We start from the raw sequence: 57671 nt of genomic DNA, 5'->3' as shown, positions 1-57671 counted from the left end.
GTGAGCGAAGTATACTGTCTTCAACAGTCCAATTGCAAGGCAATCTTATACTGACTTTAACGACAGTGAATTCACGAAACCGGGAGGAGAAAATAATGAATAACAACGCCCAAGAGACCTTAAAGCATCAGCCGTCCATGTTCTGCTTTCAATGTCAGGAAGCATCCAAAGGAACAGGCTGCACCATTGTCGGAGTATGCGGCAAACCGCATGATGTGGCAAACCTACAGGATTTGTTGATTTATCTGCTGAAAGGTATCTCTTTTCTCAGTCTGGATGTCCGGCTGCCGGAGGTGCTTGAACAGCGCGTATCGCTGTTTATGATGGACTCCTTGTTTGCAACGATTACGAACGCCAACTTTGACCGCGAGGTTTTTGTGGGAAGAATCCGGGAAGCGATAGAGCTCCGCGGCGAGGTGCGCACCTATTATAACGAACAATATCCGGAAGGAACCGCCAATCTCCCTGATGCCGCCGTCTGGCATGCGGATAACGAAGTTTCTTTTGATGAAAAAGCACGTACGGTTGGTGTCCTCTCGACTCGCAATGAAGACATCCGATCGCTGCGCGAATTGATTACTTACGGCTTGAAGGGGATGGCTGCTTATACGTACCACGCGCTTCATCTCGAGAAGGATGATAACGAACTAAACCGTTTTATGCGCCGTGCACTTGCCGCCACGCTTGACGACAGCCTTGAAGTGCAGGATCTGGTAGCTTTGACGATGGAAACCGGTAAATACGGCGTAAACGCAATGGCGATGCTTGATGAAGCGAACACCTCGGTTTACGGAAATCCGGAAATTACGAAGGTAAATATCGGGGTAAGAAACCGGCCCGGCATTCTCATCAGCGGCCATGATCTGAAGGATTTGGAGGAGCTGCTGAAGCAGACGGAAGGAACCGGCGTGGACGTGTACACGCACAGTGAAATGCTGCCTGCCCACTATTATCCGGCATTCAAGAAATATGATCATTTTGTAGGCAATTACGGGAATGCGTGGTGGAAGCAGAATAGCGAATTCGCAGCCTTTAACGGACCGATATTAATGACGACCAACTGTATCGTTCCGCCAAAAGACAGTTATAAGGACCGTATATATACAACAGGCAACACTGGGTTTCCGGGTGTCCGCCATATTCCAGAAGGAAAAGACGGTGCTCCCAAAGACTTCTCGCTACTAATCGAGCAAGCGAAAGGATGCCCAGCTCCAACGGAACTTGAAACGGGTGAGATCATCGGCGGTTTCGCTCATGCCGCTGTGATGAACGTGGCCGATCAAGTCGTCGATGCCGTGAAATCCGGGGCGATCCGCCGCTTCTTCGTCATGGCCGGCTGCGATGGACGGATGAAATCCCGCAACTATTACACCGATTTTGCGGCTGAACTTCCAACAGACACGGTCATTCTAACTGCAGGCTGTGCCAAATACAAATACAATAAACTGGATCTAGGCGAAATCGGCGGCATTCCGCGGGTCCTGGACGCTGGTCAATGCAATGATTCTTACTCCCTAGTCGTGATTGCATTGAAGCTGAAGGAAGTATTCGGCCTTGAGGATATTAATGATTTGCCGATTTCCTATAACATTGCCTGGTATGAGCAAAAAGCGGTTATCGTGCTGCTTGCCCTGCTATATCTTGGCGTTAAAAATATTCATCTGGGCCCTACGCTCCCTGCATTCCTGTCGCCTAACGTTGCCAAAGTCCTCGTGGAAAACTTCGGTATCGGCGGCATTACCACTGTGGAAGATGACATGAAAATGTTCCTTGGTGCCTAAAAAAAGAATGCCCTACGTAAAAGAAATGTTAGTGTTTCCTAGATGGCGTATCCATCAGATAACACCATATTCAAAACACCCCCCAATCAAATCATTTGATTGGGGGGGTGGGGTTGTTTCATTGAACAATCCGGGGAAGTTTTAGAACTTATTATTGGATGATCGAAAATACATATCATATATTGTGTAATAATATGTGTCCGACATTTTTAGGTGGTGCCGCAGAGTTCACTTCTCAGCTACTTTTTGATCCATCGCATTTACACTGGTAAAAGCCATTTCTAATACACCCTTTCTATTCAATTTGTTTCTATAACATAGAATCCAGATTCTAGTATGTTTTCAGTTAATGCATAGAACAAAATCGAGTAAATATCCACCTTACACATCAAAGCATGATCCAACTGTTTATTGGTTAATCGGAAAAGTCCTTATGTTCTTGTCAGAAACGGAATTATCATCAAATTCTTTTCAAATGATAATGATAGAAGTTGATGACATAAAACAAAAAAAGCCGCTGCTACGCGGCTTTTAAGCATATACGTTCTTGTCATCCGACATCTTTCGTATTAAATTTTTCCTGCGCTCTATTGAATAATGAAGCATTCACCTTTTTCCCGCGATAATTCACTAAAAAAATGCTTACACCTACTAGTAACAGCCCTGCGACAAGGCGGTAAGTTAGTGGTTCATCTAAAAACACCGTACTGTTGAATACTGCAATGATCGGTACAAGAAACGTGAATGTCCCGACTTTGCTTGCCTCTCCCGCATTAATAAGTTTGTAGTAAATGATATAAGCCAGTGGAATGCCAAAAGTGGAGGCGTATCCGAGCCCCAAAAGGTATTTGCTATTCCATTCAATATCTGACCAGTTTTCAAAAATTGTTCCCGTACCTAAGAGAATAGCTCCACCAATAATAAACTGCAGAGCAACCATCCAGTATGCATCTACTTCCTTGCTCACCTTCTTCACATAAACCACACCAAGGGCCCAGCTAAATGCCATAAGCAACCCTAAGATTACACCAATGGTTGATACATGGACGGTTAATCCGTCTACACTGACAATTACAATTCCCAAAAATCCAATAATCAACCCCATGATTTTCAACGGAGACATGTTCTCTCCAAGCCAAATCCAAGCAAACAATCCAAGTATAACGGGCTGAAAATAGACAAGCACGGAAAACAATCCTCCTGGCAAATACATAAGCCCTATTGTCTGTAACCCGAAAAAGAGAATCGTATTAAAGAATGCTGAAATACAATATTTCGCCCAATTCTCGCGCCATTTAATCCTGTTCCTTATTTTATAGATAAGAGCTGAAAGGATAAGTCCCCCAATCAATGCACGCATGCCCGCAAATAATAACGGGGGCGTATAAGGGACAGCCACTTTATAGATCGGATAACTTCCACCCCAAATAAAGACTAGTAATAGTAATGCCCACGTCGATTTTGAAAAGACTTTCCCCAATTGCCTATCCTCCCTTCAATTAATGAATAGTGAATTAAGACTTTGTCCATTCTCCAACAAATTCAGCTTCATTATAAGAATAGTAATTTTTCAGAATCTCCTCACGATGATCAGAGAACAGCTGGTCTGCCACAGCTGAAACGAGTCTAGGTATCCCATATCTCATTCCTGGAAGCGAAGAGGCTGAGATACCACAGCTAACTAGAGCTGAATAGTTAAAAGCGAAAAGCCCATATAGAAGCTTTGCATCCGTTTTGTCCCGGGATGTGAAAGTAAAGCCAGGGCCAAGGTAAGGATACGCATCGAGCTTGGGGCTGGCGATCTCAGCAGGTGCATGATAATAGTCGCCCCAACGTGCAATATGGCGTTCGAAAAGCTTTAGCTCTGGACGTAAAGAATGATCCGTCATTAGACCAGTGGAAATGATTAAAAAATCAAAAGTGAAATTACCTTGTGGAGTAGTGACAACAGCCTTATCAGCTTCAACCTGTACGTCAAGCCATGGTGCACCTAAGTGGAGTGTAAAGCCGGGATGTGAGGCTGCACGTTCAAAGGTGTCATTTGTAGGAGGTTGATGTTCTAAGTAATGGGCCATAACGGAATACTTATCAGCATCAGATAGAACATGAAAACGTTCAATTATACCTGCAGCCCCCATTTTTCGAATGGGGTTAATACGTGGTATCTCCGTGCGGCGAACAAACACATGAGCCGAACCCACGTCTTCAGTTAATGCATAATTGGCATTATCAAAAGCCGAGGCTCCACCGCCCAAAATGCCCACCTTCTTGCCTTTTAGGGCCTTAAAGTCACTGTCTTCTGAAGTGTGTGCATAGAGGTGACGAGGTAATGTTTCGGAAATCATAGGTGGTACGTGCCATTCCCCGCTGCCTTTAATACCAGTGGCTAAGATAACCTTCCGGGCCAGCAATGTACGAGAAGATGCTCCCGCTCCTTCTATATGCAATCGATAAACACCTTCCCCTGCAGGCTCAATAAGCTTCACCTTTACCTCATTAACAACAGGTAAATGAAGAACCTTTCGATACCAACGCAGATAGTTCATCCAATCGTTCCGTGGAATCTTATCGACGTTCTCCCAACTTTGCGGTCCAAATTGCGCTTCCCACCAGGAGCGAAAAGTCAGAGAAGGCACTCCAAGATCAATGGATGTCAAATGTTTAGCCGTACGCAATGTCATCATACGAGCGTACGTTACCCAAGGCCCTTCATATCCTTCAACATTTTCATCGATGATCAGGATATTAGATATTCTTTCACGCAAAAGCCCAAAGCCCACACCTAAACCACACTGGCCGCCTCCTATAATCACTACATCGTAGACATGCCCCTCAGGATGGTAAGCCCGGCATACCCAGTCCTCTCCCCCAAATGCAAGATAAGAAAGATCCCTTTTTACTTGTTCATTCAAAGCTTCTAAACTCATAATTTTTCATTCCTTTCAATATATGGCTTATTATCTTCTGAACTAATCGTTAAGTTATTCTTTACTTTATCTGAATGGTGGCTTTTTCTTGCACCGTCTTATGAGCAGCATTGATGTGATTACAACAATTTTCATTAAAACTTTCTGAAATCATCTACATTGCCTCACATCCTTAATTTTACAATTAATATACACTACCCCCCTATAGTATGTAAAGGGTTGATTATAAAAATTTAACAAACTTTTCAAGGCTATCCATTAAACGAAGGAATTTCTTTGGTTAGGATTAAATAGCGCCCGCCTACCGGATTCACCAGTTCCAGCAACGTATCGCTCCACTTGTTTTGTTCGGCACCAGCATGTTTGTACCCGTCTTTAGCATCCTCCCGCCCACGTGCTCCGCGAAGGCCGGGAGCTTACTCGCCAGCCGGCGCCGATTCTACAGGCGCGATGTACCGTTAAAGGACAAGCCTTTTTCCCTCTTAGATTTCATCCATTATCGTTTTATAAAAAATAAAAACCCGTTGGAATTGATCATCAACGGGTTTTAAAAATTCAATTTTTTAACATATAGATCAACTGATTTTTGGAGTTATTTATTTTCATCATCTGGTTTGCTCATGACTAACATTGCAATTTTCTGAGTTGTAAATGAAAACATAGATTGGAATGCTTTCTTGCTTATGATTCGGACAATTATATTGGTTAACTGATTGTTTTAAAGCTAAATGGTAAATTTCAACGGAACTTAAGGAGCCATTTTTCTTCTGGGCGTATTTAAAAGCCATGTCAGGAAAACTCAAATCCCTCATTTTTTCGATATCGTCCCAGCGAGGAACACTAGTTTCTTGACTTCTCTTCCCTGCTATACTCAACCACGCCTTAAAGAAATTGTCGCTAAACTTAGTCACTATTTTTTCGAGTACCCAGAATAAACTGTTTGGATGGATACCTCCCGATACACTTATTTGATGTCTGACAATTTGGTCTGCAAAGTACTCCAAAAGATCCCTTATAATTAATGGTGATCTATAAAAAGAGTTATTCTCCATCGTTCTGCACAGATTATCACCGTAGAAATATTCTTCCTTTAGGAGAGACGTTCTCCAAAAAACATAAGCGTGTGATGTTATGTTTTATCCTCTTCGTAGTTATGAATCATTGTGGGTACAATTTAATCGTAAAGTATAAATCCTGCTTTATTATTAATGATTCCTTACAAGAAACTTACAGTTGAATGAGTGAGAGAAAACCATTCAACTCCAGGCGCTCTGCATGATGTGATAGTAACCGCGTTCTGACAAATGTTAAGTCCGAGTGTATACAACGTCACTCTCAGCCTTCTGTCTCGTTTTTGAACGTGATAATCTCAAAGAAACGGTCGCTACTGCTGCGGCTACTGCGACTCCTACCGCGATGAGTGGATAAATGGTTGTACTTCCTGGGCTCACATTCCGGCTTGACCGGCATCGGGTCCATATAAAGAGTATGGGAGCATAAAGACGTTCTGAGGATTGGCATCTGCGTGAAGCGCCGAAACTCCGATTTGAACGCGCATTCCATCAACATTAGCGGACATCAAGTATATGTTCTGAAATACCTAATGACCGCTAATCTAAATTAGTGGTCATTAATATATTTTAGAAACCCTAAATTGACTTTCGATTAAAATAAACGTAAATTAAAATGTAGGAGATATTTGGAAGGAGCAATTTTAATGCCAGCTAGCCTGTAATGGTCCATTTTATTGAATAGTGCAGAAAAAAATTCTATTTAAGACCAAGGGATTCGTCTGCCTATTTTGACCATTATGGGAACGCAAGGTTGTCATTATCTTGAACCGAAGCGGAACCCCCTAGGGTTATTCCGCTTTTTTTTGTTTTTTTCTAAATCTGTCTCCGATGCAACCAAACACTTGCGTTCCTTCTAATTCGTAACAAAGAAATAGGAGGAAATAAAAATATGAGTAATATTCAAATGAACCATAATGAAACTAGCCTAAAATTAAAACGGTATATGCATGCTTTAGCAAGTCGAGGTTATTTTAATGGTGCTATTTTGGTCGCTCAACATGGTCGTTTATTATTAAACGAAGGCTATGGTATGGCAAACATCGAACATGATGTTCCGAATTCACGGAATACAAAATTTCGTATCGGTTCACTCACGAAGGCTTTTACTGCAATGGCAATATTACAACTTCAAGAACAGGGGAAGCTGAATGTTCATGATTACATTGGTCAATACCTGGAAGATTATCCAAACGGACATCTAATTTCATTACATCATTTATTATCTCATTCTTCCGGTATTCCAGATTATCCGGGTTTCCCTGGATACTGGGAAAAAACACAGAGGCTTTATTCAACACTTGAAGAGACCATTCAGATGATAAAGGATAAGCCTTTGGAATTTACGCCGGGGGAAGAACATAGGTATTGCAGCTCTTCTTATATTTTACTGAGCGCAATTATTGAAAAAGTATCCGGAATTTCCTACGGAGAATATATCAAAGAAAGAATTTGTCGGCCTTTACACTTGGAAAATACAGGTATTGAGGACTGTAGGACGTTTGTTAAAGACCTTGCTTCTGGGTATTCCGTATGCAAAGAAATAATTCATACTGAATATGTAGATATGACTCTTCACCTTGGTGCCGGTTCAATGTATTCTACGGTTGAAGAACTATACTTGTGGGATCGTGCCCTTTACACCGATACTTTGGTCAGCAAAGATTCTCTGAAGATCCTCTTTGACCAATACACTACGTACTGTGGAAGTTATGGCTGGGTTGTTGATGAACAAAACATTAATAATCAACCAAGGAAGCGTATTGGACATTTTGGAAGCATGAACGGTTTTTGGTCTGATTTCAACCGATATGTTAACGATGACCTTGTTATTATCGTACTGAGTAATTTTGATTTAACGCCTGTTCAACGTATTAGCCAGTGCTTAGCTGAGATAGCATTAGGGGGAGAATTGCAAGAACTAGCGACAACAAACCCTATACACATTAACGAATCTATAATGAAACAACTTGAGGGTATCTATGAGTATGGAGACATCACAGAGCAGGGTCAGTACTTTGAGCGAAATATGAAAGATGCTTTGGTTCAATTAATCCATATGGATGTTCCTAAAATATCAATTGGTGCATTCTATAAGGTGTTTCAAGAGTATGGAATTAATCCTAACTCGACAATCATAGTAACCTATGAAGATTGCAAATTGTATTTATTTATGCGGAAGAATCATGGCGCATGGTTTAAGTATGAAATTTACCCGGTATCAGATCAAGCGACTTCAATAACATGTGTAGCAAAGGATATTGATGAGAGGGTGGTTTTCAATATAAAACCAAGTGGTGGGGTTCGAATGGCTCATTTTGATGTATATGGTAATGATACTATAGCTTATAAAACTCAGTAACCGTTCGGAGATCCCTAGATGTTACACAAAAATCTTGCTAGGCTTTGCGGATAAATCAGGTATTATGCCAAAACCACCATAAATTTTATTTGAAACAAAAGCTTGCCAATAGTCGGCAAGCTTTTGTTCTTTAACCCAGGAATATGTTATTGAGTAATGGACAGCGGAAAGCCCCCTATACGAGTGCAAGTAATTAAAAACGCATCTTGATCTTAATAGGCTGCTGAAGCATCAGCAGCCTATTATCCGCTTAGCGTATATTTTCGTTAAAATGTTGGCGGAACCCCTATATCTATCCAAGCCGTAAGAAATGCATACAACTACGATTAAGATCGAAAACCACCATACACTCATTTGTTAATTATTCAGGAAAAGAAGGAATAATATATTTTGTATGGAATTATATTACAATGGAACCAAATAATCATAAAGGATGTGAGTGTTTATGAAGAAAAAAAGTCTACTATCATCTATTTTATCATGCGTATTAATCTTTTCTGTTTTTACTTCAATAGTATCGGCAGAAGAATCTACTGCACAAGAACCACAATGGTCAGAGGAAATTGTAGTTGCTTCACCTGAAGGTCAACCAAATGCTAGAATTGAATTTATTGATGAGACCAAACTTAATGAAACTACCCCTTTTGCTGGAGACAGACGTGTCTATAGATCTTCATTCTCTGAAGTAGCAAAAAATACTATCTCACGATATAATGTTGGGCCAAGAGAAAAAGATATATTTTTAATTAGTGTTCCTAAGGGAGTAAAAAAAACAATCTCTGATTCTAAAACTGTTAGTGCGAGCGTTCAATACTCTGGATCTGTTTCAGCAAAAATCAGATCATTAATTAACATTGAATTAACTGGCGGTGCTGAAGGATCATTTTCAAATACTTGGTCAAAAACCATAGAGTATACTGGCCCAGAAGGTAATTACACTACACGAGATTATTACGGTGCAGTTAATTATGATGAATATAGTACTATTGTAAAAACTTATGATGTCTATGACGAATATTTAGGTAGCGTATATCTTGGAAGAGTTAATGATTTGGTTTCAACACAAACAATAGCTGGAACAAAAAGACCTAAAGCCGTAGAATACTATAGAGATTTTAACAATTAATAACTCAACTTTCGCAGGCTCTCACAGAACTATAGTGTTCATACGAATCCTGTCATTCAGCCAGTTACGGTATCATTCCGAGAGCCCAATGGACATATTGGGCTCTCTTTTCCGTCCTCTTTATAGCGCCTCATCAACATGGCCACTTTCTGATGGCAACGCAAGCAGTGGCCAATGTTACTGATTCTGACCGAACTGCTTGACGGTCCCAAGAGCTCTGCGGATGGTAACTCATGCCCTTTCAAATTAAATAAGCCGCTTCCACTCAACAAGAAAATCCTTTCACGTCTCGCTATTTTTCAATTTTCATATCAATGTAACACCTTAATTCTTACCGCCATAGCCCTTATACGTAGCGTAAACTGCATCTGCATATTGATCTGCCAGAATAGGACGGCCATAAGAATCCGTAGCTCCCGGATACCAGTTATCTCCACCGTTGTAGTGTAATAATCCGTTGTAGATATTTCCAAACTTCGTAATCTTCTCATTTAAAATCAACGCGCCCAGATATACCTGATCTTGTTCACTACTATGATTATACGCACGGCCAAATTTTGAGCTGAATTGAGATAAATACGCATTGCGTGTGTTTGGTTCTACCTGCATCAATCCGTCGCCGGCCGATGGACTACCTGGTAAACCTGCTCCAAAGCTGCTTTCCTTTTTGATAACAGCACTTAGCAATAAAGCAAAATCTCCGCCTTTCCCATAGGCATTGTCCGCATTCATGACATATGTCCATATATGGCTTGGAACCTCGGCAGGCTTTGTTACTGTAGGAGATGGTGAACCCGTATAAATCTTGACCGATGACATTTTGTCATTGATCGTGTTGCCAACCCAGGAAGAATCTGAAGTAAAGGTCCACTTGGTTCCTCCAAAATTATCATTCTCATATACTTCAACCGTCCAACCGCTTGGAACCTTAAGAGACGACATCCAATCATTCGGAATTCCGTTTGCGTTCAACTGAGACAGTGTATAATTGCCTATCCCGAGTGTCACTGCTTTTCCTCCATAGTTTATATCTGCATAGAATGTTACTCCATTCGTTGTTGGTGGCGTAGTTCCGCCGCTACCGCCTTTCTGCCATAAAGCAGGAACATTGGACGGTTCCCAACCTACGAGAGAAGTATGTGCCTGAAGACAAGTGTAAGTGCTTCCACTATAGGTTACTGTGTCATTTACTGCATATGCGGTATCTGGAGCCCATGCTCCTCTAGCGGCTGCGTTTACTGATGGTAAGGCTGCACAGAATGTGGATAGAAATACTGCTAAAACTACCAAAAGTGATAAGGGCTTAAAAGGAAACCTTTTATTAGTCATTTTCAAACCTCCTTGTTTTTTTATTTATCTGTAGCGCTCCCATGAGACATGCCACAGGTTTAAATGTGCTATTATCTTACTTTATTTACTTTTTTTAAATTAATTCCACGTTTTTTTAATCAGATTATTACAATTCAAACAATACAAAGGCATGAAAATAATTCCGATAGGGCATAAGTTCTACCTTGTTGGAATTTTTGGTTATAATGTAAATTGTATATACTCGTAAAAACCTACTATATAGGCTGAACGAACGCTATCTTGCTGTCCTTCATCATCTAGAAGGCCGTACGAACCGAGAAATCGCAAGGATGATAAAGCGCAAGGAGAAAACCATCAGTGGCTATATTCGAAGTTACCATGAAGGCGGTATCAATGCGCTGGCGCTTGGCCACTCCCCCGGAAAGCCGCATAGATTAAGCGATGAACAGGAACAAATATTAGCTGAAACCATCGCCACTAAGCGACCAGTTGACGTGGGCATCGAGGCCAAATATACCTGGACGCTAAAGCTGGCTATGCTCTTTGTTGAACGTGAATTCCGGAAAATGTTTACAGAGAGAGGGATGTCCAAATTGCTTCATCGGTTGGGGTTTAGTTACACGAAAGCCACGTACACACTGGAATCAGCTGATCCAGATGAACAAGAAACCTTTCGCAACAAAACCTTCCCTGCACTAAAAAAAAGCTTATAGACAACCAAATCGATCACTTGCTGTTCGAGGATGAGTCTATGATTCGTGCCTATCGGATCTTTCCCCGTACCTGCGCCGGATCTTCCGCTTCTTCCTGGAACTTCAACTCGAACAACTTCTGATCCAGTTCACGCATCAGCAATTTTTTGAAATTGCCCATGTACAGTTCCTGTTTTTCTCTGTCCACGGCTGCTCTTCCATTGCGGCAATGTCATCGATCAGCCTTTTCCCCTGCTCGGTTGTCAGCTGCCCGGGGTCAGCTCTATGCTGGGCTTCTGCACGGCAATGAAGACATTTCAGTGCACACGCCCGAGTCACTTCCCAGATCACAATGAATGGATATTTGGCATAGTCGTGTGGCTTCATCTGAGGCATCATCATCCATTCTCCTCCTCATACACAATTCATTAAGCGTAGAGTAGTTGGATGGTCATAAAAGTGAGATGAATCACATCTTTGCACGAATAGAAAGCAAAAAAAGCCTTCTCATGGAAGACTCTTTTTAACCATTTGTTTCTACCGTCTGGATAATCTATTTATTCGTTGAACTCCCGGCATAATCCGCCAGCTTATCACTCCATACTGTATGGAAGTGAGCCTCATCTGCATTCCCGCTGCTCTACCCCGCTTTATTTAAGATGATTGGCAGCGTGATTTGTAGCGAAAAGATATCCTTTTCCTGAGATACCGTCAACGTTCCGTTGTGCTGCTGTATCATTTTCTGACAACTAACGAGCCCGATTTCGTTGCTATCTTTCTTTTTGCCGACACGTTTAATCTTATTCTCTACAACAAGAAAGACCCATTGCTGCTTCAAGTAGACCCTGATCTGAACGGGCTCTGATGGTTCGGCGTATTTTCGAATATTTGAAAATATGTTATCGAATACACGGCGAATGGCGACCAGATTGATTTCCAGCAGAAATTTCTCGTGATTAGAATTGGCCTGAATCTGAACATCGATATCATCCAAAACGACCAGTTGTTCATCAATGAGTTGATCGATAAGCGCTCTGCCCTCATAGATTTCAAATTCCACTTCCTCTTCTTCCGCAGCAGAGGATACCGTAAAATATTCGAATAGTTTGTCCGACAGTACCTTGATCTGATAAGCTTTCTCCCTGCTGTTATGAATATACTGCAATAAATCCTCCTGCGTCTTATATTTGTTGAGTTCTATAATGTCCATATATCCCAACAGAATCGTAAGCGGGGTACGGAGGTCATGGGAAATTGCCGTGATCAATTCACGATTGGCTATCCTCACCCTCTCCTCGCTGCCGAGCCGCTCAATAAATGATTTTCTCATCTCATCAATACTTTGGGCCAAAGACGACAGTTCATCCTTTCCCGATATCGTAATCGAATAATCCAAATTTCCACCTTCGAGTATCTTAATCTCTTGTTCAAGCCTGCCAATATATGATGTTTTCCTGTTAATAATGAGTAGAAAGGAAACAATGAACACAACAGCCGCGACGAAAACACCAATAATCAGAATGAGGGTATAATATTGATACTCATAAAAGCCGACCAGATATATCTGGGCATCCTGATCCGCGAAACTAATCGTCTTGATGGGTATTTTCGATGGTACCAATTGGGTTAAAAGCTCTTCATTGATGGCAGAATCAATCCCGGTATTGGAGGAATAGATCAATTTATCTTTTGCAAAAATATACAGATTTAAGTATCGTTCCTCACTTACCCATGCGGACAATCGCTCATGATCAGAGGTTGACACGTTCTGGCTATTCACAAATGTTTCGAATCGATCAAGCGCATCTTGCTGCCTGTTCTCTACAAATGTGGATTTGCTTAAGTAATTATCCAGTACTGTCTCACCAACAACTTGTAAAATAACGAGTGTACTTATGGATATGACTAAAGAAATCATAACCGCCAGCACCAATTTGATCTTCAGCTTTTTCCCCATTAGCAATCTATTCAATTTTGTACCCCTTCCCCCAAACGGTCTTCACATATTTAGGGTTCTGTGGGTCGTCCTCCAGCTTGCTTCTCAAATTGCGAATGTGAACCATAACCGTGTTATTGCACGTATAAAAGTAGGGCTGCCCCCAGACACTCTCATATATGTTTTCCGCCGAAAATACCTTTCGCCGTTTCTTCGCTAGCAACAACAAGATCTGGTATTCAATTTCGGTTAAAGCCACTTCCTTCTCCCCAACAAAAACAGTCTTGGAATCCTGATGGACCGTAAGATCCTCCATGATGATTTGGTCCGCTTCTTCCCTCTTCTCCTTGCCACGATACACATAATACCTTCGAAGCAATGCCTTTACCCTTGCAACGAGTTCTGTATAGGAAAAGGGTTTGGACAAAAAATCATCACTCCCGGAGGAGAAGGCCAATTGTTTGTCCGAATCCTGCGTTTTAGCTGTGAGAAACAGGATCGGAGCACTTGTTTTTTCACGAATCTCCAGACACGCCTTCAGCCCCGATTTATTCGGCATCATCATATCCAAGATAATGAGATCCGTCTCTTCATTCACTTTATCAATTGCGTCCTGACCATCTACCGCTTCAATGACTTCATAATTCTCGCTCTCTAACAAAATCTTTACAATTTCACGAATCTCACTGTTGTCGTCAGCAATTAAAATTTGCTTGCTCATCCGATCCCTCCGTCCAATTTCAGTATAATATGCGTTAGCAGCCACTACCAGCAGATACAATCGACTTAAGAATTCTTCAGAAGTTATGTAGGTGACTCTTCATTTTTTCGTTTTATACTGTAATCAGTAAAGGTCATAACGCAAAGGAGTCATCAGCTATGCCACAACTTTCGAGAAAAACAGTCATGAAAATACTGTTGGGTCTGTTAACGATTTTGTCCATTGGTTTACTGGTCTATTATTCTCCTGCCATTATTAAAATCATGTCGTCCATGGACAATTTCAGAGCGTATATTCATTCAACGGGACATTGGGGTCCGGTCATGTTTATTTTATTCCAGATACTTCAGATCGTGGTTGCGCCTATTCCGGGAGAAGTAGTACAGGTTGCAGGCGGATATATCTATGGGGTTACGCTTGGGTCATTCTATACTACAGTAGGCTTGGTATTGGGCTCAGCGATTGCTTTTTATTTCACTCGTTTTATCGGTCGCAATTTTATTGCGCGATTGCTGCAAAAGAAAGACTATAAGTGGATGTCGTTTATTCATGATGAGAAGAAGTTCTCTGCCTTTTTGTTTATCTTTTTCGTGATTCCCGGTTTGCCGAAAGACATGCTCGTATTTGTTGCCGCTCTTACATCCATGAGTTCTTTAAGATTCTTCACGATACTTCTGGTTGGTCGTCTGCCATGGATTATTGCCTCTGCCGCGGTAGGGTCCACAATTCATATGCAACAATACAGCATCGCCATTATCATATCCGTCATTGCCGTTATTGGTTTCGTACTCGGATATATCTATAAAGATAAATTGATGAACTTGTTCTCCAAAGTGGAGAAATCGAAAGGGACAAGTCCTTCTGCCAAACCCAAGGCAATCCCCAGCTTAGCAAAGAGTAGAGATTTGGTAACAAAAAAAGGATAATACAAGATATACAAGAAACCATCCCTGCTCAGAATATAATTGGAGGTATGACTCATGCAAACACTTGAAACGAAATTTTACCGCAACCGACGCGCCAGGATTATTGGAGTACACAGCCAATCCGAGAGTGAACTGCTTTCTGGATCATAAGGTCTCGACTTTGGAGGACGCTGTAAAAGAGATTGAGAAACGCAGCAGTGAAGACGCGTATATCGCGGTCTGCCTGAAAGAGAGCAACGAGCAGACCAGAAATGATCGTTTGATCACATTGAACAACTAGGGACCATCCAAAAAAACACGGCGACCTCTCCCCTGATTGAATTCAGGGAAAAGGTCGCCGTTTATATTAATATCTCGTTTTATTGTCTAGCTACCCCAATATTGCTTCGCAAGCTTCTGGCCTTGATCAATCTTCGCCCATTGCTCGGCTTCGCTTAGTTCGTTACCGCCATCGCAGGATGCAAAGCCGCATTGATGCGAGAATTTCTCGGCGGCCCGCCAGAACCGCCTTTGTTGCCTACTGCTCGTTTATTACCAGTGGGAGCACCGCCACGATTACCAATGGCATATTTGTTCCCTTTAGGGGCTCCGCGTTTAGTAACGGTACCTTTCGATTCATTGGTAACGTTACTTTTCAAATCGGCAGCCCACTTGTCCTGGGACTTCCACTTTCGTACCTGTGTCTCCCCAATAGAAAGAGCGGCGGCGATGTCTTTTAACTTCATCGTTCCTCCGCTCACCAGCCACATCTGCTTTGCCTTGTCCCGCTCAGGACTTCTCTCTCTGGCCATGCTACACCATCACCACCCCCAACAAAAAAAGGACGGCCGCTTGAGGGTCGTCACTTCAAAACATGGCTATTTTATTTCAATTTCAATTTGTCTATCCAATTCTTCTTTGATCTTCATAGCAGAATTGACTGCTTGCATAATCAAAAATTCTATATGTGTGTAAGAGAGCTCTTCTGGATCATAATTCCACTTGCCTGGATGATCAGGGTCAATATATACGTAGTATATTAATTCATGGAATACCGATGTCTGATTTATGAAGTCATTAATAAGAGGACTATATTTTTTTAGAAAAACCTCATTTACTCTAATACTCCGAGTAATTGCTCCTCCATCTTCTTGGATCTGGTCAGATATCCGAAGCAACTCTTCTTTGCCAATTTTTTGATTCTCACACCGCTTCACACTAACAAGTAAAGTGCCCAATCCTCTCGCAATCGCATACAATCCATGTTGTGTTTCCTGAATTTTTTCAATAACAACTTTCTTTCTTATCAATATTTTTTCAGATCGATGACTTAATTTATAAGTCAATGTACCTCCGATCAATACACCTGCTACACCGACAAGCCCTGACACTAATGCCCCTAAAATTGCATCATTCAAAGAGACTCACCCAACTTTTAAAATTCCACCAACGTGGTTTTTCTCTTGCCACAAGCTCTCCTTACCTTAATTGAGTTAGTTTATCTTTCTCACTCAATAACAGAACTCTGTACTCATTAACACAACATTCAAAACTCTTCACTTTCGAATCGAGTTTTGATCTTCGTTTTAAATTTTTTTCCGCTTGGAGTAAGAAAATAAATGTTAGTATTTAAGTGTTTTACCCCATTACTTATGCAGAAGGATTTTACCGAACTATAACTAAAAGAATGTTCATACAACTCTCCTGGTCTAATAGACTTATTCACTAGATGGGTTCCATGCACAAAAGCCATTTTTCTCTTTTTAATAAAGATAGTGCACTCTGATAAATAAATAGGCACTATTCCTATATTAACAATTCGACATTTTATAAAGCTTGGTTCTCGTGAGATAGTTAACACTCCGTCGACCTCATAACTCCAATCAACCTGAACAAATGCTCGCGGATTCGACTCTCTCCTTGCCAAATACAATGCCACTACAACCGCTCCAATAGTTCCAATAGCAGACAACCAATCTGCAATATTTCCAAGTTCATACTTTACCATTGTCGCCTCCTTCGACATAATATTTCGACAATAGGAACTATTTCCCTTTTCAATTATTTGAGTTGATTTGTTTCGAAAAATTAATCACGATTAATTGGAGCACACGACAAAGCTATGCTCCATTCCTGCTGTTTCCTATTTCGTCAATTTAAGTGCTAAAGAAAAAGCACCCGAAGGTGCATTAAATTTGATTCATCTTTCGAAAGTCCTTTATTCTATTAGCATGATCAGTGTAAATCGCTCTAAATCTGTTCTCAAATTCATTTAGCCGGTTTTCATCTATTTTACTTAATTCAGTTGTGTTACAGTAAATCTGAAACTCTAAACCTAGGCTTCTAAAGTCATGAAATGTAACAGACAGGTTCTCAATTTGTTTTTCGAAATTAAAAAAAGTTTTGATACTGCCAAAGGCGGTCAAAGTAGCTCCTAAAACTATTACAATATTATGGCTACTAAATGGCAGTCCTTCAACCCCAGAGACTATAGTTATTAATGCAGAAATCAAGACAGCTGTTATGTTTAATATTCTGGATTTATTAAATGCGCTATTTAATGATTTTGCTGCCCCCAGTGTCTCATGTCTAATCCGGCCTTCCAGTTCTTGAACCATTCTTTCCTTATCCATAATTCTCCTCCCCGACATCAATATTCGACATCGAGTAGGTTTTCCCTGTTTCTACGTGTTTAGGAACTTTTCTTTTTGAGTTGAGTTGGTTTCTAATATGGATGCACGACAAATAGGAGCATGCGCCAACGCTATGTCTAATTTCTTCCTCTATTCGTCCGTAATCGATCACGGATGCCTTAAATCGGCTTAGATTCCGTCATCGAAGTGAAAAGAAAAAGCACCTGCCACAATATGGCTTTGAATTAGACGTGTTTTATGGGATGTTTGGATGATTCAAGACAACACAAAAAAGGAAAGGCATTAGCCCTTCCCCCACATACAATATATTTGTTACCAAGTGGCTTTTGTTACAAAAGCCATGTTTCCTTGATTGGGCTTAAAATTACTCGTTGGTATAGTAGCTGACACAGTTATATGAATTTCACCTCTGTTCTGAAGATCATCGAACAACTTAGTGAATGATGCTCTTTCAAGATACAGACTCCATCTATCGCCATTATCAGGTTTCAACTCTAGATTGAAATATTCTGGCTCAATGCCTGTGTCAAAACCATAATTGTAATAATCATCAAGTTTTGCTGTACCAGACAGAACAAAATCTCTGTCAAGGTTGTTTGGCATATTAAATTGAACGTCTTTTGCTGTAAGAGTTATATTGTTTTCATCCATAAATATCTTAACTGGATCGCTATCAATTTCATTTTGTTCTGCCTTATCAAAATATGCACTTAATATTGCTGAATCATAATTTTCATACTTTAAATCAGAAGCACCAAACCAATTCTCAATCTTCTCTTTAGCTTCGGTATATTCCTTGCTGTTTTCATCGAAAACTCTTGAAAGAAATTCATTTATGGATGTATCAAATAAATTACTTACATCGTCGATTAATTCTTGTTCTTTTTCTGTGACATCCGGCAACTCTCTACTGAAGCGTTGGTACATTCCGGTAACTGCTGGTATACCATCATCGAACTTATCACTGGTGTTGACAGTGTTAATAATCAAAATTGACAATTGCTTAGATTTGTCCCAAAGTTCGTCCCGTATTGCATCAGGTTTCGCATGTTTTTGTGTATTTTCTCCACATGCAGTTAAAATGGTCAACACGAATACCATAAAAATAAATAAATACTTTTTCAAGCAAGTGCGCCCCCTATATTTCCCCTTTAAGTTTATCACTGATTCACTGATCCCCTCATTGCTTCCCATTTTCACCATCATGCTCATTAAATCAAAATCCGCTATACAACAACGACCCTTGTCCTAATATTCATTTACTTCAAAAGTGATGATTTTATCGAAAACAATGTAGTCCTGTCTCTGTTTAAATGGTCCTTTATTATTATCGTGCTTATTAATCGCAAATGTTATCGGGCCAGCACCAGCAGCTCTTCCTTCATACCAGTTTATAAATTGTTGTACTTCTTCCATTGAAAGATCGTATTCTTTCTCAGTACCATTATTCAAAGTAATAACGAATATTGCTCGTTCACCAACAGGGTTTACAGGTGGCTTTGGATCTACTGGAGGAACAGTAGGATCAGTAGGGTCAGTAGGATTAACCCCCCCCCCAATAGCGAATACTGCACCACTGCTATCGGCAATATAAATTGTGCCATCTTCTGCTATAGCGGGGGCTGATACAAAATTAGCTGCTCGAAGGTCTAATGACCACTGTTCTTCCCCGTTAGAATCTAATGCTACGACTTTTCCTCCAACGCCGAAATAAATCAGATTATTTTTATCGATGATTGGTGATGAATACATCGCTTTAGAATTGTATACCCATTTCAACGTTCCGTCTGGGTTAATTGCGTAAAAATCCTTAGTTCCGTTAATTGCATAAATAGTGCCATCAGGTCCGACAATAGGATCAATTGTTTCAGTTGCTGAAATTGATTTTTCTACAGTGAATTTCCACTTTAAAGTTCCATCTGGATTGATTGCATACACATAACCATCTTGTGAAGTTGCATATATTGTGCCATCCTCTGCAATAGCTGGCGCAGAACGAGTTTCACTGCCAACCACCCCTCTGTATTCCCAATTCTTTTCACCCGTTTGAGAATTGAAAGAATATAGGCTGCCACCACTCCCATAACCGGCTTTAAAAATCAGCGCCCCTTGCTTAGATAACGCAGGGTAACCAGCATGTTGTGTAGATTCGAAGGAACTTCTCCATTTAAGTGTACCATCTGGGTTGTAGGCAGCTAATCTACCAGCGATTCCAGATAGATAAAGAGTACCATCATTACCTATCAAAACTTCGTTCGAATAGCTAGTAGGCAATGATAACTCGGTAACACTCCCATCGATTGTATCGAGAGTGAGAAGTTTCGAACCTGCAGGAATAATCAATTTTTTCTGATTATTAATAACTGGTGTACCATATACTAAATTATCAGTAATTGGTTGTTCCCATTTTAATGTTCCGTCTGGATTGATTGCGTGAATATTAAATTTTGGATATAATGGTCCCTCGTAATTCTTAGTGAAGATTGTTCCCTCTTCGTCAAGAACTATTGATGAGTTACCTCCTGATGGCATCTGATACTTCCATTTCAGATGAACATTAGAATTCACCGCAGCAAACCTAGAGTTTCTGTTCCAGTTGTGTCCGGTAGGCTGCATGGATAAACTGTCGTAAGCCCCTTGTTCATATCCTCCACCCTGTGTAAAAGGTGTACTGGCTGCCTGTACATTTACGGTCAATAAAGAAAAAACCAAAGTAAAAGCAGTGAGTAAAGTTAATCCCTTTTTAATTCTCAAAACTCCTTCATCCTCCCATTATTTGAATATATTATATATCGGATAGTTCTATAGAATTATTAACTCGGTTTTCATATGTCTATATACCTAGAAAAAGCGAGAAGAGTTACGCCCCGGTCATATGCCGCATTCATGCAGCCGTGCGTGTCATTCTCGCCTTTTTCTATGCTTACATCCTATCATGGGAAAACCGTCAAGTGATGTCTAACTTAGGGTCATGTTGTGTTTAAATTGTGATCCGTCCGTAATACGAGATAGCGGTGTTTGCAAAAATGCTACAGCCGGAGACCGCTATCCCAGAAGGGTTCAAGAATTGGCGATATAAGAATTTAACCATCGTCACAAAAACTGATCAAACCTTTATCAAAAAGGAAATCGTGTGCTGGACATAATAGAAAGCCATTGTATTGATCGAGTCGCTCTTTGTTATTTGAGACTCGCCAATGCTTTGGATGGCTGGCCCTAAGGAAATCTGGATTATCTATACCACATAACTTGCACTTTTCTTCAAGTGCCCGCAATCTTTGTTTGAAAATTCCTCGGCCAATTCTACTCTTTACAACTTGATCCCTTAGAGTTTCTTCTGGTTCTTCCGAAACAGAGTTAATTTCCGTTTTAATTATTTCATCTTCGGTCATCCCATCTATGGCAATGTCAGTTTTGCTAATTCCCACTAATTACATGAAAAGAAAACTGCCAAGCTAAGAAATAATGCCATTGTAGAGAATTTGCCTTTCATATATAAGCCCTCATTTCTAGTGTTATCATATCTTCGTTAATATTAACGTAATTTTTCCTTATCCACATGCTCAGCCCGTATCCTCGGATCAGTAATGTTCGCCTCAATCAAGGATTGATAGATTTTCTGAATATCAGATTCCGTTAGAACGGTATCCACCTTCTCCGCTTGAATCCGATTCATTTTTCGCTGAATATATTCGGACAGCTCAACATCGTACACAATCAGTTCGTCCGATTGGATTTTTCTCAATTCCGGATCAACGCTGAATCTACAGCGCATCGTAAAAGAAACCATTGAGATGAACCGGCTTTTTTGGTAGTTAGGGAGCAAACTTTTAATCGCTTGAATATGCCCGTAATTTTGCATAAAGGGATTGTACATTTTAAACCGGTTACTTACCGTCCATGACTTATTCTCTCTTGTTCCCTTAATCTCTCCGGTATAATTCTTCGTCTCGATGACGAACAATCCTTGCGGCGTGATTACCACATGGTCAATCTGCGAATAGCCCGTACGAGACTTCGAATTCGTCACCATTAAATCACTTACATACTTACATCCTTTGGGGAGTTGATCTAGTTGAATGTTAATCTTATGCTCACCCAGTTCACCAATACGAGTAGGTTGAACCTTGGGTTTGGCGTTGTTTCCTGATGTTTTAGCTTTATTCGTATGTTGAGCCGGCTTTTTCTTTGGCTGATCAGAGGATTTGAACAAGGACTTTAACTTTTCAAATATAAGAAAGCTCCGTTCTATATGTAATGGTGATTCATCCAATCCATCTCTTAAGAGGCGACGTACTCCTCTGTATACTCCATTCAGTAGAATTAATTACTAGCTGCGTTCTCCCCTTTATTTTAGAATGCCTCCCTTATCATACTACAAAGCTATTGACCCATCGTATATTTATACATTAACTTACTTATATAAGTAATTTCCCTAAATATGGAATGCGGGATCTGGAGGCGAATATCTTTGGTACCTACAGACAGAACAATCAGTACGGAGCTATTACGTTACTTGGAGAAGGAAAAACTCAGCATTTCCTCTTTTGCAATTAAATCGGGAATCAATTCGGGAACCCTCAGCCGCTTTATCAATGGGAACCAGCCGCTCTCCGTTTCAAGCCTTGATTTAATTACCAAAGCTATGAATCTGGAAGAAGGCTATTTTTATTCTCTATATGTAAATGAGTCAACTCCGAACTGGAGGCGACTTGGCCCCTTTATCTTGCGATGTGCCGAGCTAGGGAAACTCTACTGCATCGATCAGGCTGTTGATTTGATCATCGATAACCCAGCTTATTCATCCCTACTCTTTGATAGCGCTGAAGCACTATTTCACAGGGGAAATCGAGCGGCTGCTCTGACCATATACAAAAAAGTTGCCGAAAGTGAAAAACACCAGCATGCCGAAAGATTAGGTTTGTGTCAATACAGGATATTTACTTGCTCCCTAAACTCGGACCAGGAACATAATCTGAACTGTACCATACAATTTGAAGCTTATGTCAAGCGACTTCCTGAGGGGGTACAATTAGATGCTTTAAAAGATCTAACTAACACGTTGTTGTCCTTAAATAAATGGAATAAAGCAAAGTACTATGCTCAGGAAATGGGACGCATCTCCAGAATGCTGTATGCGCAGAAACATAATAAAAATAGGCCTCATAGGAAGCCTATAGAGCCAGCCAAACCGTTGTTTGGATATATTTTATACTCCGATCTGCTGTTAGGCTCCATAGCTGCAGATAACGATGATTATGATCAAGCACTTTATTATTTATCCTGTTATGAGGATCAAAGCTGGATTATAGAATCAGATGAAACTGCCGAACGAACCAAAGAGCAGTTCCAGGAATGGGCTAGAGGCAACCGTTATCTATATGAACTAATGAATGGTAACATAGAAGTACTTGAACCATACATAGAGTATATCTCTTCCAGGGAGAACGAAATACTAAGAGCTTTATTTAAAATCATCCAAGCAGCTAACAAGTATCATTTTGAATTTGATGAATATCTCGAAAGATTTGAGAATCTGATCAGGGATCATCTCAAGCGACGAGAATCAGTTGGCAGTTATACCGAACATATAATGGATGACCGATTTGCCAATTTTCTTACCGATGTCGGTATGTATTATATACGGAAGGATAACATTAAAAAAGGATCAAAATATATACTGGATAGTTTAGAATTCTCTCATACCCACAATAATGCGATCAACATCGTAAGATGCTGCACAACCATTGAGCATATACAAACTAAGCTGAATCATGACGATCTAGAAAGATATGCTGCAATACGAAAACAATTAAAAGTTAGCGGTACTCTTATTCATCCTTAGCTTCACAGGAATTCTTGTTTTATGGCAGCTTAACTTCAGCAGCAGACTCCCAAGATGAACTTAGCATCTATTCGCGAGTGGAATGATCGGATATCAGTGAATTAGAAAACGGAGAAAAAAGCCAAGGCTGATCGCTGCATTAGCCTTGGTTCTTCATTGTACTCGTTATCAGGGATTCCTTCCTCACATATGAAAACCCAGTGATCATTAGAGTTCTCAACAGCATTAAAGGAAATAAGATGATTGGAATCAATGAGCTCATCTGTCTCTCGAGTGTGTATTTTATCTGGGAGATCCGGAAGAATCACATGACTTTTACATATTGCCTCACAAGGCGATTCCTCACTAATCCCACCGATAGGTTCACTATCAAGTAAAAAAATCCCATTAGAGAATTCACTTAGAAAAGTACAAAACAATAGTGGTAGCTTCACCCCTAATCTATCTTCAACCTCTAAGGTCTTGATGGTATGTAAGCTCAAATCTATCTACTTCAGGGTATCTTTCTGTAAGCGATTTATGAACTCTCTAACATCCATCCAAATCCCCCCTCATATTTTGAATTATTCGACAACCATATATCCGGAAATCACTTCAAAATTGCCAAGTTGAATGAACATAAAGATACTTTCGGCACCTACGTATAATGATATCTTGTTTCAACATGCTTTCAATATTTAAAGGCATATCTTTTAAAAAATCGAGCGATACAACTCGGAAGGATTGGATGCTACTCTACCCGATAGGTGAATCAGAACATCGTCCACGCTGTTCAGAAGCTTCTGAAGCTGCGAGGCGTCCATTTGTTGAAAAATTGAAACATCATTACAGCCGACCACAAAATTAAGAGTATGAATAAACATCACCTTATCCAAATCCGGGATAGAATTCTGTCCCGTTAGCTGGATGACATCCTGAAGCGAAAAGTAAGATGGAGAAAACATGCAATTATTCTCCTTCATATACAATGCCTTGAGCATGCATCCTAAAGCGCGATCACTAAACAAGATACATACATGAGCAGAGATCGGATGCATCAACCGGGCTGCTGAGTTCATATAGATCTGTACGTAATGCTGCATCTTAATCATTGATTTGGAATGAATAGAGGATTCCTGAATTTTTAACAGCCTATCTTTGCTATCTCTGCATTCATCGATGGAGGTTAAATGATTCACATACGTCAGCTCCTATTCGGTTATTGGCGATACCCCAGCTACGACTGAATTCCTTTAATGGTCTTTCCAAAATTGCAGGTTCATAAGAAGTAGTTCTAGCTCAGTTCATCAAAAAGAGTAAACATATAGAAATAAATACTCACTTAGGATGAATAAATAAATACAAACTACATACAATATTACCGTATAGTAGTAATTTATTCAAACAACTTATTATCTATGTATTATTACAAATCAAAACATTCCCTACACTTCTATTAAAGAGAGGTGTAACGATGCCTGATGTCCTAAAATTAGTCGGAGCACGTATAAAGGATCTTCGTAAATTAAGAGGATTATCTCAAGAAGCATTAGCAGAAAAGGCTGGCTTCAATATAAGTTATATAGGATTTATTGAACGAGCCGAACGTAATGTTTCCATGAAGAATCTGGCGAAGATTGCTAGTGCATTAGATGTTGGAGTGTATGAGCTTTTTACATATTTGAAAGAACAAGAAGAACTGCCAGAGGAATCGGGTATGAAAGATATTATCTCTTTACTAAGAGAACGTGATTCAAAAGATATTGAGATGGCCCGAAATATACTAATTGAAATTTTTCGGCGGATTGATGGAAATAGTTAAAAAAGCTGATCGGAATCCGATCAGCTTTTTTAGAGTTATTACCAAAGATTAAAAAATCGATTAGTAACTAACTATTATAGTAAAATATTTGAAATAAGTTACCTTCTCTCTGCCTTATATAAAACGTTTAGCATGGATTCTAGTGCCCTGTTGCATAGCAATAAACTGAGAGAGAATTGGAGGAGAAATAGTTTAGGGCAACTAGAGTAAATAGTAGATTCCAAATATCAGTTTTTTCCCCTTCCCAACACTAGCCGCACTATCCACGTGCTCAGCTTGAATCCGATTCATTTTGCGCTGAATATATTCCACGGATCATCTCCAGCGACGAAAATCAGTTGGCAATTATACCGAACCTATAATTAATGACCGCTTTGCTAATTTTCTTACTGATGTTGGTATATATTATTTACGGAAGGATAACATTCAGAAAGACTCAAAATCTTATACTAACAATAGTGCGATCATCATCGTAAGATGCTGCACAACAATTGAGCATATACAATCTAAGCTAAATCATGACGTTCTAGAAAGGTATGCTGCAATACGAAATCAATTAAAGTTAACGGCAACTCTCGCTCATCCTTAGCTTTGCAGGCGCTCTTGTGTTATGGCAGCTTAACTACAGCAGCAGACTCCCAAGATGAACTTAACATTAATTCGCGAGTTAGACTGATCTGTTATCCGTGAATTTAGAGAACGAAGAAATCAAGTTGGAATAAGCCTTTGGAAGTTTTCAAGTAATTGTCACGTTAGTTGCGAAAAATAATATAAGCTTAATTCGCGTACTTCATTTTTTACTTTGAGGATTTAACAAATATATAATTACCTCATTGGCAAGAATCAATGGACTTTGGTTCCAACTTCTAGCTGCTCAAGAGTTTCCTTCATACATCTTCACCCGCCAGAAGAGCTTCATAATCCTGCTGAATAAAGAACTTATTCGATTGAATGTTGTTAATCAGGGTATGATCTCTATCAATGCCATCTTCAGTAAGATAGTTAATCTTATCGGGTACAACCGAAAATAGCTTGCTTTCTGTAACTACTTTCCCATTTATCCTTGCAATTTTATTAAAGGTCTCGTTATAATACCTAAACTCTGCTCTTACACACTGTTCTTTAAATACTTTTGCAACTTTTTCAGTAACGCTATTGCTTACGATAAAAAAATTAGGCTTACCAGCATCCTTCTTCTCTGTGATTCCATATAGGCGAAAAAGTAAGTTGCTCTTTTCATCAAACAGCTTTATGACGAATCGGATATTACTGAACGTCATTGGAAAAAATATAGAAATCTCGTTTCCATTAGAATTTTGAGGATTCTCATGGAGTTCAATAGATGGAGATATTATTCTAAATATCTCAGCCAAATCTGTATCTTCTGCTGACAATAAATCTATATCAAGAAGATGATCTTTATCAGGTAAAAAGCCCCCTCCTAAAGGATCTTTTTTAGTACGTATATGATTTAATAAATGACACAAGGATGCCAACAGCCCTGAAAGCAGTATCCAGATTGCGTAAACAAGAACATTAACTATTGCCTTAACATCTGAGACTTTTTGAGGAAGCTTCATTGAGAAACCATTATAGAGAAGAGCACTAATTCCCCATATAATTATAGAAAGTAGTGTAGTAACTAGCACGGTAATGAATAAGATATTTACATTAGTTCTTCTAGAAATATTTCTTATGTATTCATTATAATTGGCTCTAAACTCTTCAAGACCTAATCCATATGGGTGATATAATTGGCGTAAGTTTTTTGAAGCACCTATTAAATTATTGTCGTAGACAAATGATATAAATATAGCCAAAAACGAAACAACACCCATAACCCCAGAGAAAACCCAGCTTACTAATTCTAGTTTCTGTTGCTCTGCATCTTGAAGACTATACGAAAAGTCTTTATTAAAAAAACAAAACAAAATTACACTTACAAAGGCCAAAAAAATAAGCGTGTTTGGGACATATCTATTTAGTATTTTCTTCAAAATATTCGACCATACCTTCCAAAACATTTTTAATTTCATCAAAGGTATCTGTGTCATAGAATGAGACAGATGATTGACAGTCGATGGAGAAGTTGATTTTAGCTTGTTTATGGTAGTACTCTATATGGGATATTCTCCCTTCTTTCAAAATATTCGAAAACTCACTTTTCTTTGTGTCCTCATAACTAAATGTAGTTGCTTTTTCAATATCACCAAATAAGGTAATAACCTGCAAAGCTACTAATCTAAATTGATCGCTATTGAACTTTAGTGACTTTTCTAAGCTATCAAATATATTTATTTTTTTTACATCCATCATAAATTCAGTGTTTAGCTTTGAAGTGACAAAAAACAAATCACTTTCAGAGTTACTAAAGAAACAAATAACTCCTTGAGCGGGGAACAATAAAAAGAATATCATCTTTTTGTCTTTGGCAATTACTTTGTCTCTATATTTGATAGGATCAACCCAAGAAAAATGAAGAAAACTAGCTGAATTTAATTTTTCGTGACACACGAACTCCTCGTATAATCCTATTTTTTTGGTTGTTACTGTATTACCCAAGTTCTGTATCTTAAATAAGGTGCAGTCCCTCTCCATCGGTCTCAAATATTTCACCCCCGTTCATACGCATATTCATTGGATATTCCTTATTTTCATTCAGCTAACCATGCATCAAGCACAGCAAAGGCTGACTCCAGCTTATCAGATCTCATTGTTTCCAAAATCACTTTATTATAAGAAACAATATCTGCAACAAACTTTTTAATGTTGTTATCCGCTTTATTAAATAATTTAATGTTTTGTGTCAAACTTTCAACATTATGAAGCACATTTTGTTCGATGACTTCTTGTTTATGAGAATCCTTCTCAGCAAACTTCTGGAATATTTGAATTAATTGCCGTTGGGTAGCAGACAAATCCTTGATTCCTTTGTCGCACATTTCAATATATTCCTCTTGAAGCATCTGAATGACTTCATTTCTTAAAGTTTCATCCTTAATGTCCATAACTACAATTTTCAGTATATCTGCATTCCTACCCTTTAGTGAAAAGAAACAAGAAAAAGGCGTCCTACTGTAGCTACCACTTGTTCTAAACTGAACAATATCTTTCCCCAAGGATACATATTCACACGCTAGTGAAGAATTAATAAGATTGTTATTACTTTCGCCTGTGATTGTCACGTCTTTGATATCAGTGTCGACGTTGAATTTTATTTCCTTAAACGAAGAGGAAATCCCCCTTAATTTCAGACGGTTGTAAACAAAATCAATAAACAAAGCTGTTTTGAAACTAGCTTGATCATCCCATGTTAAAGCACTAGTCTTGTTCTCAATCCTGTAAGCATGAATGGGTAGCTTAACTTCTGAACCGATATAAGCCGCAATAATGCTGTGAATAGTATCATCACCAGCAAAAATTGTAAGCATTTTTCGTGTTAAACTTATCTTAATAGCACAGTTATAAACAGCTGTGAGACTCTCAATACCTTTCTCACCCGTTCTCCAAAACTCACCATACTCCTTGATGGTAATGATCATATCAATGTTAGCTGTGGTAACTTGTTTTACATCTATGCTCACAAAATACGTTTCTCCGTAAGACCTGTTTATGCGATTAAACATGGCCTTTATTTGTTCAGTTTTTTTTTCGTTATACCAATCAAGATTTACCAGTTTGTGAGTAAAAGCCGGTAATCCTTTTGTTTTCTTCATAACTGCCATTTCTACAAAACTTTCGACTTCTTCTTCAGTTAGAATAGAAGCCATAGAGAAAAAGGCATTTTTCATATCCCTCTTTCTCTTCACCTTCTCAGGGAGCAAACCTTTAGAAAGCAACATTGCTTTCACTTCATCAAAATTTAATTTATCAAATAGTCTCGCAACTACAGTCTGTTTGTTCATAATAGCGACCCCCATAAGATGGAAATGATTCCATTATACTATACCACCCTAAAGAATCAACATCCTTTGACCCATATCGACAGGTTCTGAAGACGCTATGAATATAATTGTCTTTATTTTACGATAATGCAGGATTAGTTTAAGTAGTAAGAAAGATAGAGAAGTATTAAGCTATCAAGGATGATTTTTAATCTTTTGTAAATACTTGTGGTAGTACCAATGTTTCAGTACCCTCCGACCATACACAACCACTTGAATTTTTTTTCTTCAATATGTCCTTCAACCAATAGCCTCTAGTCTTTTATCTTAAACTATATCTTACCCAAATAATTAGATAACCCAATATTAGAACGTATGTTCCTATAAGTCAATGACATTATGTGAATTTAAACTAGATAACTAGCTAACATAGAATTGAAATAAAAAAGACAAATCCACCTCAGGTATGGACTTGCCCTATTCATACAAAATTCTGATGAATCTTAATTCTCACGAACAGCGCTTACTATCTATTTGTGAATTCATTACTGTTAAATAACCAACTTACCGCTGATAGGTTCTTCTGTATAATGAAATTCATAAAACTAAATGCAAAGTAAAATTCTCCATTTGTTAGTAAGTTTAATTACTGATAACTGTAGTAGATCCAACGAAAGAGGTCGTATCTAGAAGTACTGCATTAGTTTTTGGAAAGGCTATAGCAAACGTTATCATTTCATACTCTTCAGTGTTATCAAGGTTTTCCGTTTTTATCGGATATATCAAAATGAGCGCACGATCATTACATCTCAGAGAAATTTTCTCCTCATCACTTAGTTCCTCATTTGCAGTAAGTAAGTTAATGAATTGTTCTCCTTTTAAAGTAACTGCCTGTAACATAGTATCTACTCCACGAGTAGATCGATGTACTCGATTTATTTTATATGAATAAAGGGTATCATTACTTTCATCAAAATTGTTTGAAACTAGCACAACATCGCATAGAGCTAACTCGTCCATTTTGGTTTCTCTCTGGACTAATTCAATATAATTTACCCATTCGTGTACTCTACCACGAGGAGACTTAAAAGCTCGGAGCATTGATAAAACTTGTATCATGTCAATTCCATACCAGATTCGATTATACCCAGACTGATCCCTGTATTTTCCAATCAGAGTAGGCTCCCCTTTAAGGTTTTTCAAAAAGCACTCCACTATCCTTTTATTTTCATTAATTGTTTTTCCATCATTGTAGAAGCTTGTTTCCTGCAAGGTTTCTCCTGAAAACGAGCTTCTTCGTTTATGCCTTCTCATAAACCGACTCTTATTAACAGCTGTAACCTGCAACCTTAGATTTTGTTGGGCATTACTAATCACACGAAGTGCTGGACAAATTGAAGTGGTTTGTTCAATGATCTCAAGTTGATATTGATCGGGAGTTAATTCAGTATCATGCATTAAAATCAGGTCTTCACGTAATTTTTCCAAAGATTCTACAACTTGCGCATATGCAATAATTAATCTATTTGTTGTATACAATCTACAGACATCAAGATATTTTTTCTTATACCCACACCATCTCCCCATTTGAGTCAAGGTGTCATGATTTCGGCTTTCTCTTAAATAATAACTTACTGTTAAACCATCTAAAGTAATACCCCTAGACAACTTATTACCCCCAACGGCCACTACATAAAGTCCCTTGTTTTTGTAATCTTCATAATTAAGAGTATCTTCCGATTCACCATTTATTTTCATAACTTTTATACGTTTGACCACAATTAATAAAACATCTTGGACATCTTGCCATCTCACTGATAATGGTTTATTAAAAACTTTAGCGCTAGTTGTGGCTATATCATCCTTGAAGATCTTTTTTAATTCATTTATTGTTTCTTGATCATTAGTTTCAATTAGTTCTCTCAGCAGCTCAATTTCTCGATCCACCAATGGGTAGGTTGTGTCATGATTAACGTTTCTAAAGTCTGCGTGAATAAGCATTGAGCAATGCTCTTGTTCTCCTTCACGAATCAATCGAACAGCAGTTGATAGAATAAAGACCTTGATCGACTCTCTTAGCGAATCATGTAAAACCCCCCCGAAAGCAGCACTAATTACATTTCTTGTTACCGCATTATCTAAAGGTCTTCTTAATGGAGCCGCAAGAGCATTTTTACCAAACCATTGTTTTGGCCCGACGTAATTTTCATCACTGGGAATTGCTAATATAAAATCTTTTGGAAATAGATCAGGTCCATATATCGGATGTTCAATTTCTCTATTAATAAGTAAATTTGCAAAAGGGGTTGCTGTATAAGATATATATGTTCTCTTTTTTAAGTAAGCAAGCATTGCTCGAATATGAGCATTAATGGAGGAAGGTTTGTAAGTCTCATCGCTAGGATGCTTGCCCCGATTTGTTTTAACATTGTAGGATGTGTCAACTGATGCCAGATCCGCCTCATCATCAATTATTAAGACTTTATTTCTTTCAGCCTTTGAATTACGAAGAAAACTTATTAACGCCCCGAGAGTATGTATATTTTTTTTTGTGACAATTATTATCGGTTCACCTGGACGAGCAACATAAACTCCTTCTCCAACACTAGCATTTATGTCACCGTTTCTCAACTTATTAGTTAGACATTGGGTTAATACAGGGGAGTTACGATATTTGCCTATTCCAACAATCCTATCCTCGCCGTCTTCCAAAACATAATGAAGCCTTTTTTCTCCTAATATGTCATAATCGCATCGAATTTGTGTTTGGGATCTAAGGTCGTTCTGTGTTCCAGATAGAATAATGACAATTTCATAACCATTATCTATCGCTAAATTCGCCAATCCGTGGAAATGCTCAGTTTTTCCAGATTGAACATCCTTAAAAACCATACCACTAACGTAAAATTCTTCTTCGGATTGATTCTTTAGCATATGTTTCAAAATTGTTTTAAGCGTAAAAATCATGCCATTTGTTTGGGCATTCGAACGATTCTTTTCTTTACGAAGAAATGTTAGATATGCACTCCATCTTGGACCATCTAATTCAATTTCCCCACTAAACTCCTCTTTTGATTCAATAATGGCCGTGCCATTGTACATCCTTAAAAACTCTTGCAATTCAAACTTCAATTTAGTAATCACATCTTGTTCAGTTACTTTATAACCTAATCCTTCCACTAACTCTATGGCTTTTTTTAACTCGGAATTGAAACTATCCATATCAGTTATTTTTTTGCTCACAAATGCTTGGTCCAAAACTGATTCAATAATACCCATAACTGACATACTATCACCTCCATAATTTTCCCATTCAGTTACTATTATTGTATGTCTTTTATTAATATCCGCATAGACTAGAATATCAATATTTAATATACTTCGGCTTATTAAAAAGAAAGGAGAGGTGGTATGAATATTTAACGAATAACTATGTTGGGCGAGAGATGTATTTAAGCACAAGTACATAATTCAGCAGCAGATGTTGGATTCAAATTTAATTCATTATACAAAAAAACGTCAATTTTGTGAGAACTAACTTTATTTAGTTTTAGACAAAGCCATTTAAAGGCACTTCACAACCGTCCTCTTGGTAGCACTCACAAGTTATTCTTTTCTTGAATTAAAGTCACAACATTTTTCGAATAATGGACATTCTGTAGACTTTGGTTTTTTAGAAGTACACACTAAGCCGGCAATATCTAATACTGCTAAATTAGCCTCTCTTGTACTGTCCATCCCTTCAAAATGTGCCCTAATTTTAGCTGCTAGCTCTTTGTCCATTCGAGGTCTAGGATTCCTTGATGTATATCCAAAATATCTTGTGAAGAGCCGAATAACATTTGTATCGATTGGAACAACTGGCTGGTCAAATGCATAGCAAAGTAAAGCATTTGCAATATAATCGCCGATTCCAGGGAGCTCCCTTAACTCGTTATAATCATTCGGAACTGTACCGTTATGCTGACTGCAGATTATCTCAGCTGATTTTATTAGTCTTTCTGCACGATAGTTTAGTCCAATAGGAGCAATGATTTCTTTCAGTGTTTCAGTATCCGCCCTTGCTAGTTCGCTTATATCAGGATATTTCAGCAGCAACTGTTCATACACATCCTCAACTTTACGTACATGGGTTTGCTGAAGCAGAAACTCTGCCAATAAAATTCGATAAGGATCTTTCGTATTTCGCCAAGGAAAGCGATGCCGTCCATTCTCGATATACCAAGTCAGTAGCTCCTTCCAAAAGAAAGAATCTTGACTCATTTCATCACCACGTTTATGTTTTTTCATATTCTTATTTATTCTTACCCATATTAGCAGCATCCAATAATTCAATTATTGGATGGCCCTTAATTAATAAACAAAACACTCAATACCTGCTTATTAGCCCGGTTATTGAGTGTTTTGTTGTACCTAAATCAAAATTAGATGATATTACTCAATTGCTTCGTATGCTCATCCTTGAACTGTATCCAGCACGCTTCCTGTTTAGCCCATTGAGTTACGTTTCTATCACCCGCGGATGCACGCAGGAAGAATAATGCCTTGTCAGCAATAATTTTTATTACTTCATCCCATTTATCTGATAAGGCTTGTCGATTCCATACATCTACTAGCTCTATTTTATTTCCATATATATGATTAAGCATAGACACAGTATAGTAAATTACGTTTGCCCTATATCCCTGCAGCCTCATAGACTCCACAATATTAGTTACATGACGATTAATAATGGTCCTTGCTATTAATTTCTGATAAACTTCTAGGGTAACTTCACTCAGAGGAATAGTGTCATCATTATCATCCTTCTCGTATTTCCAATACTGTTTATTTTGCTCCATAAACCGCTTAAAGGCTTCTTCTCCGCCTTTACTTGAAATATGGGGGAAACCTTCACAAGACATATAATGTTTAGCCAAATCAACTTTGGTAATAGTTTTTTCACTTGGGTATTGCTTTTTAAATTCATTTTGCTCCTTACCACGTTTACGTCTATTTAAATCAACTGCATATTGACCTCTTGCGCGTTCGAAGTACCATTTACTCTCTAATTTTCTACCATCATTAGTTGGGATCCATGTGTTTCTAGATAGTTTTTCCAATTCAGACATAAATCTAGAATTTGCTAACAGATCGGATTTGTTTATTTTATTCTGTGTATTTGCATACTCTGAAATATTTGAAACCATCTCATCTTCAAGCAGTTGATGATCTTTCTCTTGATTTGCTTCAACATGAAGGATAGTCAATTTCGCCTGAACATATACTTCCGATAAATCTACATCACTCTTATAAGCCTGATGAATTGATGCTGTCGTCTGTCCGCCATTTACAATTTGCCACCCGGTTAGCCCTTTAATACGATAAAGATTTATGTTTTCATTTATTTTTTCGATTTCTCCCGAACGAGCTACACTAGAAATACCATTATTATAACTGACAAACATTCGTCGTTCATTGGGGTCTTTAAGAGTTTTCAATATCCCTTTATTAGTTCCGCCCTTAGCCTGCAAATAAGATCGCACATTTCGTTCAACAAGTTTTGAGCCCCATTGGTCATAAGCTTTAGCAAGTAATTGCGCAGGTATGAATCCTACATAACATGTAAAATAATTCATTTCTCCTTCATGCTGAGCATTGGGAACATACATCATCTCAAATGACTCTCCCAAATCCTTCGCAAAATCGATATGAATTGTTTGGACACCTTGCTCGGCCAAGATGATCTGAAGTATACGATCTATGTCCCACACTTGAACATTAACTGTTTCAACTCCAGGAATCGATAGCTCTATTGGTTTATTTGAATTATAGAACATATTGGTTATTACAAATATATTCACTTCGTCGATATCACTTATATTATCTGATATAAGTACAGCCAATTCTCGAGCTTGAAGAGAATGATCGATTGTATGAGCTAAAGTTTTAGCGTTCGTAAAAAATCGTTTAGCCTGATTGGCAAGTTCAGTCATCATCGTCATATTTATCGTAAGTAATTGCTGCTCGTTTTGATCAAAGTTATAATCAGCTATATATAAGTCAAGAACGTTCTGACTTTCGTCAAATGAGTAAGCATTTACAGCTATTTTTTTTTGAGTATCTATATATGGAGGAATTAATATATCAGGATCATCGTCTCTTTCCATATACTGAAGCATCTTTTCTAAGAAAGGAACTCGATAAACTCCTGTTTTTGATGCTTTTTCTTCTATTTCTTCAAGAAATCCTTTGAGGAATTCGCTTCGCTGTCTATTTTCTAACATTCAAAAAGTCCCCCATTACAAATCGAATACTTTATCAACTTCTCTTTCAAAATCAGTACAATGTGTAAGGTCGATGCTGTAACTAACATGTGAGATTCCTTTGGGTAAATCCTCCTGCAATATCCTTGGAAAGTCCGCCGTAGCTTCATATACCTCTACTTTATCTAGAAAGAAGAAGTCATCCGCATAGTCTTCTTCTTTAAATCTCAAATCGTCTAAAAGATCATTGAACTTTAATAACAAACGATCAGAACGACTTGCAATACTTGTTCGGACCTCGTTCACAAGTGTTTGTAAAGAAACGCCATGAGTTTTACTAGGCTCTATAAAACACACATAGAGATAAATACTAGATACTGCATTTGTTAGTCTTAACTGATTTTCGTTTGATATTTTTATTGTTTTCATTAGCTTATTTATTGCAGTCTTAATCTCTACACCCCGATTAGAATACTTAAAATCGATTCTTCCACTTGTTGGTCCTTCCCACTGGTCTATAATAAGTGGGGGAGCGGTTGGAAACCGATTAAGCCAATCTTGTATATAACACAATTCTCCGAAAAGTCCCCGCTGCTGTTCTTCAGTTAATTTACGGTAACCACCTTTTTGAAAAAATACGCGCCATCTATCTAATACCTTGTATATTACAGTAAATACTGATTCATTCTTTTCTCTGATCATCAAATGATCCACTACATTCTGAAGTACAACCTCAAAAATATCTGTACCATGTTCTGACTCTTGTCGTAAAACAAGATAGTAATGCCCTTTAAGTAAAGCCAGTTTTTCATAATACTCAACTTTGATAGATAAACCTCGCCATTTTGGAAGAGCCTTAAGCTGGTCTGGCTCCCAGGATTCAGGTCCTAAATCGATATAAAGCTGTCTATTCATATTTACAGTATCTATACCTGCAAAAAGAATCGGACTTTCAACCGTAAGAATCCTCAGTTTATAAACTTCTTGCTGGGAATCGCTATTTAATTCTTTAATCATTTGCTCGAATTCTGATTTAAGATTCAACATATATTCCTCACTCTATTAGAACACTTATTTTATTGTTTTATTCACTTCATAAACTTTAGAATCATCTAACTTTGAGTCAGGGAATGAGATCGCGATACCAATTGGGACCATTTTCTCGCTAAAGGTAAACCTTAGGGATTCAAATACTTTTACTTTAGGATGAAGCGGGTAGATTAGAAGCATGCCTTTTTCTGTTGCCCGTAGCTTTCGGATCTCTTGTTTATCCTTCATATTCTTTATCGCAACTTGATCGAGATCTATGAATTCCTGCCGCGAAGCAACTATAGCACGTATATCAATTTTAGCCTGCCCTTGATTGTTATACTCTTCTGCCTTAACCCCTCGTACCACTGCAGAATCAATCTTGAATGACCCAAATCGTACTGGGAATTTCTCAAGTCCACTTTTATCTCTTGGCTCTCCTTCAACTACTGCTACTGTCCAATGTAAAAGCTCTCCGATTTCATTAACTTGCCGAATATAATTTACAATTTTGATGTTATCAACCTTATCTGCACCTTGACTTGTCTTGTATTCAGACAGGAAATTTAATACTGTATTTACATCAACTTCTTGTGCTATATAATAACCAGTTTTACCTGATCCAATATGCGTTTTCATAAAACGAGGGTGGAGTTTATTTATTAAGTTCTTAGTCACTTTCATGTTGTGAGAAAAAAAAGTTTCCTTGTTCTCATATATACGAGTTTGCTGCAGGGTTAACCGATAAATAACATTTGTTATAGCAGCATTTTTCATTTTTAATGGACTTGTTAAAGTCATAGTTGGATGACTTAACATTTTTACTGCGTATTCCAGTGGAGTCTTATTCGCTAGTGCTAGCCTGTCAAATTCTCTACGCAGTTCAATCATAGCAATTGCCAAGTGCTCAAAGTTTGAAGCAATTTCTCCGGTTGTGTATATTCTGCACAAGTCCATATATCCTTTCCGATATCCAAACCAGCGACCCATCTGCATTAAAGTGTCATACATTAATGTATTTCTAAAATAGTAAGTTATACTAAGTCCCTCAAGTGTGAGTCCACGTGATAGCTTATCTCCGCCTACTGCAATTACGTTTAAACCATCCTCTTTGTATTGGTGGTAGTCTAATGCATCTTTACTATTACCATTAATTTCAAAAACTCGAACCTTTTTAGAACAATCTCTTAATTCCTGATAGACCTCTTCCCAGCTAAATTCCTGAATATCCTCTGGCCATGCTCTGCTTGTCGGAATCGTGTCTTCTTTATAAATCCGTTTAATCGATTCTACTGTTTCACTATATTTGTTATATTGAATCTGTTCTGTGATTTCCCTAAATACTTTATCCACACCGTCCTTCACACTTGACTGAACATCTTTAAAACGAGAGGTGTGGATAAGCATCGAGTTATGTTTATTCCTCTGACCTCGTAGATTTCTTACAGCAATGGTTAAAAGAAATACCAATATTGACTCTTCCATCTGAGGAGGGACCTCTTCAAATTTATCAGCATCTCCCTTTGTTTTAATTCCAGTAAAGACTTCGATATCTCGATCCTTCAGAGGCCGAATCAAACTTGGACGTGGATCGTCCGCCTCTTCTTCAACGTCAAAGAATTCTTCCGGACCACAATATTCTTTAGGTTTTGGGAGGCCGACAAGAAAATCTTTAGGATACAGGTCCTTACCTTCCTCTTCCGTTTTAGCTTCGGCACTAATTAATAAATTTGCAAACGGGGTCGCTGTATAGCCTACATAACATCTTCTATTAAAGACTTCTAAAAGTTGACGTATTAATTTGTTAATTGTCTTTGGATCTTCATCTTTAGAGGTATCGACAGATGCCTGATCTGCTTCATCATCGACAATTAAAGCGGGAATATCTAAATTAAATAAATTTTTCTGATACTCAAGTTGATTCTTAAGTGATTCTAAGACAATACTATTCTTTTTAACAACCATAAGAGTTCTTTGATTTAAGTTAAACATACCGCTTGGTTCAGAAGAGATATCTCGTTCCACTGTAGTCCATGTTGAAATAATATGATTAGGTGTATTTCTATTGATTTGGGCAACTCCAACTGGATTACCCTCTCTATCCACTCTGCTTCCAATCACTTCTTCATCTAATCTAAGCTGTGTCTGTGCCCGCAGATCATTGTGTACACCAGATAATACAATTACTAGCTTATATCCAACATCGTAAGCCTTATTAATTAAGCCTGTAAAGTTAGCAGTCTTTCCTGACTGCACATACCCCAATACAAGTCCTCGCTTGTCAAAAGAGTGTATTTCCTTTGGGTTTCCCAAAGACCGCATAATTTCATTTGTTGAATCATCAATGGAGTCAACAGCCTCTTGGTCCCAATGTTTAACTCTTATTAGATAGTCTCTGTAACGTGTCCAAAAAAAGGCTCCCAATAGTAATTTGGGTCTGTACCAATCGCTCTCTTCTACTAGACGTAATACTTGAGTTTTTATAATGTCAAAATTAACATTATACTTCATATACATTTCTAACGACCACTGCTCGATCAGACTCGCTTCTATTTTTTGACCCTTAATTACGAGCTTTGCTAAATCCAGCGCCTGTTCCGCTGCTTTTTCTTGGCTGGGCAAGAATGGCTTTAAGTTCATATAATTAGTTGCAAAGGTTTGTTCAAATAACCCTCTTACTTCATTCATAGCTGATATTCGCCTCTTCCAAAATTGATTTCAACGTGACGCGATTTAAACCATCAAAAGCAGGTTGAGTAATAAGTGCATCTAACAGCTGTTGTTGATTCTCAACAACTCGAAGCTTAGTTAAGGTCGAAGAGAATTGAACAACTAACTCTTTCATAGCCTCAGTGACCATTTGAATGACTTCTTCCGCCACTTTTGGTGAATCAATGATATTACTGGGTGATCCCAATTGAACGAACTTTAAATACATGTTAAGAAGTCTTGCTGTTTCCTCATCTATTTTTTTCTGAATTTCTGATAAAATAGGATGATTCCTATTTAAAATAAATTGCTGCCCTTCGTCACTACCCGACAACTCCCATGTATTGAGACTCCCTTTAAAAGTTTGGTTAGAATTGGAGCCTTGGGTCCTAAAGTAAAAGATATCACGAGAAATTTTTCGAACAAATTTTGCTATTGATTCAAGCCTTATTTTAGCATTATCAGGTGGAATAACAGCTGACTTTTTTATATCTACCTGCCAGTCATTATCTGCCATATTCGGCAGGTCTACCCGAATTCTTGCCAGTTGACATGAAGCATCCTTCTGAAACATCCCCAACCAATCACCGTAATATACGAGTCTATTCTCGCGATATATATAAAAACCTTGGTGGTCTCGCCATCCTCTATTACCTCCTGCTCTTTTATATTCTTGTTCATTTAGAAATGAGGCATGAGGCAGTACATAATATTTAACTTTTATTCTGTTTCCATTGATGTTTAAAACCTGTGTTTCACCTTCCACAGTTGAAGGATGTTTAATCATAAAAGGATCCCAAGGATCAAGAACATTTTCGTTTAAGATAATCTGGACCTTGTCATATTCAATTATGGAGTGAAAAACAAACTCTAAGTGATTATGTATCCGCCGAACTTTGGTGAAAAAGCTACTTTCATGTATTGTATTTGCAGTTCCCGCTCCCATAAAGCGATCCAGCTTATCTATACAAATAACTGTGCCGCTATCTCCTTCAATTTTGTTCATTAACTCCCTAACTTCTTCTGGAATCTTCGTAAACAGCTGCCACTCATTACATTGGGACACATGATCTAGGTCCCAACACCGTTGTGCATAAGCGCCCTTATGTTTGGTAAGAACACTTAACCTCTTACCAAGAGAAAATGAGGCGGTCTTAAGTCCCATACCAAATCTACCAAGCTCTCTAGGTGGCCTATTTGCACGTGGATCTTTCGATCCTATATTCATAGCTATTTGGAGCATATCCTCATCCATGCCGGAACCGTTATCTGCAATTATTATTGTTCCATCGTTTCCTAAACATTTAAATACAACCGTAATTTTAGTTGCTCCCGCATCAACGCTATTATCAACCAAATCTGCTATTGCAGTTCCTGCATTATATCCTAATGAACGAAGTGCTTGGATAACTGGTGTAGCAGATGGCTGAGTTACAACTATGTTCATAAAAAGTACTCCCATTTTTGAAAAGTATTTATGTGAAATAAATAAGCAGCTGCCTCTGACAACCACTTGTTTTAAAAAATGAATATGCCAATACGACTATTATATACTGCATTATTCGACACATGAGACCTATATCCTTCATAAAAAATGGTTATCCATTATTTCAAAATAAAAGAGCCTCCTACTCAAAATGAGCAGAGACTCTTTACTTAAATTTTTGTATCTGTTTCCTGGGGCATTATTATATTTTTTAGTGTATCTATTACAGATACCCCTAGGTAGTTTAATACCTGTTCAGCCACTGCCCTACCCAAAAGTGGTGGAACAGCATTTCCAATTTGTTGATACTGGGAATCTTTAGAACCCTCAAAAACAAAGTCATCAGGAAAAGTTTGAAGCCGCGCTGCTTCTCTAATACTTATTGCTCTATTTTTAATCGGATGAATCCACATTGATTTCCTAACATTCAAAACAGTCCCGGATGGAGTTTTGTAATTAAGTCTGAGATAAACAGTGTTTTGAGTTCTACCAGGATCAGAATATGTTTGTTTGTATGACTCATCAAGATCATGGAAATTTTGCCCCGGCTCCAATACTTTAAATCTTTCTAAAGCAGTATTAGTTGTTTCAGTCCTAACATGGTTTTTGACTTTATCATCAGTTCCACGTAAGTATTGAAGAAGCGGGTTGTTGCGTTTAGGTAGTGGTTTATCAATCGGCTGATCTGCTTCCATTGTTATAAACGGTTCAATTTCCTCAAGATCTCCAATGGCATCCTCCACTGTATAAAACCGACTTGGTTCTTTAACAATAGAATTTGGTAGTATTACAGGATTATCCCCTACGAATTCTTTTTTGACTCCAATAAGAACAAGGCGTTCTCGAAGCTGTGGTGCACCAAAATGCGCTGCATTTATAATGTGTTCTTCATTTATTGTATAACCTAGGTTCCTAAACTTAGAGATTAAGTAACTCATTACACCGTATGTCTGCACTTTAATACAAATATTCTTATGATCAGGTAAAATATCAACTATTTCAATGTCGTTCGCTTGAATTTCATTCATTTTCATCAAAATCTTTTGGACTTCAATGATTTGATTTAAAGTATTAAAAAGATCTAATCGGGATAATTCTGTCGGATCTTTCTTCATGATCAAAACCCCAAGCTTCATCCACTGTTCTTCATAATTAATACTCCAATAACTATTATGCTGTTCCTTCCAGTTTGAGAAAGATTTCTGTAAAGCATTTTGGGCTTTAGCAATATATATATGAGCCTCTTTCTCTTTTCTACTTATGTGACTAATTTTAGAGAATAAATTCTTATCACCTATAATAAATGGGGATAGATCGATTTTCCGTTGAATGCAATCTCTGAGAAAACAGACCAGTTCATCGGTCAAGCTATTTTCCCTTCCTAAAATAACCTTATCGGGTATTAGTTCTATACCTAATTCTTCTACTACCTCTTCTTGGTCTTTTAATGAGTAGAAAAATTTATGTTTGTCCGATTTCATGGCCTTTACATTTTCCATTACAAAAGCGTCTGGATTTAATTCTTTAATTGCTCTTACATATTCTTTGACTAACTGGTTATTGGTTGAAATGAGTTCTGACTTCTGACGGTTTGCATTCGAAAAGCCCTGACAGGGTGGTCCACCAAAAACAAGATCGATCTTCTGACATTCATCCATGATCTCTCTGTAGTTAACTTTTCTAATATCGTTGAAATATGTAATATTTCTATCATCATTCTCAAGATTGTAACGATCATGATTTCTTTTATACGTTTTTTGGGCAGACTCATTGTTTTCCACCGCGGCTACAATTTTCACTTGACCCGTTTGCAAGAAACCTAGACTTAATCCACCCGCTCCAGAAAACAAATCAACCGCTAACAGCTTTTTATTTTCCAATATTGCCCACCCCTTACTCCCGAACATCCGTTCCATATATAAGCAGCTTAACATTTCGTAGATTATTTTTCAAGTATAATACCTTGCAAATTAATAGAATACACTATTTTAAGACAACATGCTATACGAAATAATGATCCAGATCATATATTAACGTTTCGATCTTTTCACTAAGAAGATCCCTAGATGTTCCTGATCCAAGGTATTAGAGCGCCCCTTGAGCGTTTTCAATGAATACTAATTGATTCATTTCATGGATTACGTTATATTCGTTTCCACGATCTGAAGCATACGTCAGCAACGTTGCTTATTAACCAAGGTGTACATGCTGCTAAAATCATTTCAGAGCGTCTGGGACATGGTGACATCACGATACCATGAATATTTATGGCTATGCTCTCGGTTGAGCTATCAAGGTGCAACTGATAAATTCGATTCTCTGTTTTCTTCTCGTGCACAAAAAAAGACACTTTCCTAATTGCTGAAAGTGTCTTTCTATGTTGAATTTTCACCATTTGTTGAAGATTCATTTAAGATCAATTTAATATCTTACAGCCATATCAGGTGCTGTATCAATCTATATCTGTTTCATTAAAACAACCTTTGTTAAAAGGGATTTATACCCTGTATTACTTTCTCATCAACACCGCCACACTCTCCACATGGCTCGTATGCGGAAACATATCCACCGGCGTAACCTCCACCGTGCGATACCCGCCATCCTCCAGCACCCTCAAATCCCTTGCCAGCGTGGACGGATTACAACTCACGTACACCACCCGTTCCGGCTTCATCTCAAGTATCGTCTCCAGCAAACGAGGATCGCAGCCCTTACGAGGAGGATCGACCACGATGACATCAGCCTCGATGCCCTGCTCTTTCCACCGTGGAATCACGTCTTCGGACGCGCCGACTTCAAACTCCACATGCTTCATACCGTTCAGTTCTGCATTGACACGCGCATCCTCGATCGCTTCCTTCACAATCTCGACTCCATACACCTTCTTGGCATGTTGGGCTAAGAACAGAGATATCGTCCCGATGCCGCAATAGGCATCAATCACGGTCTCTTCCCCGGTTAATCCCGCATACTCCACCGTCTTCCCGTACAGCACTTCCGTCTGGGCCGGGTTCACCTGATAGAAGGAACGCGCCGAAATCGCGAACTTTACATCTCCGATATAGTCATGGATGACCTCACGCCCCCACAGGACGCGGGTAACATCCCCGAAAATCACGTTCGTTTTGCGTGTGTTCACGTTCTGGCAAACACTCACCACGGCCGGGAGTTCCTCACGGATGGCAGCGATCCACTCGTTCACGCGTGGAATCCGCTCGCCATTGGTGACGAGTACAATCATCATCTCACGGGTAGCAAAACCGATCTTCACCACCACATGGCGAAGCAGGCCTTGGCCCGTCTCTTCATTGTACGCCGTAATGCCTAGCTTCCGTCCGATAGCTTTGACGCGGCTGACGACCTCGTCGTTCTGCTCATGCTGGATGAGGCACGTCTCCATGTCCACGATCCGGTGGCTGCCGCGGGCATAGAAGCCTCCGACAAGGCCGCCTTCCGTAACGCCGATAGGCACCTGGGACTTGTTCCGATAGCGCCAAGGCTCGCTCATGCCGAGTGTCGGACGCACGAGGATCCCCTGTTGATCTAAATCAACGCCGGACACGGCAGGATTGGCCCCATTGGTTTCAGAATTCTCAATGTCCCCTCCACCATCTGTGCCACTCCACTCGTCGTCCACACGCGTCTCTCCAGCACCTTCCGCCTCACGCACCACCCGCAGCTTCCCGATGCGCTCCAGGTTGTCCACCACCAGCTGGCGCTTCCACTCCAGCTGTCCGGCATAACTCATATGCTGCAGCTGGCAGCCGCCGCATTGGTCGTAGATCGGGCACGGGGCCGCGATGCGGTTCGGGCTCTGCTCGACCAGCTCCAGCAGCTTGGCGTAGCCATACTGCTTCTTGGTCTTGAGCACCTTCACCCGGGCCTTCTCGCCCGGCAGGGCGCCCTGAACGAACAGGGTGTAGCCGTCGGCACGGCCGACCCCTTCCCCGTCATGGTTCATTCCTATAATATCGATCACGACCTCGTCGTTCTTAGCCACCGGCAGGTCCAGGAGGGCCGCCGAAGCCGCGGGCTTGCCGCTGCGGCGCGTGTCGCTTCCCTTGCGGTTCTTCTTCATGATGTGCTGTTCACTTCTTTCCGTTCAACTTGTCTCTTACTACTCTATATTCCCATTCGGCGTCCCATCCATAATAGAAGTTGTTCAAAAAGCCCGCTTTTGATCACGAAGTGAATCAGGAAGCTACTCGGCATCGAATCTTGAATTCAGCCGGGCCTTCCGGTGCTCACGTACCCAAGCGTACGCTCCACTCCTCAGTCCCTAGTTTCATCCAACCTTCTCGGTGCTGAAAACCGACCTTTTTGAACACACACTTCATAAAAATGGATGATCTTCCGTTAACCTTCATTCGCTTAAACAACAAAAAGCTCCCCCAAGGGAGCTTAGCGCACAAGCTCACGTCCATCATTATACGGGAGCCTCGTATGTTATTCAATCCATCCAGCCTGTAAATCCAATCATTTACTTACAACAACCCGGAGCCTAAGCGGCGATCCTCGGCTGTTCCATCTCGTTAAAAATGGTCCATCGCCCTACTCGCCTGCCCCATCTCAGCCAAAAATCCTTAAATGCTGCGGCAGGACACGGAACGTGCCTGGCAGGACGCCGCCGAACTCGCCGTCCAGGTTCAGCTGAACCGGTCCCGGAGAGACGACCTCCATATAGTCGGTGCGGAAATGCACGACCCGCTTGTCGTTGATATGCTCGCCGCGCAGAGCCATCGTAGCCACGCGCACAAACTCCGCCAGATTGCACTTGCGCAGGGCAATGACGTCGAACAGGCCGTCGTCGATACTTGCGCCCGGCGCGATTTTGTCGAAGCCGCCGACCGAGTTGCTGTTCGCAATGAGGAACACCATGAACTCGTCATGGATCGCCGGATGACCGCTGGCATTGATGATGAGTTCCTGCGGCGCGAGGCTGACCATTTTCTCGATCCCCTTCAAATAGTACGCCAGCTGCCCGATCATCGTCTTCAGCTTACTTGGCACCTCATATGTGAGCTCGGTCAGCGTACCGCCGCCCGCAATATTGATGAAGTAACGATCATTCGCTTTGCCCACGTCAATCGGACGCGTCTCGCCCCGAATCACCAGGTCGCAGTACTCCTCCCAGTTCTTCGAGATGCCGAGCGCCCGCGCAAAATCATTTGTGGTTCCCATCGGGAAAATACCCAGCGGCGGAAGGTTATCCCTGCCGGCCATCCCGTTGATGACCTCATTCAGCGTACCGTCTCCGCCAGCTGCGATCACAAGATCGTATCCGCGTTCGACGGCATCAGCCGCTTCACGGGTCGCATCCCCCTCTCCGGTTGTTGCATGACAGGAGGTTTCGATGCCAGCACTGTCCAGACGGTTCAATATATCAGCAAGCCGACGCTTCATTTCCTCCCGGCCGGAGGTTGGATTATAGATTAACCTTGCATTTCTCATTAACGATACGCCACCTACTTATGATTTCAAGGATAGAAGAAGAAGTTTAGCCTGCGACTCCATCCACTGCGGCAGCAGCGGATGCGGAAGCAAGGTTCTGCCTGAATATCGGCATTCCAGCCCCTCGAGCCGATCAGGTATCACCTTCTCCGTAAAATACCCCTCACTTAAAAAAAGCGGAGCTACGATCACATCGCAGCCGCGCTCCATCCATGCTGTCACCTTGTCCCGAACATCGCCGGGACTGAGTAAGGCATAATCTGCGCTTGTTCCGCTTACCTCGCTAACTCGCTGTGCCAAAGAGTTAATACCCTTTTCCCAGCGGCTGCGAAACAGATCATGCCGGCTGCCGTGTCCGACGAGAAGAATAATCTCCTTCGCAGGGTTAACGGACAGCTCTTTTACCTTATCCCATACCATGGCCGCCATCTCGGGGTCGTCGTCCATAGGTGTACCAAAATGAACCCGGGACTGGACCCGAAACGGCGCCAGGTCCGTCTCCATGTCCGGAACGGCCTTCGCTCCTATAGCATAAGCTATTTCGTCGACATGTGTGCTGCCGGACGAGACAAATAGAGGAATGACCACAATGTCGGTGACACCCTGGTCTTCCAAGTCCGTAATGCCGTCCTGAATCAGACGGTCCTCTACCAATTCCAGGTACGAAGATACGACCGGTATATCCATATGAGAGGCCAGCTTCTGGACAGCTTCGTCCACCAGCGACACCCATTTCTGTTCACGTGAACCATGACTAATAACCAGCACACCCGGCTTCGTCATAAGTTTAACGTCCTAAACGCTCCAGCGTCATTTTATAACCGTCATTGCCGTAGTTCAGGCAACGCTTCACACGCGAAATCGTTGCGGTGCTGGCTCCCGTTTCTGCTTCAATCTGGTTGTATGTGCATCCCTTGCCCAGCATGCGCGCCACTTCCAGCCGCTGCGACAAGGACTGAATTTCGTTAACGGTGCAGAGATCATCGAAGAATACATAGCACTCTTCCACACTGCCCAGGGTTAATATCGCTTCGAATAATTGATCGATGCTTTTATCATTTAGCTTCTTTAATTGCACTGGATGATCATCCCCTATTGTTACTGTGTATAACACTCGCACTCCCATTGTACCCGAGCGGATATAGTATTTTCAAGCATTAACGATTTCACGCACTACAGGACAACCATTACCCAGAGGCAGCATCCCTTATACACGCTCACATTTCGCATCTCCAGTGCTCGCCAAAATCTTCCTGGGCTATCGCCCGATTCCGCTCCTATCCCGAAAATCGGGACATCCGCCTAAACCCATCGCCCGCCCGCATCATACAGTATAGTATCTTAACTCAAAAAGGAAAGTGATATCATGACGCGTCATTCTCACTATTATCACCGTCGACCGACCAACCAGCGCTCCCTCATTGAAAATGAATCACTGCCGCAGGCGCCATCGCCATACCCTGGCATCTCTCCATACAGCGATTATCCGGAAGTGGGTGAAACCGCGTTATATCCATATACCGACGGTGTAACGGACATGGAGGCTTCGGCTTCGGCTCTGGCTCCATCCACGAATTCCGGCGGCGGTGGCCTGGCAGGTCTCCTTGGCGGAGGAGGCAGCAGCGGCAGCGGCGGTGGAGGCGGATTAGGCAAGCTCCTCGGCGGGCTCGGAGTCAACAATATGAGCGACATCAAGGGCCTCATCGATCGGATGGGCGGCATCGACGGCATCGTTAGCAATATTGGCAAGGTACAAAAGGTCATGCAGGGCTTCCAGCAGCTTGCGCCCATATTCTCCGTGCTGGCAGGCGCGCTTAAGAAGAAAAAAGGAGGCGGCAGCGGTTCGTCTCAAAGCGCATTTACAGATCAGAATGAGGACGGCTACGAATATAGACCAAGAAGACGCCGTTCCTCGAGAAGCCGACGCCGCTCCGGATCGCGCAAAACATCCGGCAAAGGCAGACGTCGCCGTTGATCTATGTAAATCGGTAGACTTTAAACCGTACCATGAGCCACAGAAACACGGCAGTCTCTGATCATCGAAGGATATTGGGCACGATTGTTTAGCAGATACGTTGGAAGCTCACTATAGGCGGGATCATCCGAACCAACATACATCATGCAGCAGGCTCCAGTCTGTTACCCTAGGCTGGAGCCATATCCTTTTATCAACCTATGCTATCCTCATCAGCGCGTCCAGTCCCCTTCGGGGCCGGCTTCTTTATTCTCGACGCTTTCGAGTGATTTTAACCGGAACCAATACGATCCGCGCAGACCGGAACGCAGCAGCATCATAATGCTGCCCATCAGATACAACACGGTCGGAATCCGCTTCATATGCGGATAGAACATCATGATGCTGCCTGCAATGAACAACAGGCCGGTCGCAATCTCGCTGATGACCATGCCCACCTCATAGCGATTCGTCACGGCCAGCTTTCGCTTTCGTTTCCAAGCCAGGCGAAGCATCCGGCCCAGCAGCCGGGAACGCAAAGGCTCATCTGGTTGACGGGATGATCGCTTCTTGGGATGTGGTTTGAGCCCGAGTTTCATATGCAGTCCCTCCTCAGCAAGCCTTTACCCCTTACGAAGGAACAAGAAACCCCAGCGATTTAGCTTTCGCCTTGTGATGCTGGACAACCTTCCCGCTTATCCGATAACTCCCTTAGCAAGGACTTGGACCAGTCGATACTCTGGCTAACATGCCTCTACTTCTGAATGGCATCACGATTTTAACGTCAAAAAATAAACCTTTTTATTTAAACCAGCCTCTGCGCATAAACCACATCACCATGCCGCCGCCGAGTATGAACATGAGAATCAGCACGAAGAAGTATCCGTAATGCCACTCCAGCTCCGGCATATTCTGAAAATTCATCCCATAAATCCCGGCAATCAGGGTGAGCGGCATGAAGATGGTCGTGATCACCGTTAGTGTCTTCATAATCGTATTCATCCGATTCGAATTCACCGATATGTAGCTGTCTCGAAGATCCGCCGTCATCTCCCGGTCGGCCTCGATCATGTCCGCCAGCTTCAGCAGATGGTCGTAGATGTCGGAAAAATAAGCATGGTGCGCGTGATGCTCCAAATGCTGCGAGTTCACGATCCGGTACAGCAGATCCCGCATCGGCACAGCCGTCCGCCGCAGGCGAAGCAGCCTCGAACGCAGCGCAAACACCTGATTCATTAGCTCCTCGACCGAATCCTTCTCGCCTCGGCTTTCCAGGTCCGCCAGCTCATCCTCGATGGCAAACAAGCTTGGGAAGTACTGATCCACCAGCTTATCCATGATCGTATAGGCTGTGAAGCTCGGACCGTCCTGGCCCAGCGGACCCTTGCCGGCGACCGAAGTAACGCGATCCCAAGCGTCATTCATTTCGGGCAGTGCTTTCTCGTGGAAGGAGACAATAAACGAAGGTGCAAGAAACAGATCCACCTCGACGGCTTGCAAAGTATCCGGCTGAAGGGCATGCAGGACAAAAAACTGCATCTGTTCGTAATAATCCAGCTTCGGCCGCTGCAGGATGTGCAGGCAATCCTCCACCGCCAGCGGATGAAAGTGAAAATAACTCTCCAGCATCCGGGCCTCCTCCGGTGTTGGCTCACTGAAATCGGCCCAGACCCAGGCGTAATCCTCGATTCGAATCTCTTCAAGTGGAAGCCCGATTACCGCTTCATAGCTTGGCGTAATAGCGAACGTGCGAATCATGATAAGCTCTCCTTTCCCTGCACCTTCGGTTTCGTTAAACAAAAAAAGCCAATCGATTCCTGATTGGCCCCACAACTATCCATTATCTATGTGTAATTACGTTTTAGAAAAGAATTTTAAATATGATTCCTGCCAGTACAGCCGAAATTGGAATCGTAATAAACCAAGTCACCACAATGCGTCCTGCCAGGGACCATTTCACGGCGGAGAAGCGTTTCGCTGAGCCTACACCGAGAATCGCCGAGGTAATCGCATGGGTTGTACTGATCGGCAGATGAAGCAGCGTAGCCGAGAAGATGACGGATGCGGCCGAGAAGTCAGCTGCGAACCCGTTGATCGGCTCGATTTTGAAAATTTTCGTACCCATGGTCTTGATGATCTTCCAGCCACCGATCGAGGTTCCGAGCGCCATCGCTGTCGCTGCCGAAATTTTAACCCAGAGCGGAACTTCCATCTCCGTTAATTGACCGGAGGTGACCAGAGCAAATGTGATAATCCCCATCGCCTTCTGGGCATCGTTGGTACCGTGCGTGAAGGATTGAAGTGCTGCCGTAAAGATCTGCATCGTACGGAATCCTTTATTCACCGTATGCGGGCTGCGTTTAGCAAAGATAACCTTGAGCAGCTGCATGACCAGATAACCGATCACGAACGCAATAATAGGCGACAGGATCAACGCCAAGACGATATCCTTAAATCCGGCGTAATTCAGCATGTCGCTTCCCGCGCCGACAAATACCGCACCGGCCAATGCCCCGATCAGGGCATGGGAAGAGGATGAAGGCAATCCGAACCACCAGGTAACCAGGTTCCAGATGATGGCTGCAAGCAATGTTGCAATAACAACCTCGATCCCGTTATCCAGCTTGGTCGGATCCGCGACGCTGCCGCCGATGGTTTTGGCAACCCCTGTGAACATCATCGCACCGATGAAATTCATGCTGGCTGCAAGCAATATGGCTACCCGCGGCTTCAAGGCCCGGGTTGATACCGACGTTGCAATGGCATTCGCCGTATCGTGGAACCCGTTGATGAAGTCAAATGCAAGCGCCAAAAAAACAACAATTACTAATACTAACATCGTTGTATCCATTGTTCAGGACTCCCTTACGAATTGCGCATAATGATGGATTCCAGCATATTTGCCACGTCTTCGCAGGTGTCCGTGGTCGTTTCAAGACGTTCGTAAATCTCTTTCTTCTTGATCAGCAGAATCGGGTCAGAGACGGTGGCAAACAGATCCTTGATACAGATGCGCAGCAGCTCGTCGCCTTGGTTCTCCAGATCGTTCAAGCGGATCGTGTACTCACGAATAGCCAGAAGTTTCTTCTGAGAGAGCAAATGAATGGCCTTCTGAATTTCGTAAGCCGATTGACGCAGAATTTCTGCAAACTGTACCATGTACTCGTCAGGTTTCCCCAAATTATACATATAGAACCGGGATGCGGTTGCTTCCAATCCGTCCATCACATCGTCCATGCTGGTTGTCAGGTCCATAATATCGTCGCGTTCGATTGGCGTGATAAACGTTTTGTTGAGCTCAGTAATGATGGTATGCGTATAGGTATCACACTGTGACTCGTATTTCTTCATTTCATTGGCAAATTCAAGCACATCTTGAAGATTGGAAACGTGCTGCGAAAAATAATCTGCGGCTTGTACCACCGTATCGGCCATATTCTCCAGTGTTTGGAAGAATATATCCTTCTTCTTCAATTTCATACTCTTAACCCCTTTTTTCGATAAATTGCCGCGAACGCCCTCAAAAGATAGACAACCTTGACTATCTTATCACATCCATGGCAGGGTGTGTATAGAAAAGTAACACTCAGAAATGTAAGGAACTAACAAAAAAGAAGATGCATGGATATCGCTTCAATTCTCCTGCCTATTAACATCTCCGTATGAGTGCAAATTATCCCGACAGAGCATCCTCCATCCACATCTTATGCATCAAGGATTCGTAATGGTCACATGGCTTTCAAAAGAAGGCGAATTCGGCACAATGTTGAAATACGTCGTTCCCGGCACCAACGGCACTTCCTTGCCGTCCTTCACGAAACGGATCGCATCGCCCGCTGCGCGTACCCACTGCCCCTCAATGACTTCTCCGCGCTGGAACAGCATCGCTTTCCCGCCCGTTTCCACATTCACGGCAAGCCGGCCCACATCATCCAGCACTTTATGATCCGCCCCCAGCACAATTACATTCGCGGCCTCAAGCTGAACATTATCGTTGAGATCCACATGCGGCGATCCGTTGACCCACCTTTTGTACGTATTGGACGAACCGTCATACTGATAAGCCACCACATAACTGTCCAGTAAAAATTTGATTTCTACCTTCTCCCCGGGTTCACCGGAAACAACCTCCACAGACGCCGTTCCCTCTGCACCATCGCCGCTTGCAGCCACCGGCTCCGAATAGAACGAATATTGCGGCACTTTCACTTCGTTACCATAATTGAGCTTGGCTGCTCCTTCACGGAGCTTCTCATCGCTGGAATATAGATTATGCGGCGCTTTGCGTTCCTTGTCTCTCCAGAAATAAGAGCCTGCATTTCCGATCTCGTCCATATCCTGCTTGCCTTGCTTTTGGATGATGCTATAAGCTTCAGGGCTGCCGCCAGCATGTACAAGCACGCCGCCGTAGCTCTCGCCAAGATTGATCAGATAAGGACGAATGCTGCGAATCGGCCCTATTTTCTCAATGCCGCTCTGGCTTTGGAAAATGCCCATCAGTCGCGTGATCCCTCCCTCCGCCAGCACTTCATACACCATGTCCGCTTTCCCCAGACCCGACTGCGGCCTTGCCGCCGGTGCGTTATTGATCATAACGGCCAGCGGCCGCTGCGTCAGTGACGCTTCTAACGGTAATCCGGTCAGCGGTGCCTTATATGGAGAAGATATATTTTCCTGAGGCCCCTCCACTGGCTGCTCTACTGGCGTTTCCACCACCGGCGCCGGAACAGGCTCTGCCTGCTGCTTGCCACTACATCCGGACAGCAGCAATACTGCCGCCATCGACAACAAGCTTGTCCTCCATGCGAATTTCCTGAAAGACCCTTTGCTATGCATATTGTTTCCCCCTATGAACGCTCCCATTACTTATTACCCTAATTTCCCAACCTATTTGCCCAAAATTTCCAACCAACAATTCAACTTTAGTTTACATTTAATCACAAAATCCGTGCTTTGTCTGTATAAAGAAGGGATACAATCCTTTAATGAATAACCTTGACGGCGTTGGTTTTTCTAATCGCTTTTTCCAAATTTCATTCCACTTGATTAAGTTTCTTTCCTGATTCCAACACTCCTTTTCATCCCCGACTAGTAAACGGAAATTACACGCTTTACCCATCTTCAACACACATTACACATTACTACGAGGTAAGAATTAACGAGTCGAATAAAAACCACTGATTTCCCATTTGAGAAATGAACTGCACCCCAAATGTTAGACACCATCTAACATTAGAGGTGCAGTTTTTCTATGGCTAAGTTTAGTTCAGACGAAAAATTACAAGCAGTTATACGTTATCAAAATGGAACGGAAAGCATGAAATCCATTGCAAAGTCCATAGGACTCCATCCTACCGTCCTATTAAATTGGATTAGACAATATGAGTATCATGGTGAAGGGATCTTTAAAAAGCGCTATACAGCGTATTCTGTACAGGATAAACTAGACGTATTTAATCATATGAAAGAATATGGACGTCTAGTAGAGAGACGGCTGCGGTATTTAATATTGCGAGTCATAGTACCATTCTAAGCTGGCAAAGAAGCTTAGAATTACATGGTCTAGATGCCCTACAACCAAAGAAAAAGGGGCGTTCATCCATGGAAAGGGACCCCAAACAACTGAATGATACAGGGCCTGTAGAGGGGTCTGTAGAGGCTTTACAAAAAGAGGTAGAACGTTTGCGTATGGAGAATGCTTATTTAAAGAAGTTGAATGCCTTAGTTCAAAACAAGGAAAAATCACCAAACAAGACAAGGCGCAAGTAGTCTATGAACTGTGAAAGCACTCTTGCAGCTCACAGATATCCCCCGTAACACGTATTATTACTGGGTGAACACATTCGGTATGCCAGACAAAGATTCCGAGCTAAAAAACGTTATTCAAGCGATTTACGAGGAGCATCAGGGGCGTTACGGTTATCGCCGTATTCGAGACGAGTTAGTGAATCGAGGTCACCATGTTAATCATAAGAAGGTGCAACGTTTGATGAAAGTATTGGGAATAAAGAGCGTGGTACGCGTGAAGAAATATCGTTCATATAAAGATTTGATTGGTAAGATTGCACCAAACATTTTAGGGCGAGACTTTCATGCTGAGAAGCCAAGTGAGAAGTGGGTTACGGATATAACCGAATTTAAATTACTTGGAGAAAAATTATATTTATCTCCCATTTTAGATCTTTATAATGGGGAGAAGCATTACATATACAATCGGGTCAAGACCAGTCTATTCCCTTGTTTCAACGATGTTAAATCAAGCATTCCATCGATTAACGGATGAAGATACTCTTCTGATTCATTCCGACCAAGGCTGGCACTACCAGATGAAACAGTATCGTCTTCCCCTCAAAGAACGCGGTGTCAAGCAAAGTATGTCACGTAAAGGTAACTGTTACGACAATGCCGTCATTGAGAACTTTTTGGCATCATGAAGTCTGAATTTCTATATTTAAATGAATTTGAAAGTATTGAGCAGTATAAAAAAGAGCTCTCTACATATATCGATTATTACAATCACAAGCGAATTCAAGCAAAACTAAAAGGCATGAATTCGGTACAATACCGAACTCATGCCCAACAAGTTGCCTAATAATATAACCTGTCTAACTTTATGGGATCAGTTCAAAATCAGTGGTTTATTATTGTTCAAAAAATAGTATATAATTTTACCAAGGCGCTGCAAATTGAATATCGAAGAAATAGTAGTTGTAAATTCTTTCATCCCAAAAGGTCGTTGAATCTTTCATTTCATATGCCCTTTGATCTTGGATATCCCAACTTTTAGAAGGTACATACTGGACTGATTGCTGCTTATTAGTTATGTTTCTACCTACCATTTTTTGGATATTAACAGTCTGGTAATTAATATAGTCCATAATCGCCTTTTGTCTCCAGTCACCTAACCAACTAATACTTGTATATCTACGATATTTACCTTCAACATATGTCACAACTGCTTTGTCATTCGAATCACCACCGACGGTGGCGTCTGCACCGAATATATCATAAAGTGAATTTGCTACCCAACCGAGTGGTAGCAAGTTTACTAAATCCCCGATCCCTTGTCTTATCAGATGCTTATAAGCCTTTTTATATAATGCCTGACCTGCTGTACCACCCAACTCTCTAACGCCTGGGTCACTTATATAGTTAGCATAGTACATCCATGTATCTTTATACGAATAACCCTTGTATCCCGTATAATAAGAATCATATTGATGTTCAAAACCGTTGATTGATACAGAACCTGGAATCAATTCAGGTGAATAAATCGTAACCGTGGTGTCTTCAAGGTTTCGATCCTCAATTTCTTTCATTAACTTTTTCAAATCTGTCTTCACTTCATCAGATATTCTGTTATCTTCGAGTACTGATTGAACGTTTTTAGTGGTAACTTCTTTCTCGGCCACCGCCAAAAAAGTATCCGGGTTTGTTTGCATCAGTAAACTAAATGGTTGTTCCTCCGGTGAATCTACTATTTCATAGAGAAAGCTATGTCCATCTTTTTTCTTAGCTTTGTACATAGTATTGGATGATATTCCAATATTTCGTTCTGTACTCTCTTTAAATGAACCATGTCCTTCAAAGTCTAAAAGGATTTCATCTTGTGTAGGTGAATTTTCTATATTGCTCGATTCTGCCGAAACTAATCCAGCTAAAAAAGTAAAAGTAAGTGCGCCCACGAGAATAAACGAAGTGAATTTTTTGATCATTAGTTTTCCTCCAAATTTTATTTTAGAAGGCTGAAAAGTATCTTAATCTAGCAACCGATTCAATATAAAAATCACTTAGTCGTAACCTATACCACACACCACCCTTCCTTTTTTTACAAATCAGCTGATGTTTAGCAGTGACTCCTAGTCACTTAAAAAGTTGATTCTATTAGTTATAACAACCAAAATTTAGGTAAAGTTACGAAATAATTATAAAAAAGTCAATACAACACATACTGTCGCATTGACTCCGCCTCTCCAATTAAGAATTAGCATTTAGAAAATGGGTATTATGTTGGCTGTTCAATTCCATTTTCAAACAGCCAAGTTGATAGTTGTTTAAAGACTTCCGTCTCTCTCCTCACAATTTTAAACTTTTTTTTATCGCTGATAATAAAACCGTGTTCATTAATATCCAAAAAATAATCTTTTGGTTTTCCATCACTATCGCGGTAGAGAAAAATTATCGCTAATGTAGTATTACCATTTCTTATGTTTTTGCTACCCAATGATCTCGTGTAAGAAACTGAGTCAAAGATACTCATCAATTGGTCAATTTCTGTATTTTTGTCATTAAATTCGATCTTATAAGGTGTAATTTTATTTCCTTTCAAATAACTAAAGTAAATATTTTCTATTTGAGTTAAATGGGGAATGACGCTTTTAGCAGGTAAGCGAACAGAATAATAGGCAATAGTAACAGACACTATTAAGAGAAACAGTATAAATGCAATCATTATCTTTTTAATCTTTTTCAACCAAAGCACTCCTTCCTCTTCCTTATTTTTTGTTTGTTCTTCTCGCTACTCGTGCTTCACATCTTTCCTCCTTCATCAATATCGGGAATATCCTCTGACTTAAATTTTCAATGTTCCCTCGATCGATGTTGCTCCCGATCCCCTCATCCGCACCTTTTATGATGCTCGATTCCGCTATAGATCCTCACGTTGGTCTAACTAATAAATGTTAGGACAGAAAATATATAATGGGAGGCTCATCGAAGGTCATTCAACTTCCTTAATAAGTTATTCACCTGACTTCTATGTTCACTCTGTATATAACAAATTGTAATCTCCCTAGAACAAACGAGTACACCAATGCGTCACATCTATGGGGTTGAGAACAGCCTTTTCTTATTCAGCAATAATACCTCCTAACAAGCAACTGTATAATTATAAACGTATTACTTGTTGAATTAGTTGGAAAAAATTATAAATATTATGCAACTGAATTGAACTATTAACCACTCCTAGTACCATACTCATAATCATTTTGACCCAGTTGTTTGTTTCAATAAGTTTAGACAAATCATCTAATCTGCTAAATGGATAAGTTCTTCTCCCAAGTTTGGGGGAAGATCATTAAGTCAAAAACACCACATAATTGGCAACTGTTTATCAGCATACGTTCTTGTTTTCAGGCGGATTTGTCAATCTTAATTTACATTTCACTCATCAATTTAGCTAAGTAGTCAAGTTTAATTTGGAAGAGATCTTATTAATACGAAAAAGCTGCAATTTTATGCAGTTATCGAAGTCTATATGTTCTTGCCCTGACAACATCGGCATTGATTTGATCTCGCTTCACAGTATTTGATACAGACTTAATATTTACGATCACAGCACTCTTTGAGGCACTCATTCTGAAACGTTCACAACTTTGTGATATTTATCACATGTAATGTGAATAATTTCACTTATAATAAAGACATAGAGAAGGTGATCACTTCCCAAGGCAACAAGAACCAACAACAACGATATCAGAAACATCGCAATAACCCATTAATCCAAAAAATCAAAACTCATTCAAGGAGTGGTTTATATGTTTAACAACTGGCTGAGAACAAACAAATTTGCAATGTGGCTGCTGACTATCATTCGGGTCTACATCGGGTATGAATGGCTGACAGCAGGTTGGGGTAAATTGACAGGTGGCGGATTTGACGCAGGCGGTTTCCTGCAGGGCGCGATTGCCAATGCAACCGGTGATCACCCCGCTGTACAAGGCTGGTGGGCAGCGTTCCTCGAGCATGCGGCATTGCCGGGCGTAAAGCTCTTCAACGTCATT

General features: G+C 40.6%; 44 protein-coding genes and 5 pseudogenes. 12 read left to right on the top strand and 37 right to left on the bottom strand.

The window, feature by feature from the left end; genetic code table 11:
* Nucleotides 1-95: 95 nt before the first annotated feature.
* Complete coding sequence (gene hcp, locus CRG97_RS05260; protein ID WP_098742081.1) at nucleotides 96-1781, top strand: hydroxylamine reductase; 1686 nt, start codon at nucleotides 96-98, stop codon at nucleotides 1779-1781.
* 550 nt (nucleotides 1782-2331) lie between these two features.
* Here the strand turns inward: hcp and CRG97_RS05255 are convergent.
* Both CRG97_RS05255 and CRG97_RS05250 read right to left on the bottom strand, forming a co-directional pair.
* Entirely contained in the window at nucleotides 2332-3261 is a 930-nt protein-coding gene (locus tag CRG97_RS05255; RefSeq protein WP_098742080.1) for a DMT family transporter, read from the bottom strand.
* A 34-nt stretch (nucleotides 3262-3295) separates the two neighbouring features.
* Nucleotides 3296-4708, bottom strand: a complete 1413-nt coding sequence (locus tag CRG97_RS05250; protein ID WP_098742079.1) for an NAD(P)-binding domain-containing protein — start codon at nucleotides 4706-4708, stop codon at nucleotides 3296-3298.
* 1962 nt (nucleotides 4709-6670) lie between these two features.
* Here CRG97_RS05250 and CRG97_RS05240 point away from each other — a divergent pair.
* A complete protein-coding gene (locus CRG97_RS05240; protein WP_098742077.1) occupies nucleotides 6671-8140 on the top strand; it encodes a serine hydrolase domain-containing protein in 1470 nt (489 codons plus the stop codon).
* A gap of 445 nt (nucleotides 8141-8585) precedes the next feature.
* Nucleotides 8586-9266: a hypothetical protein gene (locus CRG97_RS05235; RefSeq protein ID WP_098742076.1), complete on the top strand. Its 681-nt coding sequence runs from the start codon at nucleotides 8586-8588 to the stop codon at nucleotides 9264-9266.
* A 324-nt stretch (nucleotides 9267-9590) separates the two neighbouring features.
* Here CRG97_RS05235 and CRG97_RS05230 read toward each other — a convergent pair whose 3' ends face one another.
* Nucleotides 9591-10595, bottom strand: coding sequence for a carbohydrate-binding protein (locus CRG97_RS05230; RefSeq protein ID WP_098742075.1), 1005 nt, complete (start codon nucleotides 10593-10595; stop codon nucleotides 9591-9593).
* A gap of 311 nt (nucleotides 10596-10906) precedes the next feature.
* On the opposite strand from CRG97_RS05230, the gene CRG97_RS05225 reads away from it, so the two are divergent.
* Nucleotides 10907-11290, top strand: a complete 384-nt coding sequence (locus tag CRG97_RS05225) for a winged helix-turn-helix domain-containing protein (RefSeq protein ID WP_098742074.1) — start codon at nucleotides 10907-10909, stop codon at nucleotides 11288-11290.
* 67 nt (nucleotides 11291-11357) lie between these two features.
* Here CRG97_RS05225 and CRG97_RS32865 read toward each other — a convergent pair.
* From CRG97_RS32865 to CRG97_RS05210, 4 genes and pseudogenes are all read right to left on the bottom strand, one after another.
* A pseudogene (locus CRG97_RS32865) lies at nucleotides 11358-11477 on the bottom strand (DUF4317 family protein); the annotation flags it as partial.
* An 8-nt stretch (nucleotides 11478-11485) separates the two neighbouring features.
* Nucleotides 11486-11668, bottom strand: a pseudogene (locus tag CRG97_RS33510) (radical SAM/SPASM domain-containing protein); the annotation flags it as partial.
* A 241-nt stretch (nucleotides 11669-11909) separates the two neighbouring features.
* The gene (locus CRG97_RS05215) at nucleotides 11910-13241 is read right to left on the bottom strand and encodes a HAMP domain-containing sensor histidine kinase (RefSeq protein WP_153047482.1); all 1332 of its coding nucleotides are present in this window, start codon (nucleotides 13239-13241) and stop codon (nucleotides 11910-11912) included.
* Nucleotides 13234-13926, bottom strand: coding sequence for a response regulator transcription factor (locus tag CRG97_RS05210; protein ID WP_098742072.1), 693 nt, complete (start codon nucleotides 13924-13926; stop codon nucleotides 13234-13236). Before CRG97_RS05210 ends, CRG97_RS05215 begins: the two co-directional genes overlap by 8 nt.
* A 158-nt stretch (nucleotides 13927-14084) precedes the next feature.
* On the opposite strand from CRG97_RS05210, the gene CRG97_RS05205 reads away from it, so the two are divergent.
* Nucleotides 14085-14852 carry a TVP38/TMEM64 family protein gene (locus CRG97_RS05205; RefSeq protein ID WP_098742071.1) on the top strand — a complete coding sequence of 256 codons (768 nt, stop codon included), beginning with the start codon at nucleotides 14085-14087 and terminating at the stop codon, nucleotides 14850-14852.
* Between the two features lie 64 nt (nucleotides 14853-14916).
* Complete coding sequence (locus tag CRG97_RS05200) at nucleotides 14917-15132, top strand: GNAT family N-acetyltransferase (protein WP_098742070.1); 216 nt, start codon at nucleotides 14917-14919, stop codon at nucleotides 15130-15132.
* A gap of 154 nt (nucleotides 15133-15286) precedes the next feature.
* On the opposite strand, the gene CRG97_RS05195 is transcribed toward CRG97_RS05200, so the two are convergent.
* The 8 genes from CRG97_RS05195 to CRG97_RS05165 all read right to left on the bottom strand — a co-directional run bounded on the left by CRG97_RS05195 (nucleotide 15287) and on the right by CRG97_RS05165 (nucleotide 21698).
* Entirely contained in the window at nucleotides 15287-15643 is a 357-nt protein-coding gene (locus CRG97_RS05195; RefSeq protein ID WP_098742069.1) for a phage terminase small subunit-related protein, read from the bottom strand.
* A 66-nt stretch (nucleotides 15644-15709) separates the two neighbouring features.
* A complete protein-coding gene (locus CRG97_RS05190; protein ID WP_098742068.1) occupies nucleotides 15710-16249 on the bottom strand; it encodes a hypothetical protein in 540 nt (179 codons plus the stop codon).
* Between the two features lie 128 nt (nucleotides 16250-16377).
* Nucleotides 16378-16839, bottom strand: coding sequence for a hypothetical protein (locus CRG97_RS05185; protein ID WP_098742067.1), 462 nt, complete (start codon nucleotides 16837-16839; stop codon nucleotides 16378-16380).
* A gap of 181 nt (nucleotides 16840-17020) precedes the next feature.
* Nucleotides 17021-17464, bottom strand: a complete 444-nt coding sequence (locus CRG97_RS05180) for a hypothetical protein (protein WP_098742066.1) — start codon at nucleotides 17462-17464, stop codon at nucleotides 17021-17023.
* A gap of 333 nt (nucleotides 17465-17797) precedes the next feature.
* Nucleotides 17798-18610 (bottom strand): hypothetical protein, encoded by an 813-nt coding sequence (locus tag CRG97_RS05175; RefSeq protein WP_098742065.1) that lies wholly within the window; start codon nucleotides 18608-18610, stop codon nucleotides 17798-17800.
* A gap of 123 nt (nucleotides 18611-18733) precedes the next feature.
* The gene (locus CRG97_RS05170) at nucleotides 18734-20239 is read right to left on the bottom strand and encodes a PQQ-binding-like beta-propeller repeat protein (protein WP_237566297.1); all 1506 of its coding nucleotides are present in this window, start codon (nucleotides 20237-20239) and stop codon (nucleotides 18734-18736) included.
* A gap of 329 nt (nucleotides 20240-20568) precedes the next feature.
* On the bottom strand, nucleotides 20569-20877 hold the full coding sequence (locus CRG97_RS32860; RefSeq protein ID WP_114149300.1) for an HNH endonuclease: 309 nt from the start codon (nucleotides 20875-20877) through the stop codon (nucleotides 20569-20571).
* A 143-nt stretch (nucleotides 20878-21020) separates the two neighbouring features.
* Nucleotides 21021-21698: a nuclease-related domain-containing protein gene (locus tag CRG97_RS05165; RefSeq protein ID WP_237566296.1), complete on the bottom strand. Its 678-nt coding sequence runs from the start codon at nucleotides 21696-21698 to the stop codon at nucleotides 21021-21023.
* A 303-nt stretch (nucleotides 21699-22001) separates the two neighbouring features.
* Between CRG97_RS05165 and CRG97_RS05160 the strand changes: the two genes are divergently transcribed.
* Nucleotides 22002-23330 carry a helix-turn-helix domain-containing protein gene (locus tag CRG97_RS05160; protein ID WP_237566295.1) on the top strand — a complete coding sequence of 443 codons (1329 nt, stop codon included), beginning with the start codon at nucleotides 22002-22004 and terminating at the stop codon, nucleotides 23328-23330.
* Between the two features lie 692 nt (nucleotides 23331-24022).
* Here the strand turns inward: CRG97_RS05160 and CRG97_RS33000 are convergent.
* Nucleotides 24023-24274, bottom strand: a complete 252-nt coding sequence (locus CRG97_RS33000; RefSeq protein ID WP_153047481.1) for a hypothetical protein — start codon at nucleotides 24272-24274, stop codon at nucleotides 24023-24025.
* Between the two features lie 509 nt (nucleotides 24275-24783).
* Between CRG97_RS33000 and CRG97_RS05145 the strand changes: the two genes are divergently transcribed.
* Entirely contained in the window at nucleotides 24784-25131 is a 348-nt protein-coding gene (locus tag CRG97_RS05145; RefSeq protein ID WP_098742061.1) for a helix-turn-helix domain-containing protein, read from the top strand.
* A gap of 887 nt (nucleotides 25132-26018) precedes the next feature.
* On the opposite strand, the gene CRG97_RS05140 is transcribed toward CRG97_RS05145, so the two are convergent.
* The 10 genes from CRG97_RS05140 to CRG97_RS05095 all read right to left on the bottom strand — a co-directional run bounded on the left by CRG97_RS05140 (nucleotide 26019) and on the right by CRG97_RS05095 (nucleotide 42364).
* Nucleotides 26019-27128, bottom strand: a complete 1110-nt coding sequence (locus CRG97_RS05140) for a hypothetical protein (RefSeq protein WP_098742060.1) — start codon at nucleotides 27126-27128, stop codon at nucleotides 26019-26021.
* On the bottom strand, nucleotides 27109-27738 hold the full coding sequence (locus CRG97_RS05135) for a hypothetical protein (RefSeq protein WP_098742059.1): 630 nt from the start codon (nucleotides 27736-27738) through the stop codon (nucleotides 27109-27111). The genes CRG97_RS05140 and CRG97_RS05135 overlap by 20 nt, the downstream gene beginning before the upstream one ends.
* 47 nt (nucleotides 27739-27785) lie before the next feature.
* On the bottom strand, nucleotides 27786-29036 hold the full coding sequence (locus CRG97_RS05130) for a hypothetical protein (protein WP_098742058.1): 1251 nt from the start codon (nucleotides 29034-29036) through the stop codon (nucleotides 27786-27788).
* Nucleotides 29037-29657: 621 nt separating this feature from the next.
* Nucleotides 29658-32303, bottom strand: coding sequence for a Z1 domain-containing protein (locus CRG97_RS05125; protein WP_161952914.1), 2646 nt, complete (start codon nucleotides 32301-32303; stop codon nucleotides 29658-29660).
* Nucleotides 32304-32621: 318 nt separating this feature from the next.
* Complete coding sequence (locus tag CRG97_RS05120; RefSeq protein WP_161952913.1) at nucleotides 32622-33305, bottom strand: HhH-GPD family protein; 684 nt, start codon at nucleotides 33303-33305, stop codon at nucleotides 32622-32624.
* A 134-nt stretch (nucleotides 33306-33439) separates the two neighbouring features.
* Nucleotides 33440-35281, bottom strand: coding sequence for an AIPR family protein (locus CRG97_RS05115; RefSeq protein ID WP_098742055.1), 1842 nt, complete (start codon nucleotides 35279-35281; stop codon nucleotides 33440-33442).
* A 15-nt stretch (nucleotides 35282-35296) separates the two neighbouring features.
* Nucleotides 35297-36307 carry a PD-(D/E)XK motif protein gene (locus tag CRG97_RS05110; RefSeq protein ID WP_098742054.1) on the bottom strand — a complete coding sequence of 337 codons (1011 nt, stop codon included), beginning with the start codon at nucleotides 36305-36307 and terminating at the stop codon, nucleotides 35297-35299.
* Between the two features lie 24 nt (nucleotides 36308-36331).
* Entirely contained in the window at nucleotides 36332-38977 is a 2646-nt protein-coding gene (locus CRG97_RS05105; protein WP_098742053.1) for a Z1 domain-containing protein, read from the bottom strand.
* On the bottom strand, nucleotides 38970-40445 hold the full coding sequence (locus tag CRG97_RS05100) for an ATP-binding protein (protein WP_098742052.1): 1476 nt from the start codon (nucleotides 40443-40445) through the stop codon (nucleotides 38970-38972). The genes CRG97_RS05105 and CRG97_RS05100 overlap by 8 nt, the downstream gene beginning before the upstream one ends.
* A gap of 209 nt (nucleotides 40446-40654) precedes the next feature.
* On the bottom strand, nucleotides 40655-42364 hold the full coding sequence (locus CRG97_RS05095) for a DNA cytosine methyltransferase (protein ID WP_098742051.1): 1710 nt from the start codon (nucleotides 42362-42364) through the stop codon (nucleotides 40655-40657).
* A gap of 252 nt (nucleotides 42365-42616) precedes the next feature.
* Between CRG97_RS05095 and CRG97_RS34170 the strand changes: the two are divergent.
* A pseudogene (locus CRG97_RS34170) lies at nucleotides 42617-42842 on the top strand (site-specific integrase); the annotation flags it as partial.
* 151 nt (nucleotides 42843-42993) lie between these two features.
* Here CRG97_RS34170 and rlmD read toward each other — a convergent pair.
* From rlmD to CRG97_RS05065, 4 genes are all read right to left on the bottom strand, one after another.
* A complete protein-coding gene (gene rlmD / locus CRG97_RS05085; RefSeq protein WP_098742050.1) occupies nucleotides 42994-44562 on the bottom strand; it encodes a 23S rRNA (uracil(1939)-C(5))-methyltransferase RlmD in 1569 nt (522 codons plus the stop codon).
* A 491-nt stretch (nucleotides 44563-45053) separates the two neighbouring features.
* Complete coding sequence (locus CRG97_RS05075) at nucleotides 45054-45935, bottom strand: diacylglycerol kinase (protein ID WP_098742048.1); 882 nt, start codon at nucleotides 45933-45935, stop codon at nucleotides 45054-45056.
* Between the two features lie 18 nt (nucleotides 45936-45953).
* Nucleotides 45954-46718 carry a sirohydrochlorin chelatase gene (locus CRG97_RS05070; protein ID WP_098742047.1) on the bottom strand — a complete coding sequence of 255 codons (765 nt, stop codon included), beginning with the start codon at nucleotides 46716-46718 and terminating at the stop codon, nucleotides 45954-45956.
* Between the two features lie 4 nt (nucleotides 46719-46722).
* Complete coding sequence (locus CRG97_RS05065) at nucleotides 46723-47013, bottom strand: YerC/YecD family TrpR-related protein (RefSeq protein WP_053489879.1); 291 nt, start codon at nucleotides 47011-47013, stop codon at nucleotides 46723-46725.
* Nucleotides 47014-47301: 288 nt separating this feature from the next.
* Between CRG97_RS05065 and CRG97_RS05060 the strand changes: the two genes are divergently transcribed.
* Nucleotides 47302-47910, top strand: coding sequence for a hypothetical protein (locus tag CRG97_RS05060; protein WP_098742046.1), 609 nt, complete (start codon nucleotides 47302-47304; stop codon nucleotides 47908-47910).
* Between the two features lie 212 nt (nucleotides 47911-48122).
* On the opposite strand, the gene CRG97_RS05055 is transcribed toward CRG97_RS05060, so the two are convergent.
* The 5 genes from CRG97_RS05055 to CRG97_RS05035 all read right to left on the bottom strand — a co-directional run bounded on the left by CRG97_RS05055 (nucleotide 48123) and on the right by CRG97_RS05035 (nucleotide 52725).
* Nucleotides 48123-48488, bottom strand: a complete 366-nt coding sequence (locus CRG97_RS05055; protein ID WP_098742045.1) for a YrhK family protein — start codon at nucleotides 48486-48488, stop codon at nucleotides 48123-48125.
* 202 nt (nucleotides 48489-48690) lie between these two features.
* The gene (corA, locus tag CRG97_RS05050) at nucleotides 48691-49647 is read right to left on the bottom strand and encodes a magnesium/cobalt transporter CorA (RefSeq protein ID WP_098742044.1); all 957 of its coding nucleotides are present in this window, start codon (nucleotides 49645-49647) and stop codon (nucleotides 48691-48693) included.
* 103 nt (nucleotides 49648-49750) lie between these two features.
* Nucleotides 49751-50740: an inorganic phosphate transporter gene (locus tag CRG97_RS05045; protein WP_098742043.1), complete on the bottom strand. Its 990-nt coding sequence runs from the start codon at nucleotides 50738-50740 to the stop codon at nucleotides 49751-49753.
* 14 nt (nucleotides 50741-50754) lie between these two features.
* Nucleotides 50755-51369, bottom strand: coding sequence for a DUF47 domain-containing protein (locus CRG97_RS05040; protein WP_053489885.1), 615 nt, complete (start codon nucleotides 51367-51369; stop codon nucleotides 50755-50757).
* A gap of 231 nt (nucleotides 51370-51600) precedes the next feature.
* Nucleotides 51601-52725: a DUF3048 domain-containing protein gene (locus CRG97_RS05035; protein WP_202618870.1), complete on the bottom strand. Its 1125-nt coding sequence runs from the start codon at nucleotides 52723-52725 to the stop codon at nucleotides 51601-51603.
* A gap of 415 nt (nucleotides 52726-53140) precedes the next feature.
* On the opposite strand from CRG97_RS05035, the pseudogene CRG97_RS05030 reads away from it, so the two are divergent.
* A pseudogene (locus tag CRG97_RS05030) lies at nucleotides 53141-54481 on the top strand (IS3 family transposase).
* A gap of 76 nt (nucleotides 54482-54557) precedes the next feature.
* Here the strand turns inward: CRG97_RS05030 and CRG97_RS05025 are convergent.
* The gene (locus tag CRG97_RS05025) at nucleotides 54558-55604 is read right to left on the bottom strand and encodes a hypothetical protein (RefSeq protein WP_098742042.1); all 1047 of its coding nucleotides are present in this window, start codon (nucleotides 55602-55604) and stop codon (nucleotides 54558-54560) included.
* Nucleotides 55605-55894: 290 nt separating this feature from the next.
* Entirely contained in the window at nucleotides 55895-56362 is a 468-nt protein-coding gene (locus CRG97_RS05020; RefSeq protein ID WP_098742041.1) for a hypothetical protein, read from the bottom strand.
* A gap of 1063 nt (nucleotides 56363-57425) precedes the next feature.
* Here CRG97_RS05020 and CRG97_RS33505 point away from each other — a divergent pair.
* A pseudogene (locus CRG97_RS33505) lies at nucleotides 57426-57671 on the top strand (Crp/Fnr family transcriptional regulator); the annotation flags it as partial.

It is taken from the genome of Paenibacillus sp. EZ-K15 (assembly GCF_002573715.1).
Classification (GTDB): Bacteria; Bacillota; Bacilli; order Paenibacillales; family Paenibacillaceae; genus Paenibacillus_AQ.
The sequence above is the reverse complement of the archived record's forward strand: the minus strand, read 5'-3'. Positions and strand labels throughout refer to the sequence as shown.

Bases quoted from the DNA above. Each gene is read 5' to 3' on its own strand.
- CRG97_RS32860 (WP_114149300.1), bottom strand. From the start codon at position 20,877: ATGACCGAAGATGAAATAATTAAAACGGAAATTAACTCTGTTTCGGAA.
- CRG97_RS05105 (WP_098742053.1), bottom strand. From the start codon at position 38,977: ATGAATGAAGTAAGAGGGTTATTTGAACAAACCTTTGCAACTAATTAT.
- CRG97_RS05130 (WP_098742058.1), bottom strand. From the start codon at position 29,036: ATGAACAAACAGACTGTAGTTGCGAGACTATTTGATAAATTAAATTTT.
- CRG97_RS05040 (WP_053489885.1), bottom strand. From the start codon at position 51,369: ATGAAATTGAAGAAGAAGGATATATTCTTCCAAACACTGGAGAATATG.
- CRG97_RS05235 (WP_098742076.1), top strand. From the start codon at position 8,586: ATGAAGAAAAAAAGTCTACTATCATCTATTTTATCATGCGTATTAATC.
- hcp (WP_098742081.1), top strand. From the start codon at position 96: ATGAATAACAACGCCCAAGAGACCTTAAAGCATCAGCCGTCCATGTTC.
- CRG97_RS05230 (WP_098742075.1), bottom strand. From the start codon at position 10,595: ATGACTAATAAAAGGTTTCCTTTTAAGCCCTTATCACTTTTGGTAGTT.
- CRG97_RS05195 (WP_098742069.1), bottom strand. From the start codon at position 15,643: ATGGCCAGAGAGAGAAGTCCTGAGCGGGACAAGGCAAAGCAGATGTGG.
- CRG97_RS05115 (WP_098742055.1), bottom strand. From the start codon at position 35,281: ATGTTAGAAAATAGACAGCGAAGCGAATTCCTCAAAGGATTTCTTGAA.
- CRG97_RS05100 (WP_098742052.1), bottom strand. From the start codon at position 40,445: ATGAACATAGTTGTAACTCAGCCATCTGCTACACCAGTTATCCAAGCA.
- CRG97_RS05250 (WP_098742079.1), bottom strand. From the start codon at position 4,708: ATGAGTTTAGAAGCTTTGAATGAACAAGTAAAAAGGGATCTTTCTTAT.
- CRG97_RS05025 (WP_098742042.1), bottom strand. From the start codon at position 55,604: ATGATCAAAAAATTCACTTCGTTTATTCTCGTGGGCGCACTTACTTTT.
- CRG97_RS05145 (WP_098742061.1), top strand. From the start codon at position 24,784: ATGCCTGATGTCCTAAAATTAGTCGGAGCACGTATAAAGGATCTTCGT.
- CRG97_RS05125 (WP_161952914.1), bottom strand. From the start codon at position 32,303: ATGTCAGTTATGGGTATTATTGAATCAGTTTTGGACCAAGCATTTGTG.
- CRG97_RS05110 (WP_098742054.1), bottom strand. From the start codon at position 36,307: ATGTTGAATCTTAAATCAGAATTCGAGCAAATGATTAAAGAATTAAAT.
- CRG97_RS05225 (WP_098742074.1), top strand. From the start codon at position 10,907: ATGATAAAGCGCAAGGAGAAAACCATCAGTGGCTATATTCGAAGTTAC.
- CRG97_RS05120 (WP_161952913.1), bottom strand. From the start codon at position 33,305: ATGAAAAAACATAAACGTGGTGATGAAATGAGTCAAGATTCTTTCTTT.
- CRG97_RS05075 (WP_098742048.1), bottom strand. From the start codon at position 45,935: ATGAGAAATGCAAGGTTAATCTATAATCCAACCTCCGGCCGGGAGGAA.
- CRG97_RS05185 (WP_098742067.1), bottom strand. From the start codon at position 16,839: ATGGTAAAGTATGAACTTGGAAATATTGCAGATTGGTTGTCTGCTATT.
- CRG97_RS33000 (WP_153047481.1), bottom strand. From the start codon at position 24,274: ATGTTTTCTCCATCTTACTTTTCGCTTCAGGATGTCATCCAGCTAACG.
- CRG97_RS05210 (WP_098742072.1), bottom strand. From the start codon at position 13,926: ATGAGCAAGCAAATTTTAATTGCTGACGACAACAGTGAGATTCGTGAA.
- CRG97_RS05045 (WP_098742043.1), bottom strand. From the start codon at position 50,740: ATGGATACAACGATGTTAGTATTAGTAATTGTTGTTTTTTTGGCGCTT.
- CRG97_RS05180 (WP_098742066.1), bottom strand. From the start codon at position 17,464: ATGGATAAGGAAAGAATGGTTCAAGAACTGGAAGGCCGGATTAGACAT.
- CRG97_RS05205 (WP_098742071.1), top strand. From the start codon at position 14,085: ATGCCACAACTTTCGAGAAAAACAGTCATGAAAATACTGTTGGGTCTG.
- CRG97_RS05060 (WP_098742046.1), top strand. From the start codon at position 47,302: ATGACGCGTCATTCTCACTATTATCACCGTCGACCGACCAACCAGCGC.
- rlmD (WP_098742050.1), bottom strand. From the start codon at position 44,562: ATGAAGAAGAACCGCAAGGGAAGCGACACGCGCCGCAGCGGCAAGCCC.
- CRG97_RS05035 (WP_202618870.1), bottom strand. From the start codon at position 52,725: ATGCATAGCAAAGGGTCTTTCAGGAAATTCGCATGGAGGACAAGCTTG.
- CRG97_RS05055 (WP_098742045.1), bottom strand. From the start codon at position 48,488: ATGAAACTCGGGCTCAAACCACATCCCAAGAAGCGATCATCCCGTCAA.
- corA (WP_098742044.1), bottom strand. From the start codon at position 49,647: ATGATTCGCACGTTCGCTATTACGCCAAGCTATGAAGCGGTAATCGGG.
- CRG97_RS05240 (WP_098742077.1), top strand. From the start codon at position 6,671: ATGAGTAATATTCAAATGAACCATAATGAAACTAGCCTAAAATTAAAA.
- CRG97_RS05070 (WP_098742047.1), bottom strand. From the start codon at position 46,718: ATGACGAAGCCGGGTGTGCTGGTTATTAGTCATGGTTCACGTGAACAG.